Annotated in this window: 55 protein-coding genes (1 of these 55 only partly in view); 29 read left to right on the top strand and 26 right to left on the bottom strand. The window is 64.8% G+C overall.

The features are described from left to right. The 3 genes from BMF89_RS19950 to BMF89_RS19940 form a co-directional block, all read right to left on the bottom strand. A protein-coding gene (locus BMF89_RS19950) for a Pls/PosA family non-ribosomal peptide synthetase (protein ID WP_253190917.1) crosses the window boundary here: on the bottom strand, positions 1-317 show its start. Its footprint begins 3,838 nt before the window's first position; 317 of the gene's 4,155 nt are visible here — the first part of the coding sequence; it begins with the start codon at positions 315-317; its stop codon lies off the left edge, out of view. A 46-nt stretch (positions 318-363) separates the two neighbouring features. Next, a complete protein-coding gene (locus BMF89_RS19945; RefSeq protein ID WP_078108772.1) occupies positions 364-1,764 on the bottom strand; it encodes a diaminobutyrate--2-oxoglutarate transaminase family protein in 1,401 nt (466 codons plus the stop codon). 109 nt (positions 1,765-1,873) lie between these two features. Continuing rightward, a complete protein-coding gene (locus BMF89_RS19940) occupies positions 1,874-3,172 on the bottom strand; it encodes an aspartate kinase (RefSeq protein ID WP_306873959.1) in 1,299 nt (432 codons plus the stop codon). Positions 3,173-3,471: 299 nt separating this feature from the next. Between BMF89_RS19940 and kynA the strand changes: the two genes are divergently transcribed. The 8 genes from kynA to BMF89_RS19900 all read left to right on the top strand — a co-directional run bounded on the left by kynA (position 3,472) and on the right by BMF89_RS19900 (position 10,813). Continuing rightward, a complete protein-coding gene (gene kynA, locus BMF89_RS19935) occupies positions 3,472-4,356 on the top strand; it encodes a tryptophan 2,3-dioxygenase (RefSeq protein ID WP_078108771.1) in 885 nt (294 codons plus the stop codon). A gap of 48 nt (positions 4,357-4,404) precedes the next feature. Continuing rightward, a complete protein-coding gene (locus tag BMF89_RS19930) occupies positions 4,405-5,643 on the top strand; it encodes an aminotransferase class V-fold PLP-dependent enzyme (RefSeq protein WP_078108770.1) in 1,239 nt (412 codons plus the stop codon). Next, positions 5,640-6,494: a PaaX family transcriptional regulator C-terminal domain-containing protein gene (locus tag BMF89_RS19925; protein ID WP_078108769.1), complete on the top strand. Its 855-nt coding sequence runs from the start codon at positions 5,640-5,642 to the stop codon at positions 6,492-6,494. Before BMF89_RS19930 ends, BMF89_RS19925 begins: the two co-directional genes overlap by 4 nt. 66 nt (positions 6,495-6,560) lie before the next feature. Then, the gene (locus tag BMF89_RS19920; RefSeq protein WP_253190916.1) at positions 6,561-7,655 is read left to right on the top strand and encodes a DUF2092 domain-containing protein; all 1,095 of its coding nucleotides are present in this window, start codon (positions 6,561-6,563) and stop codon (positions 7,653-7,655) included. Then, positions 7,652-8,638, top strand: a complete 987-nt coding sequence (locus BMF89_RS19915) for an ABC transporter ATP-binding protein (protein ID WP_078108768.1) — start codon at positions 7,652-7,654, stop codon at positions 8,636-8,638. The genes BMF89_RS19920 and BMF89_RS19915 overlap by 4 nt, the downstream gene beginning before the upstream one ends. A 58-nt stretch (positions 8,639-8,696) precedes the next feature. Continuing rightward, the gene (locus BMF89_RS19910; RefSeq protein ID WP_078108824.1) at positions 8,697-9,497 is read left to right on the top strand and encodes an ABC transporter permease; all 801 of its coding nucleotides are present in this window, start codon (positions 8,697-8,699) and stop codon (positions 9,495-9,497) included. Between the two features lie 27 nt (positions 9,498-9,524). Beyond that, the gene (locus BMF89_RS19905; RefSeq protein WP_078108767.1) at positions 9,525-10,145 is read left to right on the top strand and encodes an L-threonylcarbamoyladenylate synthase; all 621 of its coding nucleotides are present in this window, start codon (positions 9,525-9,527) and stop codon (positions 10,143-10,145) included. 2 nt (positions 10,146-10,147) lie between these two features. After that, positions 10,148-10,813, top strand: coding sequence for an alpha/beta family hydrolase (locus BMF89_RS19900; RefSeq protein ID WP_078108766.1), 666 nt, complete (start codon positions 10,148-10,150; stop codon positions 10,811-10,813). Between the two features lie 3 nt (positions 10,814-10,816). Here BMF89_RS19900 and BMF89_RS19895 read toward each other — a convergent pair whose 3' ends face one another. From BMF89_RS19895 to hrpB, 3 genes are all read right to left on the bottom strand, one after another. Then, complete coding sequence (locus BMF89_RS19895; RefSeq protein WP_078108765.1) at positions 10,817-12,994, bottom strand: elongation factor G-like protein EF-G2; 2,178 nt, start codon at positions 12,992-12,994, stop codon at positions 10,817-10,819. Positions 12,995-13,106: 112 nt separating this feature from the next. After that, positions 13,107-13,859 carry a M50 family metallopeptidase gene (locus BMF89_RS19890; protein ID WP_253190920.1) on the bottom strand — a complete coding sequence of 251 codons (753 nt, stop codon included), beginning with the start codon at positions 13,857-13,859 and terminating at the stop codon, positions 13,107-13,109. A 69-nt stretch (positions 13,860-13,928) separates the two neighbouring features. Then, positions 13,929-16,682 carry an ATP-dependent helicase HrpB gene (gene hrpB, locus BMF89_RS19885; RefSeq protein WP_078108764.1) on the bottom strand — a complete coding sequence of 918 codons (2,754 nt, stop codon included), beginning with the start codon at positions 16,680-16,682 and terminating at the stop codon, positions 13,929-13,931. Between the two features lie 83 nt (positions 16,683-16,765). Here hrpB and BMF89_RS19880 point away from each other — a divergent pair, with 83 nt between their 5' ends. The 4 genes from BMF89_RS19880 to BMF89_RS19865 all read left to right on the top strand — a co-directional run bounded on the left by BMF89_RS19880 (position 16,766) and on the right by BMF89_RS19865 (position 19,249). Beyond that, positions 16,766-16,951 (top strand): hypothetical protein, encoded by a 186-nt coding sequence (locus BMF89_RS19880; protein ID WP_078108763.1) that lies wholly within the window; start codon positions 16,766-16,768, stop codon positions 16,949-16,951. A gap of 204 nt (positions 16,952-17,155) precedes the next feature. Further along, complete coding sequence (locus tag BMF89_RS19875) at positions 17,156-17,983, top strand: slipin family protein (protein WP_078108762.1); 828 nt, start codon at positions 17,156-17,158, stop codon at positions 17,981-17,983. A 96-nt stretch (positions 17,984-18,079) separates the two neighbouring features. After that, entirely contained in the window at positions 18,080-18,508 is a 429-nt protein-coding gene (locus BMF89_RS19870; protein ID WP_078108761.1) for a hypothetical protein, read from the top strand. A gap of 135 nt (positions 18,509-18,643) precedes the next feature. Further along, on the top strand, positions 18,644-19,249 hold the full coding sequence (locus BMF89_RS19865; RefSeq protein WP_078108760.1) for a DUF305 domain-containing protein: 606 nt from the start codon (positions 18,644-18,646) through the stop codon (positions 19,247-19,249). A 102-nt stretch (positions 19,250-19,351) separates the two neighbouring features. On the opposite strand, the gene BMF89_RS19860 is transcribed toward BMF89_RS19865, so the two are convergent. Then, entirely contained in the window at positions 19,352-19,594 is a 243-nt protein-coding gene (locus BMF89_RS19860) for a hypothetical protein (protein ID WP_139359754.1), read from the bottom strand. Positions 19,595-19,828: 234 nt separating this feature from the next. Here BMF89_RS19860 and BMF89_RS19855 point away from each other — a divergent pair, with 234 nt between their 5' ends. The 4 genes from BMF89_RS19855 to BMF89_RS19840 all read left to right on the top strand — a co-directional run bounded on the left by BMF89_RS19855 (position 19,829) and on the right by BMF89_RS19840 (position 24,305). Then, positions 19,829-21,391, top strand: coding sequence for a CehA/McbA family metallohydrolase (locus BMF89_RS19855; protein WP_216353858.1), 1,563 nt, complete (start codon positions 19,829-19,831; stop codon positions 21,389-21,391). Between the two features lie 126 nt (positions 21,392-21,517). Then, positions 21,518-22,561: an NAD(P)-dependent alcohol dehydrogenase gene (locus tag BMF89_RS19850; protein ID WP_078108758.1), complete on the top strand. Its 1,044-nt coding sequence runs from the start codon at positions 21,518-21,520 to the stop codon at positions 22,559-22,561. Between the two features lie 11 nt (positions 22,562-22,572). Then, complete coding sequence (locus BMF89_RS19845) at positions 22,573-23,556, top strand: aldo/keto reductase (RefSeq protein WP_078108757.1); 984 nt, start codon at positions 22,573-22,575, stop codon at positions 23,554-23,556. 152 nt (positions 23,557-23,708) lie between these two features. After that, entirely contained in the window at positions 23,709-24,305 is a 597-nt protein-coding gene (locus BMF89_RS19840; protein ID WP_078108756.1) for a TMEM175 family protein, read from the top strand. Positions 24,306-24,333: 28 nt separating this feature from the next. On the opposite strand, the gene BMF89_RS19835 is transcribed toward BMF89_RS19840, so the two are convergent. Next, entirely contained in the window at positions 24,334-24,852 is a 519-nt protein-coding gene (locus BMF89_RS19835) for a GNAT family N-acetyltransferase (protein ID WP_253190915.1), read from the bottom strand. Positions 24,853-24,918: 66 nt separating this feature from the next. Between BMF89_RS19835 and trxB the strand changes: the two genes are divergently transcribed. The 3 genes from trxB to BMF89_RS19820 all read left to right on the top strand — a co-directional run bounded on the left by trxB (position 24,919) and on the right by BMF89_RS19820 (position 28,569). Beyond that, on the top strand, positions 24,919-25,896 hold the full coding sequence (gene trxB, locus BMF89_RS19830; RefSeq protein ID WP_078108755.1) for a thioredoxin-disulfide reductase: 978 nt from the start codon (positions 24,919-24,921) through the stop codon (positions 25,894-25,896). A gap of 170 nt (positions 25,897-26,066) precedes the next feature. Further along, a complete protein-coding gene (locus tag BMF89_RS19825) occupies positions 26,067-27,317 on the top strand; it encodes an Nramp family divalent metal transporter (RefSeq protein ID WP_078108754.1) in 1,251 nt (416 codons plus the stop codon). A gap of 4 nt (positions 27,318-27,321) precedes the next feature. Beyond that, on the top strand, positions 27,322-28,569 hold the full coding sequence (locus BMF89_RS19820; protein WP_078108753.1) for an APC family permease: 1,248 nt from the start codon (positions 27,322-27,324) through the stop codon (positions 28,567-28,569). Here BMF89_RS19820 and BMF89_RS19815 read toward each other — a convergent pair. Beyond that, positions 28,559-29,776 carry an MFS transporter gene (locus BMF89_RS19815; RefSeq protein WP_253190914.1) on the bottom strand — a complete coding sequence of 406 codons (1,218 nt, stop codon included), beginning with the start codon at positions 29,774-29,776 and terminating at the stop codon, positions 28,559-28,561. The genes BMF89_RS19820 and BMF89_RS19815 overlap by 11 nt on opposite strands. A gap of 184 nt (positions 29,777-29,960) precedes the next feature. On the opposite strand from BMF89_RS19815, the gene BMF89_RS19810 reads away from it, so the two are divergent. Beyond that, positions 29,961-30,350, top strand: a complete 390-nt coding sequence (locus BMF89_RS19810) for a hypothetical protein (RefSeq protein ID WP_078108751.1) — start codon at positions 29,961-29,963, stop codon at positions 30,348-30,350. Between the two features lie 413 nt (positions 30,351-30,763). Here the strand turns inward: BMF89_RS19810 and BMF89_RS19805 are convergent, their stop codons facing one another. Genes BMF89_RS19805 through BMF89_RS19795 form a run of 3 tightly spaced genes read right to left on the bottom strand, consistent with a single transcriptional unit; the run spans position 30,764 to position 34,815 of the window. Beyond that, positions 30,764-31,708, bottom strand: a complete 945-nt coding sequence (locus BMF89_RS19805; protein WP_078108750.1) for a hypothetical protein — start codon at positions 31,706-31,708, stop codon at positions 30,764-30,766. After that, positions 31,695-34,364 (bottom strand): cation-transporting P-type ATPase, encoded by a 2,670-nt coding sequence (locus tag BMF89_RS19800; protein ID WP_139359753.1) that lies wholly within the window; start codon positions 34,362-34,364, stop codon positions 31,695-31,697. The genes BMF89_RS19805 and BMF89_RS19800 overlap by 14 nt, the downstream gene beginning before the upstream one ends. 7 nt (positions 34,365-34,371) lie before the next feature. Beyond that, positions 34,372-34,815, bottom strand: a complete 444-nt coding sequence (locus tag BMF89_RS19795; RefSeq protein WP_078108819.1) for a universal stress protein — start codon at positions 34,813-34,815, stop codon at positions 34,372-34,374. A gap of 208 nt (positions 34,816-35,023) precedes the next feature. On the opposite strand from BMF89_RS19795, the gene BMF89_RS19790 reads away from it, so the two are divergent. Next, the gene (locus tag BMF89_RS19790; protein ID WP_059389319.1) at positions 35,024-35,281 is read left to right on the top strand and encodes a mycoredoxin; all 258 of its coding nucleotides are present in this window, start codon (positions 35,024-35,026) and stop codon (positions 35,279-35,281) included. Between the two features lie 34 nt (positions 35,282-35,315). Here BMF89_RS19790 and BMF89_RS19785 read toward each other — a convergent pair whose 3' ends face one another. The 5 genes from BMF89_RS19785 to BMF89_RS19765 all read right to left on the bottom strand — a co-directional run bounded on the left by BMF89_RS19785 (position 35,316) and on the right by BMF89_RS19765 (position 40,011). Continuing rightward, entirely contained in the window at positions 35,316-37,616 is a 2,301-nt protein-coding gene (locus BMF89_RS19785) for an FdhF/YdeP family oxidoreductase (RefSeq protein WP_078108749.1), read from the bottom strand. A gap of 29 nt (positions 37,617-37,645) precedes the next feature. Further along, positions 37,646-38,422 carry a lipoate--protein ligase gene (locus BMF89_RS19780; protein ID WP_078108748.1) on the bottom strand — a complete coding sequence of 259 codons (777 nt, stop codon included), beginning with the start codon at positions 38,420-38,422 and terminating at the stop codon, positions 37,646-37,648. After that, positions 38,422-39,225 carry a thioesterase family protein gene (locus BMF89_RS19775; RefSeq protein ID WP_078108747.1) on the bottom strand — a complete coding sequence of 268 codons (804 nt, stop codon included), beginning with the start codon at positions 39,223-39,225 and terminating at the stop codon, positions 38,422-38,424. Before BMF89_RS19775 ends, BMF89_RS19780 begins: the two co-directional genes overlap by 1 nt. A gap of 32 nt (positions 39,226-39,257) precedes the next feature. After that, complete coding sequence (locus BMF89_RS19770; RefSeq protein WP_078108746.1) at positions 39,258-39,746, bottom strand: VTT domain-containing protein; 489 nt, start codon at positions 39,744-39,746, stop codon at positions 39,258-39,260. A gap of 70 nt (positions 39,747-39,816) precedes the next feature. Next, entirely contained in the window at positions 39,817-40,011 is a 195-nt protein-coding gene (locus BMF89_RS19765) for a DUF1918 domain-containing protein (RefSeq protein ID WP_078108818.1), read from the bottom strand. 220 nt (positions 40,012-40,231) lie between these two features. On the opposite strand from BMF89_RS19765, the gene BMF89_RS22815 reads away from it, so the two are divergent. After that, the gene (locus BMF89_RS22815) at positions 40,232-41,704 is read left to right on the top strand and encodes a polysaccharide deacetylase family protein (RefSeq protein ID WP_366215031.1); all 1,473 of its coding nucleotides are present in this window, start codon (positions 40,232-40,234) and stop codon (positions 41,702-41,704) included. Here the strand turns inward: BMF89_RS22815 and BMF89_RS19755 are convergent. Beyond that, positions 41,701-42,372, bottom strand: a complete 672-nt coding sequence (locus tag BMF89_RS19755; RefSeq protein ID WP_078108745.1) for a DNA alkylation repair protein — start codon at positions 42,370-42,372, stop codon at positions 41,701-41,703. The two genes, BMF89_RS22815 and BMF89_RS19755, sit on opposite strands and share 4 nt — an antisense overlap. Positions 42,373-42,403: 31 nt before the next feature. Continuing rightward, complete coding sequence (locus BMF89_RS19750) at positions 42,404-43,378, bottom strand: dienelactone hydrolase family protein (RefSeq protein WP_078108744.1); 975 nt, start codon at positions 43,376-43,378, stop codon at positions 42,404-42,406. A gap of 103 nt (positions 43,379-43,481) precedes the next feature. Between BMF89_RS19750 and BMF89_RS19745 the strand changes: the two genes are divergently transcribed. The 5 genes from BMF89_RS19745 to BMF89_RS19725 all read left to right on the top strand — a co-directional run bounded on the left by BMF89_RS19745 (position 43,482) and on the right by BMF89_RS19725 (position 49,087). Further along, positions 43,482-44,372 carry a ribonuclease Z gene (locus BMF89_RS19745; RefSeq protein ID WP_078108816.1) on the top strand — a complete coding sequence of 297 codons (891 nt, stop codon included), beginning with the start codon at positions 43,482-43,484 and terminating at the stop codon, positions 44,370-44,372. A 317-nt stretch (positions 44,373-44,689) separates the two neighbouring features. Then, positions 44,690-45,352, top strand: a complete 663-nt coding sequence (locus tag BMF89_RS19740; protein WP_078108743.1) for a DUF3841 domain-containing protein — start codon at positions 44,690-44,692, stop codon at positions 45,350-45,352. 116 nt (positions 45,353-45,468) lie between these two features. After that, positions 45,469-46,581 (top strand): PDDEXK nuclease domain-containing protein, encoded by a 1,113-nt coding sequence (locus BMF89_RS19735; protein WP_078108742.1) that lies wholly within the window; start codon positions 45,469-45,471, stop codon positions 46,579-46,581. 30 nt (positions 46,582-46,611) lie between these two features. Then, complete coding sequence (locus tag BMF89_RS19730) at positions 46,612-48,294, top strand: HNH endonuclease signature motif containing protein (RefSeq protein WP_078108741.1); 1,683 nt, start codon at positions 46,612-46,614, stop codon at positions 48,292-48,294. 121 nt (positions 48,295-48,415) lie between these two features. Then, entirely contained in the window at positions 48,416-49,087 is a 672-nt protein-coding gene (locus BMF89_RS19725; RefSeq protein ID WP_078108815.1) for a DNA alkylation repair protein, read from the top strand. A gap of 122 nt (positions 49,088-49,209) precedes the next feature. Here the strand turns inward: BMF89_RS19725 and BMF89_RS19720 are convergent, their stop codons facing one another. The 7 genes from BMF89_RS19720 to nrdH all read right to left on the bottom strand — a co-directional run bounded on the left by BMF89_RS19720 (position 49,210) and on the right by nrdH (position 54,806). Then, positions 49,210-49,764, bottom strand: a complete 555-nt coding sequence (locus BMF89_RS19720; RefSeq protein WP_139359752.1) for a hypothetical protein — start codon at positions 49,762-49,764, stop codon at positions 49,210-49,212. Positions 49,765-49,797: 33 nt separating this feature from the next. After that, positions 49,798-50,157 carry a hypothetical protein gene (locus BMF89_RS22520; protein ID WP_253190913.1) on the bottom strand — a complete coding sequence of 120 codons (360 nt, stop codon included), beginning with the start codon at positions 50,155-50,157 and terminating at the stop codon, positions 49,798-49,800. A 21-nt stretch (positions 50,158-50,178) separates the two neighbouring features. Next, complete coding sequence (locus tag BMF89_RS22515; protein WP_253190912.1) at positions 50,179-50,481, bottom strand: hypothetical protein; 303 nt, start codon at positions 50,479-50,481, stop codon at positions 50,179-50,181. A gap of 303 nt (positions 50,482-50,784) precedes the next feature. Continuing rightward, a complete protein-coding gene (nrdF, locus tag BMF89_RS19710) occupies positions 50,785-51,759 on the bottom strand; it encodes a class 1b ribonucleoside-diphosphate reductase subunit beta (protein WP_059389329.1) in 975 nt (324 codons plus the stop codon). A 118-nt stretch (positions 51,760-51,877) separates the two neighbouring features. Further along, entirely contained in the window at positions 51,878-54,025 is a 2,148-nt protein-coding gene (gene nrdE, locus BMF89_RS19705; RefSeq protein WP_078108739.1) for a class 1b ribonucleoside-diphosphate reductase subunit alpha, read from the bottom strand. A gap of 11 nt (positions 54,026-54,036) precedes the next feature. Then, positions 54,037-54,507, bottom strand: coding sequence for a class Ib ribonucleoside-diphosphate reductase assembly flavoprotein NrdI (gene nrdI, locus BMF89_RS19700; RefSeq protein WP_078108738.1), 471 nt, complete (start codon positions 54,505-54,507; stop codon positions 54,037-54,039). A gap of 56 nt (positions 54,508-54,563) precedes the next feature. Beyond that, on the bottom strand, positions 54,564-54,806 hold the full coding sequence (gene nrdH / locus BMF89_RS19695; RefSeq protein ID WP_028267421.1) for a glutaredoxin-like protein NrdH: 243 nt from the start codon (positions 54,804-54,806) through the stop codon (positions 54,564-54,566). A 523-nt stretch (positions 54,807-55,329) separates the two neighbouring features. Here nrdH and BMF89_RS19690 point away from each other — a divergent pair. Further along, a complete protein-coding gene (locus BMF89_RS19690; protein ID WP_078108737.1) occupies positions 55,330-56,307 on the top strand; it encodes a LysR family transcriptional regulator in 978 nt (325 codons plus the stop codon). Positions 56,308-56,358: 51 nt separating this feature from the next. Beyond that, positions 56,359-56,865, top strand: coding sequence for a DUF2004 domain-containing protein (locus BMF89_RS19685; RefSeq protein WP_078108736.1), 507 nt, complete (start codon positions 56,359-56,361; stop codon positions 56,863-56,865). Positions 56,866-57,009: the final 144 nt, after the last annotated feature.

Here is a 57,009-nt window from a genome sequence, read left to right as displayed (position 1 = left end):
CGGGCCTGGAGGTAGCGGGCGAGGCGGTTGGCCCGGGCGTCCAGTTCTTCGTAGCTGAGTGATCCATCGGCCGTTTCCACTGCCGGATGATGGCTGCGGCCTTCGGCCCGTTGGCGGTCACACCGGTCCTCGAAGAGCTCCTCGAGCCGCTCGCCGGGGCTCCACCGGATGGTGGTGCCGTTTGTGATTTTGCCCGACGCCGTGGCGTCCGGTGCGCTGCCGAGGAGAACCGCAGCGCCGTCCCTGAGCTGGATCATGGGTCCGGCGCTTGTGGCCGTTTCGCCGGGGGTCCGGCCGTGGTCCGTATGCCTTCCCATCTTCCCCTCCTGGTCCCGCCAATGGGTCATGCCAATTCGTCGAGCCTTATCGGACTGCATCCGTCGTGGTCCTGTGTTCGGCCATGGCGCTTTGTTCGGCAATGGCGGCCAGCAGCAGTTCGCAAGCGGCATCGACGATTTCTACCGTGATGTTCAGCGGCGGCAGGAGCCGGACCACACAGTCGTCGCGCCCTCCGCATTCGAGTATCAGGCCCCGCTCCAGGGCATTTCGCTGCACTGCCCGGGCCAGTCCTCCGGCAGGACGGCCCGTCTCCGGATCAGCGAGCTCGATTCCCCACATCAGCCCGCGGCCCCGCACTTCACGCACCCAGGGGTTGCTGGCCAAGGGCGCGAGAAGCCGGGCAATCTGCGCACCGCGGCTGCGGACGTTGCCAAGAACGTCGTCGCGCCGGATGATCTCGACGGCGGCAGCCCCGGCGGCGAAGGCCAGCTGGTTTCCACGGAATGTCCCGGTGTGGGCACCGGGGAGCCAGCGGTCAAGGTCCTTGTTGTAGATGATGAGGGCAACCGGGAGGCCTATCCCGCTCAGGGCCTTGGATGCCACGATGACGTCGGGCTCGATCCCGAACTGCTCGAACGCGAACCAGGTTCCGGTACGCCCGCAGCCCGTCTGGATCTCATCGATAATCAACGGGATATCCAGCTCACGGGTCACCCTGCGCACGGTTTGCGCGAATTCAATGGTGGCCGGTACAACTCCCCCCTCGCCTTGGACCATTTCCATGATGACCGCTGCGGGAAGCGGGATGCCCCCGAGCGGGTCCTTGAGGGAGTGTTCGAGGAACTGGACACAGTTGGTCGCGCAGGTCTCCGGGTTCAGGCCCACGGGACACTGGGCACAGTAGGAATAGGGGAAGAAGTGCACCCCGGGTATCCCGTTCGCTACCGGCCGCTTCTGCTCGACCAGCCCGGTCAACGCCATCCCGACCGCGCTGCTGCCGTGGAATGCTCCCTGGAAGCAAATGACGTCCCCCCGCCCAGTGGCCGTCTTGCACAATTTGATGGCGGCATCCACGGCATTTGCACCGGTCGGTCCGCAGAAGTGGACCTTCATCCGTTCGGCGAGTCCGGGCGGAAGCATGGACAGCTGTGCCCGCACGAAGGCGTCCTTGGCCGGCGTCGGGAAATCAAGCCCATGACTCAGGTTCCGCACTTGTCCGGCCACCACCTCAACCAGTTCAGGGTTGCTGTGCCCCAAGGTCAAAACCCCGGCACCGGCCAGGAAATCAAGGAAGACATTGTCATCGACGTCCCGCACGAAGGCACCGGAACCTTCGGCAATCGCAATGGGAAGATGCCGTGGATAGGTGCGGGCGTTGGATTCTGTTCGTTCCTGGCGCGCCAATAATTCAGCAGATCTGGGTCCTGGCAGGGGTCCGGTGACATGTGCCGAGGTCAAGGTAGCCTGCTGCTGGTGTGCGTACATGGCGATCGGGTCCTTATCCGGGGGATCCGCGGTGGCGGATCGATGACTGGGCGCTTCCCGCGGCCTTGCCTGCGGCGCGGGGAGATGGGGGGCCGGTACTGCGGGCCCGCTATGGCGCGCTGACGGCCTCCTCTCCTGCCTGGTCATTTCCCGCGGGGTCCAGCCCGAAGGCCAACTGCACGGCGCGCTGTGCGTCCTCGAGCACCGCCACGCGGACGACGACGTCGATGCGGATGTCCGACGCAGAGATCAACTCGATCTCGGCTCCCGCGTCCGAAAGGGCCTTGAAGAGCCGTGAAAATACTTGGGCGTCAGTGCGCATGCCGAGCCCGATCAGCGAGAGCCTGCCGATCAGGCCGTCGTATTGGAGGTCCAGGAAGCCGATGGCCCCCTGGGCAGCGGACAAGGCCGCCCGGACGCGGAATCCGTCCCGGCTGGGAACCGCCAACGAAATATCGCTTCCGCCGGCGCGCACGGACGAGGTGTTTTGAACCGCCATGTCGACCTCGGCGCGCTCATCAGCCAGAAGCCCGAAGATTTCCGCGGACTTTCCCACGCCATCCGCGACGCCTATGACCTTCAGCTTCGCCACGGACGCGTCACAGAGAACCGCGGACACCACTGGCTGCTCCACGGCCGGAGCCCGTTCCCAGATGGGCTTGTGGTCCCAGTCCGACTCCTGGTCCTGGCCCGGGAGGATCAGCGTTCCCATGGCACGGCTGAAGGACGAACGCACGTGGATGGGGACGCCGAAACGGCGGGCATACTCGAGGCATCTGGTATGCACCACTTTGGAACCGGACGCAGCCAGCTCCAGCATTTCCTCGTTTGAAATGACGTCGATTTTCCGCGCGCGGGGAACCACCCGCGGGTCGGCAGTGTACACGCCGTCGACGTCGGTATAGATTTCGCACATGCCGGCGCCCAACGCTGCGGCCAAGGCGACGGCGGTGATGTCCGAACCGCCCCGGCCCAGGGTGGTGACTTCCCTCTTCTTGGGGCCCTTCCCCTGGAAACCAGCCACGATGGCAACCTCTTCGCGCTTCAAGCAAGCGCGGATACGGTGCGGGTCAACGTTGACGATGTGCGCCTTTCCGTGGACGCCGTCGGTAATCAGTCCGGCCTTTTTGCCGCTGAAGGTCCGGGAAGGCACGCCGAGCTCGGCCAAGGCAATCGCCAAGAGGGTCACGGAGATCCGTTCACCCGTGGTCAGCAACGCGTCGAGTTCGCCCGCCGGAGGACTAGTGCTGAGGGACACGGCCAGGTCAAGCAGCTCATCGGTGGTGTCTCCCATGGCCGAAACCACCACCACCAGCGGATGCCCGGCCTCGCGGTTCTCGGCGATCCGCCGGGCCACCCGTTTGATGGCTGCCGCGTCGGCTACCGAGGAGCCACCGTACTTTTGCACTATGAGGTCCCGGGCCCGAAGTTTTGTACGCGTACGAAGCGCCATCTGTTCGAGACCGGGGAACTGTTCTGATCCGTCTGCCTCCGGATGCCGACGGTCTGCTGGTAAATCCCGAATGCTGACTGTCTGCTGGTACATCGGAGCCTCCTGGAGCCCGCATACCCCCCTGCCGATCTTACAACGTATGGACCGTGCGAGCGGTTCACGTAGGCAATAAAAAGCAGCCTTTGGAAAACGGCTCAGGTTGAACCTGAAATTCATAATCTTGACGTGCGTCACGCAAGTGATACGCTCAATGCATGGAAAACCGCACCGGCCACTTCGAAGAGACCATCAAGGCCACAAACATCCGGCCCATCGAGGATTCGGTCCGCACCGACTTCAGCCAGGCCATGTCCTATGGCGGGTATCTGGACCTTGACCGCCTCCTCACTGCCCAGCACCCGTTGAGCACCCCGGAGCACCATGACGAATTGCTGTTCATCATCCAGCACCAGACCAGCGAACTGTGGCTCAAGCTGATCCTGCATGAGCTTCTTGAAGCCCGACGGCTCCTCGATGTGGACAACCTTGCCAAGGCCCTCAAATGCATCGCCCGCGTCAAGGCGATCCAGCGGACCATGACCGAGCAGTGGTCCGTCCTGGGCACGCTCACTCCGCGCGAGTACTCCGAATTCCGGCGCTTCCTGGGCAGCTCTTCAGGGTTCCAGTCCCACCAGTACCGCGGCGTCGAGTTCCTGCTGGGCAACAAGAACCGCGCCATGCTGCGGGTCTTCGAGAGCGATCCCGCGGCGCACAGCCAGCTCACGACGCTGTTGGAGGAGCCGACCCTCTACGACGCCTTCCTCGCGGTGCTGGCGCGGGCCGGTTATGCCGTTCCGGCCGACATCCTGGACCGTGACACCAGCGAACCGTGGACGTTCCGGAAGGACCTGGTCCCGGTCTTCCAGGAGATTTACGAATCGGAAGCCACGCCATGGGGATTCTACGAAGCGTGCGAAGACCTCGTGGACATCGAGGACAACTTCCACGCCTGGCGCTTCCGCCACTTGCGGACCGTGCAACGGACCATCGGATTCAAGGTGGGCACGGGAGGCTCCTCCGGCGTCGACTTCCTCAAACGGGCCCTGGACCTGACTTTCTTCCCGGAGCTCTACGCCGTCCGCACCGAGATCGGCAACTGAGCCGCAATTCCAACCCCAGCAAACCCCCACATTTCCCTCAGGAGAGACATGAACAGCGCGCAGCAAACGCAACGGCCGACGTCGGCAGAACTCGACGCCGCCGATCCCCTCGCCGGGCAGCGTGAGGCCTTTTACTCCCCGGCGGAAGGCCAGCTCACCGCCTACCTCGACGGGAACTCCCTCGGCCGTCCGCTCAAGGCGACATCGGCGAAGCTCGCGTCCTTCGTGGAGGACGCCTGGGGCAGCCGCCTCATCCGCGGTTGGGACGAACAGTGGATGGACGAGCCCACCACGGTCGGCGACCGGATCGGCGCCGTCACCTTGGGCGCGGCCGCCGGCCAGGTCACCGTGGGCGATTCCACGTCCGTGATGCTCTACAAGCTCATCCGGGCGGCGGTCGACGCCCAGCCTGGCCGCGATGAGATCGTTGTGGACCGGGACAACTTCCCCACGGACCGCTTCATCATCGAAGGCATCGCCGCGGAGAAGGGCGCCACCATCAAGTGGGTCGCTTCCAACCCGGCCAGCGGCGTCCGGACCACGGACCTCGAGGGACTGCTCAGCGAGCGGACCGCCGTCGTCGTGCTCAGCCATGTGGCTTACCGCTCCGGTTTCCTGGCGGATGCCGCTGCGATCACCGCGAGGGTCAAGGAATCCGGAGCGCTCATGCTCTGGGACGTGTGCCACTCGGTGGGCTCGGTGCCGCTCGAACTGGACGCCTGGGGCGTGGACCTCGCAGTGGGTTGCACGTACAAGTACCTCAATGGCGGCCCGGGCTCCCCCGCGTTCGCCTACGTCAGCGCATCGCAGCAGGACCGCCTGCAACAGCCGATCTGGGGCTGGATGGGAGCCGACAACCCCTTCGGCATGACGGAAAGCTACACACCGGCAACGGGAATCCGAAGCTTCATCACCGGCACTCCCCCGGTCCTGGCCATGCAGCCGCTCAAGGACATGGTCGAGCTGATCGCATTGGTGGGCATGGACGCCGTGCGGGAGAAGTCCATCAAACTGACCGAGTACGCGGCTGCCTTGGCTGAGGACATGCTGGTCCCCCTCGGCGCCGAGATTGTCAGCCCGCGCAACACCGCCGAGCGCGGCTCGCACATCACGGTTGACCATCCCCTGTTCGGTGACGTCACCCGGACGCTCTGGGAACGGGGCGTCATTCCGGACTTCCGTCCGCCGTACGGACTGCGGATCGGGCTCTCGCCGCTCAGCACGAGCTACGCGGAGGTTGAGCTGGGAGTGACCGCCATCCGGGACGCCCTCGCCGAACTCCTGTGAGCGCTGTCCTTGACGACATGGACTCCCGGCCCGGGAGCACCACGTCGCTGCTGCGCACGGTCATCGGCTTGTACCTCCGCGATGCCGGTGGATGGATGTCCACGAGGCACCTCATCGCCCTCATGGAGGCACTCGGGTTGAGCGCTGCCGCGTCCCGGACGGCGCTGTCACGGTTGAAGAAGAAGGAAATCGTCCTGCCGCAATTGCGTCACGGGGTTCCCGGCTTCGCCGTCACCGAGGGCGCCGCAGCGATGCTCGCCCGCGGCGACCGGCGGATCTTCAAACCCCGCCTGATGTCGTCAGCCGACCGCTGGTGCCTCGTGTCCTTCTCCATCCCGGAAACCGAGCGGGAAAAGCGGCACCAGTTGCGGCGGCGGCTGCACTGGATCGGCTGCGGCACCGTAGCGGCAGGGCTGTGGATCTGCCCCGACTCACTCCGGGAGGAAGTGGAGGAGATCCTGGAGGACCTGGAGCTGCGCGGCATGGCCACGGTGTTCGTGACGGACACTCCCTTGGTCGGAGGCAGCCTCCGCGAGGCCGCCTCCGCGTGGTGGGACCTCGACACAGTGGCGGAACTGCACCGCGACTTCATCCTGCATCACGGTTCCGTGGCCGACGACGACGGCCCGGGCAACGGTCCCGACGGCGGCCCGGGCACTGCCGCGACCTTCGCCCGCTACGTCCGAAGCATCGACCGCTGGCGGATCATTCCGTATCTGGATCCGGGACTGCCCGCCGAATTCCTTCCCGAGGATTGGCCCGGCATGGCGGGGATCGCCCTGTTCGAGCGCCTCGGCTCTGCCTATGCAAAGCCCAGCGCCGAATTCGTGCGGAGGACGTTGGAGGGATAGCCCGTGAACACGTGATCAGTCCGGGCACCAGGAGTAGGCTGGAACCATGAACTTCCCCGATGGTGGATGGTTCGCGAGGTCGTCATGACCCGCGTCTGGTTGCGTTGGCTGCCGGCCGTGCTGGCTCCGGTGGCCCTTGCTGCGGCGGCCTTGGCTGGTTCCTACCAAGCCGGAGCTGCGACGAGCCTGCCGCACAAAACGGCCGCGGAACTCATCGCCATGATCGGCCGGGCCGACGTCCATGCATTGTCCGGAACCCTTCAACAAAGTTCCGATCTGGGGCTGCCCCAGCTCCCCTCCGTCGGGCCAACGGCGAGCCAAGGGCCCGCTTCCGTGATGGAGCTTTTGAGCGGTTCACACACAGCCCGGGTCTACATGGACGGTCCCGCCAAAGCCAGGTTCCAGGTGATGGACATGCTCGCTGAGCGCGACGTCGTCCGCGATGGCAACGATCTCTGGCTCTACAACTCGGCAGACAACAGCGCGGCGCACATGACGATGCCCGCCGAACCAGCGCGTTCAGCGGCCCCGCACGCGACGCCGACTCCCGGAGTCACCACGCCTGACGTCGTCGCGCAGCACTTCCTCGCCACCGTCGGGCCCACCACGGACGTGACCGTGGGCGACGGAACCACGGTGGCCGGCCGCACGGCCTACCAACTGGTGATCAAGCCGCGCAGTACCGGCACGCTCGTCGATTCCGTGACAATCGCCGTCGACTCCGCTTCGGGCCTCCCGCTCGGCGTCGATGTCCGGGCACGGGGCCAGGCGGCAGCGGCCTTCTCACTCGCATTCACTGACGTGAGCTTGTCGGCGCCCGACGCCGCCCTGTTCAGTTTCACTCCGCCCCGCGGTGCCGCCGTGGAACAGATGGCAACCCCGCAGTTGCGATCCCTCCCTGGAAAGACCGGGCAACCAAAGGCAACAGCGGCCCGGCCAACGATCACCGGCACCGGCTGGGACGCAGTGATGGGCTTGCCCGCCGGCACTGTGCCGAACGATGTCCGCTCGGCACCGATGTTGGCCCAGCTCACCCAGCCTGTCGCCGGCGGTCGAGCGCTGACCACCAGCCTGGCTACTGTTTTGATGCTCGACGACGGCCGCGTCTTCGCGGGAATGGTGCCACTTGAGCGGTTGCAGGCCGCAGCCGCCGCGAAATGACGGAGGCATCCCCGCCGGCTGAACTGGCGATAGAGACGCAAGGCCTCAGCAAGCGCTTCGGCCACCGGGCCGCCGTCGACGGCGTCGACCTGGCGGTGCCCCGCGGTTCGGTCTTTGGATTCCTCGGTCCTAACGGCTCCGGCAAGACCACCACCATCCGGCTGCTTCTTGGCCTGGCGTCCGCCACGAACGGCCGCATCCGGGTCCTTGGCGGCGAGATGCCGCGGCAACTGGCAACTGTCCTGCCCAACGTGGGCTCGCTCGTGGAAGGCCCGGCCTTCTACCCTTTCCTGTCCGGGGCAGCGAACCTGCGGCGCTTGGACAGCGCCGATCTTCACGCCGCCCCACGGACCCGCGCCGCACGCGTGGATGACGCGCTCGAGAGGGTGGGCTTGTCCCACGCGGCGGGCAAAAGGGTGCGCGCCTATTCCCTCGGGATGAAACAGCGGCTGGGGATTGCGCATGCTTTGCTGCGGCCGCGGGAACTGCTGGTCCTGGACGAGCCCACCAACGGCCTGGATCCGCAAGGGACCCGGGAGGTCCGCAGCCTGGTCCGCTCCTTGGCGGCCGGGGGCACCACCGTGTTCGTCTCCAGCCATCTCCTCGCCGAGGTGGAGCAGATGTGCACCCATGTGGGCGTCATGAGCGTAGGCAAGCTCGTCGCGCAAGGAACCCTGCACGAACTGCGCGCGGCGGGCAAGGCCATCATCCGGCTCCACACGCCCGATATCGAGGCCGCTGTCCGTGTCCTCTCCAGGCTAGGCCTGGAGTCGGAACTGGTTGCCCCGCCGCCCGGCTCGTACGGTCCCGATGGCCGGAGCCTCGTCAGTACCGGTCCGGCGGGGCTCGATGTGGCACCCGAGGCGATCGTGGCTGCCTTGGTGTCCGGCGGCGTCCGGGTCCGGGGCTTCGGCGTGGAGAACGCGAGCCTCGAGGAGCGCTTCGTCTCCCTCACCGGAGAGGGCTTCGACATTGCCGGCTGAACGCGGAACCGAAGCGACGATTGCCGTGCTGGAGGGCACGCAAAGCTCGTGGTCGCTCATGGCCTCCGAGCTCTCGGTGCTGTTCCGGCGGCTGCGGACATGGGCCATGCTCCTGGCGCTCGCGGCGATCCCCATCCTCATCGCCGCCGCGGTCAAGCTGAGCTCGCATCCCGTGGCCCCGGGTCGCGGCCCGCCATTCCTTGACCGCATCACCCAGAACGGGCTTTTCGTCGGCGTCACGGCAATGATCGTCTCCGTACCGTTGTTCCTCCCCCTCACCATCGGAGTGGTGGCAGGCGACACGATTGCCGGCGAAGCAAACCTTGGCACCCTGAGATACTTGCTCGTCGCCCCGGCGGGACGTGTCCGCCTCCTGTTGATCAAGTACGCGTCCGCCTCAGTGTTCTGCCTGGCAGCGACCCTGACGGTTGCAGCCGCGGGCGCGCTGGCCGGCGTCGCGCTCTTCCCGGTGGGCCCTGTCACCCTGCTGTCGGGCGACACGATCGGCGTCGGCGAATCCGTGGTGCGTTCCTTGCTGATTGCCGCGTACATCGCGGTGTCATTGTTGGGGCTGTCCGCTATCGGACTGGCAATTTCCACCTTCACGGACGTGCCGGTCGGAGCCATGGCTGCAACCATCGTGTTGTCCGTGGTGTCGCAAGTGGCTGACAACCTGCCGCAATTGGAGTGGCTGCACCCGTGGCTTTTCAGCCACTACTGGCTGGGTTTCGCCGATCTTCTGCGCCAACCGATCTCGTGGACGAGCTTCGGCGACAACGCCCTGCTGCAGGCGGGCTACATCCTGGTGGCCGGCGCGTTGGCTTACGGCAAGTTCACGAGCAAGGATGTCCTGTCCTGAAGTTCGGCCTGCCCGTAAGCTCATGGCATGGCAAGATTCTTCGATGTTCACCCGCAGGACCCCCAACCACGCGCGATTTCCCAGGTGGTGAAGATCCTCCAGTCCGGCGGCCTCATCGCCTACCCCACCGATTCCTGCTACGCGCTCGGCGCGCAAATCGGCAACAGGGAAGCCCTCGACCGGATCCGCTCGATCCGCCAGCTCGACGACAAACACCATTTCACCTTGGTCTGCAAGGATTTCGCGCAGCTCGGCCAGTTCGTGATGATCGACAACGACGTGTTCCGCAGCATCAAGGCCGTCACGCCGGGGAGCTACACGTTCATTTTGCCTGCAACGAAGGAAGTTCCCCGCCGCCTCCTGCACCCCAAAAAGAAGACGGTAGGCGTGCGGATTCCGGACCATAATTTCGTCCAGGCCCTGCTGGCCGAACTGGGTGAACCGCTCCTGTCGAGCACCTTGCTGCTCCCCGACGAGGAGGAGCCCCTGACCCAAGGCTGGGAGATCAAGGAACGCCTGGACAATCTGGTCGAAGCCGTCATCGATTCCGGCGACACCGGCGCAGAGCCCACAACCGTGGTGGACTTCTCAAGCGGCACGGCCGAAGTTGTCAGGCGCGGCACCGGCGATCCCTCCCGGTTCGAGTGAGCATGGGCACTGCCGAGTCGCGCGTCACGATCGACGTCGACGGCACCGCGATTTCCGGGATCTACGCCCGGCCGGACAAAGCCGCGGCGACGCTTGTCCTCGCACACGGAGCCGGAGCCGGCATGGAACATCCGTTCCTGGCCGGCCTGGCCCACGCGTTGAACGACGACGGCGTGGCGACCTTGCGCTTCAACTTCCCCTACCGGGAAGCCGGCAGGAAGTTCCCCGACCGGCCACCCGCTGCGATCGCGGCGTGGCGGGCCGTCATGGCGGAAGCGGCGTCCCGGTCGGAGGGCGAACCCGTGTGGGCGGCCGGCAAGTCCTTCGGCGGCCGCATGGCGTCGATGGCGGTGGCCGAAGGAATGTCCGCGGCCGGACTCGTCTATCTCGGCTACCCGCTGCACCCGCCGGGAAAACCGGAGAAGCTCCGCGACGAGCACCTGTACGGGCTCGCTCTGCCGATGCTCTTCCTGCAGGGCACCCGGGACACCTTCGCGACGCCCGGGCTGCTCGAAGACGTCGTGGCCCGGATCGGACCCGCCGCCACCATCGAGTGGTGGGACGGCGGCGACCATTCCTTCGTGCGCGCGGGAGTCAAGAAGGGTGCCGCGGACATCGGGGCATCACTAGCGGCCCCCGTGTCGGCGTTCCTTCGCAGGAACGGCTGAGCCTCAGGCTTTCGCCGCGGCGACGGCTATGCCGGGCGGCAGTGGCTCGTGCCGCAAGTACTCCCTGCGGAAGCGGCCGCTGCCGGCCGTCAGTCCCCGCAGCACGATCGCGTACCGCAGCAGTTCCTGTTCCGGGACTTCGGCGCTGATCTCAGTACGCTCTCCGCCCACGGAGGTCGTCCCGGTGACGCGCCCGCGGCGCGAGGACAGATCGCTCATGACCGCACCCACATGCTCGTCGGCCACAAGGACCGTCACGGCCGAAATCGGTTCAAGGAGTTGAATACTGCCCGCGGCAGCGGCCTCCCGCAAGGCCAACGCGCCGGCCGCCTGGAATGCCGCGTCCGATGAATCGACGCTGTGGGTCTTGCCGCCTACCAGGATCACCCTGATATCGACCACCGGGAAACCTGCCCGCACTCCCTTGCCCATCTGGGCACGGACGCCCTTCTCGACCGAGACGACATACGTGCCGGGGATGACCCCGCCCACAATCCTGTCGACGAATTCAAAACCCGCCCCGCGTTCGAGGGGCTCCACTTCGATGTCGCAAATCGCGTACTGCCCGTGGCCGCCGGATTGCTTGACATAGCGCCCGTGGCCGGCGGCCTGGGCTGCGAAGGTTTCCCGGAGCGGCGTGATGACGTCCACTGTCTGCAGCTTCACCCCCTGCTCGCGCAGCCGGTCGAGGACTGCCTCCGAGTGGGCCTCGCCCATGCACCACAGGACCAGCTGATGCGTCTCGGAGTTGCGCTCCACCCTCAGGGTCGGATCTCCCGCGGCTACCTTGGCCAGGCTCTTGGACAGCGCGTCCTCATCGCCGTGCGACGCCGCTTCGATCGCCACAGGCATCAGCGGCTCGGGCATGTCCCAGGTTTCCACGAGCAAGGGAGCTTCGCGGGCGGAAACCGTATCTCCCGTCTCGGCGCTCGCCACCTTCGCCAGCGCGCAGATGTCCCCGGCCACGGCGAACTGTACCGGACGGAGGCTGGACCCCAACGGAGAGTAAAGGTGGGTGATCCGCTCGTCGCTGTCGTGGTCGGGGTGGCCCCGTTCGGCCAGCCCGTGCCCACCGACGTGCACGGCAGAGTCCTCGCGAAGCGTCCCCGAGAAGAGCCTGACAAGGCACACCCGCCCCAGGAACGGGTCAACGGTGGTACGCACCACTTCGCCAAGGAGCGGACCATCCGGATCGCACGCCAGGGGTGCGACGGGCGTCCCGCCCAAGTCGGTGACGGTCGGGAGGTTTCGCTCAGTCGGTGACGGGAACGCCCGGGTCAGCACTTCCAGCAGTTCGGCCGTGCCGACTCCGGTCATGGAAGAGCTCGCCAGCACCGGAAAGAAGGTGCCCCGGACGATCGCGGTCTCCAAATCGTCCACGAGGGTATCGATGGGGACCTCCTCGCCTCCGAGGTACCGGTCCATCAAGCTCTCGTCCTCGCTCTCCGAAATGATGCCCTCGATGAGTTCCCCGCGGACACCCTCCGCGCCGGCCAGTTCCTCCGCGGTCGCGGGACGTACCGCGGGACGCGGCTCCCCTGGGGTGTACTCCGACACCGTGCCCGAAAGCAGCCCGAGCACTCCCGAAACAGCATCGGCGTCACGGACGGGCACGTAGAGGGGGAGGACGGAATCGCCGAAGGCGGCCCGGCATTCGGCCAGGACGGCATCGTAGTTCGCCCGTGGATGGTCAAGCCGGCTGATCACGACCGCCCGGGGCATGCCGACGCGCTCGCATTCGCCCCAGAGAGTGGTGGTTCCGACGTCGACGCCGTCCACCGCCGACACCACGAACAACGCCGCGTCCGCGGCCCGCAGCCCCGCGCGCAACTCTCCCATGAAATCCGCGTAGCCAGGGGTGTCGAGAAGGTTCACTTTAACGTCGTCGAACACGAGGGGCGCCGCGGAGAGCCCTATGGACCGTTGTTGATGGATGGCCGTCGCTTCCGAATCACTCACCGTGGTGCCGTCGACAATCGAACCCATGCGGGTCACGACGCCGGCAGCGTAGAGAAGTGACTCGAGCAGCATCGTCTTTCCAGCGCCCGAGCGGCCAATCAGCACGACGTTGCGGATGTTCTCCGGCCGATCGGCCGGCGCCGAGGAGGGGTCCGCGCGTCGAAGATCGGGGTTGGTCCGGTTCGACCCCTTCGTCGCACTGCCTGGGCCTTTCGCCGACATGAGCACCTCCTGGAGTAGAAGCCGGATCCCCCGCGTCCTTTGCTTACCGATTCCACACCCTGGACCGGCGCACGGCAAGAGCAATCCACGGAGTCCGTGCCGAAACTGCAGGCTAGGAGAGCATTCCCCACACCACGCGAACGGAAATGGCCGCGCTCGCGGCAATGACAACCGCGAAAGCCGCCAGCCACAACAAGGACGGCACCCCCGTGGAACGGGCCAGGATGTAGGCATCCGAGGACGCGAGCCGATCCCGGCGGCCGGTATGTACGGCAGCCACCTTGAACCAGTCCCGCACGGCCCCCACCTCGAGCGCTATGCCGAGGCCCAGCACCACATGGCTGACCGTCGAAGCAGAAGCAAACATGACAAGCAGCTGGGCAGTCGCCGCGCTCACGAGCGCGACGAAGATGCCAGTGAAGTTCCGTAGAAAGATCAGCGCGAGCAGCAATACCAGCGCACCGACGGACATGGCCGCCCCGGACCACCCTGCAGACACGGACCAGATGAGCGCCACGCCCACCACCGCGGGACTCGGATATCCCCAGAAACCGGACCAGGCTGCGCCGAACTTGCCGCGCCCGCTGCTCAGGAGCTGTCCGGAGTGGTCCAGCCCGATCCGGAGCCCGTGGACAACCCGCCCCGTCATGAGGGCGGCGAACGCGTGGCCCAGTTCATGCACGAAGGTCACGTAGAGGCCGAACCAACGCCAGGTGGCCCGCGGGATGCTCAATACGACGGCCGCAGCGAGGATACCCAGGACAACCGGGGCCGCCAGGTTCGGGACCTCTTGGGTGGTGAATCCCCGCAGGACGGCCTGCCACCAGTCGTTGGCCAGGTCAGCGGGTCGCAATTCCATGTTCATCACCGTGGCATCCTAAAGAAAAAGCCTGTGAATGCCTCCCAGGGGGCTGGAACCGTCGCCAGACCGGGATCACATCTTCCGCTTGGTCCTGGCCGTGGCGGGCGCGGTCCATGGGTCCTCGGGCCAGGGATGCTTCGGATAGCGGCCCCGCATTTCCGCACGGACGTGGGCGTAGGGGCCCGACCAAAAGGAAGCCAGGTCATCTGTCACGGCGAGCGGTCGCCTGGCCGGGGAGAGCAAATGGAACAGCACCGGCACGCGTCCGCCTGCCACACGCGGCGTCTCTGCCCAACCGAAGCACTCCTGCAGCTTCACGGCCACTACCGGCCGGCCGTCGTCGTCGGCCGCGTCCGGATACTCGATCCGCACCCGCGAACCGCTCGGCACCTCAAGCCATTCCGGTGCCAGCTCGCCGAGTCGGGCCGCCTCAGCCCACGGCACAAGCCGCCGCAACGGCTCACCCAGGTCAATCCCCCTCGTGGCAGCGCCTCCTGCGAGCGCTTCGAGTTCAGGCGCGAGCCACTTCTCCAGCCGGGCCAGCAACGCCGGCTCGGAGACGTCCGGCCATGGATCACCCAGTTCCCTGTGCAGCAAAGCCAATCGCCGGCGCAAGGCATCGGCGGCCGGCGACCATCCAATCGTCCCCAAGCCCTGTTTCGCCAGGGCGCGGGCGACGGCAACGCGCCCGTCGTCGATGGTCGGGCGCACCGGCGTGGACGAAAGCAGGATCGCTCCCAGCCGCCGTTCCCTCTTGGCGGTGACACGGCCCTGTGTGAAATCGGCTTCCACCGTGTCGCTCGTCAGGTGGCTGGCGGCAGCTTCCGCCGCATCCGCTGCCAAGGGGGCTGCGGATCGGATGACGGCGCCGGTGCCCGCCGCATCCCGGCCCTCCGCACGGGACACTTCGGCCACGGCGAGCCAATCGTGGCCGGCGAGCGTACTGCCTGCCGGCAGTCCGGCACGTGTCCCGGACGTCAGCAGGTAGCGTTCGGGGCCGGTGCCTGGGACGCGACGCGCCACGCGATCCGGGAACGCGAGCGCGACGACGAAGCCGAGCGCTTCTGCCGGACTCGCCGGTGAAGGCGGGCTCGGCGGTGAAGGCCGGCTCGGCGGTGTGGTCAGGGAAGGCCCGACGCCGGACCTTTCCTTGCGTGCGATCGCCTCCATGCGGCGGACATCCTCCGCCCAACGCCTGGCGGCCGGGTCCTTGCCCGTCCGGAGTGTGGCCAGGAGGCGCGTCAGGTCAGCCCCGGGAGCCCGCTGATCCCCCGCCACGAGGGCGACGGCCTCGGCAGCCGCCCGGTGCCCGACCGCGGCGGCGCCATCCAGCAGGGCGCGGGCCAGTCGTGGATCGGCAGGGATCCTGGCCAGGGTCTTTCCCGCCTCCGTGGCCAGTCCGTCAGGGCCAATCGCACCGAGCTCCCGCAGTACCTCGATGGCATCATCCATGGCACCTTGGGGCGGAGCGTCTGGAAGTGCCAGCCCCCGGCCGCCCGGCGATCCCCAACAGGCCAGGACGAGAGCGGCGCCCGTCAGGTCGGCTGCCGCGATTTCCGGGGTCGGGTGGGCAGGTGCGGCACCATACGCCTTTTGCTCGTAACAGCGGACCACCCGTCCGGGCCCCTGGCGTGCCGCGCGTCCGGCGCGCTGCTCGGCGGAGGCCCGCGAGCAGGAGACAGTGACGAGGCCCGACATCCCGCGGTTGGCGTCACGCCGCAGCTCACGGGACAGTCCAGAATCGATGACCAGCCGGACTCCCGGAACTGTCAGCGAGGACTCGGCCAGGGCAGTCGAGACGACGATCCGCGGAGGTCCGCCGGGCTCCCGACCGGAAACCGCCTGGTCTTGTTCTGCCGGGCTCGCCTGTCCATTCAGCTCCAATACCTCCACTCCCGGTAGCCTCGCAGCCATTCTGGCGCGCAGCCGGGATGCGACGAAGGAGACCTCCCACGCACCAGGAAGGAACACCAGGGCGTCGATATCCGGATCAGCTGCGAGCGTCTCCGTGTACGACGCCGCGGCGGTATCCGCCACATGGTCCAGGAAGGCGCGGGCCACGCCGCGTCCGTCCAACCGTGGACCCGCCGCGGGCGCCCAGTCCACCCTCAAGGGATGCAGCGCGGAGGGACAGTCGACGACGGGTGCCGGCCCGCCGCCGTCGTGCTTTCCTCCTGTGCCTTCTCCGGCGCCGGCGCCTCCGATCAGCGCGGCAAACCGTGGCGCGTCGAGGGTTGCCGACATCGCGACAAGCGTCAGGTCGTCCCGCAGCTCACGGACCTCTATCAGCATTCCGAGCAAAAGGTCCGTCTCCAGGCCGCGCTCGTGGACTTCGTCCAGGATCACGGTGCCGACGTTCTCAAGGCCGGGATCCGCCAACAGTCGGCGCAGGAGGATTCCGGGGGTGACGAACTCAATGATGGTGCCCGGACCTGTTTCGCTTTCTCCGCGGACCGAGTACCCGACCCGATCGCCGAGCCCGCTGCCGTCGAGGGCGGCGAGGCGCCGTGCCGCTGATCGCGCTGCCACCCGTCGTGGTTGGGTCACCACCACCCGGGGGAGCTTTTTGCCTGTGACGGCGCCGGCCTCGTTCCTGGCGAGTGCGATGTTGGCAAGCAAGGGCGGCACAAGGGTCGTCTTGCCAGTCCCCGGGGGCGCTTGCACGACGGCGGTTCCTGCCGTTCCTCCCGCATCGAGGGCTTTGGCGAGTTCCCCCAGCGATTGTCCGAACACCAGTCCCGCGCCGATCCTGTCCAGGTCGAAATGGCGATAGGCGAGCGCGGCGTTCCGCGGAACGAGTGGGGATTTCACTCCTCCATTGTGCATAGATGCGGATCGGACCCTCAAAGGTGGACTCCTTGCCGAATCGGGAGGACGATTAAAAGGCAGTTGTTAGAAGGAGGTCTGTGATGTGCTACGGCTACAACAAGGATTTCCGGCGGGACACCAGGAAAGATGCCTCACAGGAACCCGAGGAACGCCCTGAGCCCAAGGTGGACGCGAAGGACTTCATGTTCTGGGCCTTCCCACGCCGCCACCGTGAGTTCACGAACGATCCGGAGCCGGTTATCGACCGGACCCGCGAGAGGGTCTAAGCCACGGCATCGAAAGGAATGTCCCCACGGGGCATTCCTTTCGTGTGGCCCTACAACTCCGCGAATCCAAGGTATTTACTGGAGATACAACGTGAGCGGTTCGCCCGCCCCGCTGCGGAAAGTGGGCTCCCTCTTCCCTCCACTGCCACCGAAGGATCTCCGCCATGAATGCATCAGAGCTAAGCGACGAAGCGGTGTGCGGCCATGACAGCGGACGCCATCACCTGGCTGATTGTCTTGATTGTCCTGCTGGTCATCTGGTTTGCGATGGCCGTCCACATTGTCACGCAGTATGAGCGTGGTGTCCTGTTGAGGCTGGGGAGGGTCCAGGGACTCCGGACCCCTGGGCTTGTGGTCATCATCCCGTTCGTCGACCGGCTGAGGAAAGTCTCCCTGCGGATCGTCACCATGCCTATCCAGTCCCAGGGCATCATCACGCGGGACAACGTCAGCCTGGACATTTCCGCCGTCGCCTATTTCCGGGTGGTGGACGCCATCAAGTCCGTCCTTGCGATCGAAAACGTCTACGCCGCAATCGACCAGATCGCACAAACCACGCTGCGCAAAGTAGTAGGCCAGCACACGCTCGACGAAACGCTCGCGGAAACAGACGTCATCAATGCCAACATCCGCCAGATCCTGGATGGACTGACCTTGGAATGGGGCGTCGAAGTGACCCTCGTGGAACTCAAGGACATCCAGCTGCCGGACAGCATGAAGCGCGCCATGGCCCGCCAGGCCGAGGCCGAGCGCGAGAAGCGCGCCAAGATCATCGCCGCCGAAGGCGAGTCCCTGGCCGCCGCCGCACTGGGCACGGCCTCCGACACCATGATGGCCCACCCATTGGCCCTGCAGTTGCGCAACCTGCAGTCCATGGTGGAGATCGGCGTGGACAAGAACACCACCGTCGTCTTCCCCGCGCCTTTGATGAGCACCATTGGCGAGCTCGGAGCATTCCTCGCCCGCGAAGCCGCCGCTGCGAAAGCCGCACAGCCCCCGAGGACCATGACGGGACGGACCATGGCCGGGTGAGACTGGCAGCAGGATGAAACTGAACGCGGCCTATACTCGTTGAACCCGTCGTAAAGCCCCGGAACAGAGCGTATAAGCTGGAGAAGGAGGAAGACCATGACCGACCCCCTACGGGGCCGTGCCACCGCATTCCTCCTCCGCATCGGCCTGTTGGCAGGACTGCTTGCGATCATCGCCGGAATCGTTGGGATGCATGTCATGGCGGGCGGCCACAGCATGCACGCCACCCCCGCTATGAGCCAGTCCGCCGTCGCGGGCCCCGCCGCTGTCGTTAGCCACCCCGCAGTCCACCACGCGGATTCTCCATCCGCGCCGTCGTGCACATGCCCAGGCATCTGCACCGGGATGTCGGCCCTGCACGCCGCCTGCGTCCCTGCGCCGGGCCACAACACGCTGACAGCACCCTTGCCCGGCGTCCCGCCCTATGCCACTGCGGGGGCAACCGGAGCAGGTGTCCTGGTCTCCGACTATTCGCACCGTCCGGGTAGTCCTTCCCCGGGCGATCTCTGCATCAGTCGCACGTAGAATCCACACCCGCAGCGGGCTTGCCCGTCCGCTGCACAAGACTCCTCCCTGACGCGCCGCCCACACGGTGGGTTTGCCGTGCGCGTCCCGCGCAGCCGCACCTCTGCAGGCTGATGATTGAAGGACCCCAAAAGCATGAGAAAAAACCTTGCCATGACCACCATTACCGTTGCCACGGCGGTCGCCCTTGCCGGCTGCTCGGCTGGAACCAGCGACAGCAGCATGCCGGGAATGAACCACGGGAGCGCCTCCGCATCCCCTGCCGGTTCAGCTGCGGCCGTGACGGCAGACCACAACGCCGCGGACGCAGAGTTTGCCCGGATGATGATCCCCCACCATGCCCAGGCCGTCCAAATGAGCGACGTTGTGCTCGCCAAGAACGGCATCCCTGCCCAGGTGACTGCGCTCGCCGGCAGGATCAAGGCAGCCCAAGGACCGGAGATCGAGAAGATGACGGGCTGGCTCAAGGACTGGAACGAGCCAGCGGAGATGTCGGGCGGCCACACCATGAACGGAATGGTGGACAACGGGGACATGACGAAACTCGAGGCGGCCCAGGGCCGTGAAGCTGCCAGGCTGTTCCTGACCCACATGATCGCCCACCACCAAGGGGCCGTGGCCATGGCGCAGAAGGAAGGCGCCGACGGCAAGAACGCGGACGCCCTCAAACTCGGCAAGGACATCGTGGTGGCCCAGGAAGCCGAGATCAAGGAAATGCAGGAGTTATTGGGCACGCTGTAGATGCGCATCTAGCGAAAGGCACATCCAGCCCAAAGCGCCGGCCCACCCGGTTTTCCAGGGCGGGCCGGCGCTCGGCGGCCCCGGGTTATGGCTGACCCGGCCTTAGGCCGTCACGTCTACGGAGGTTCCTTCCGCTGCAAGCACGGCCTCCGCTACATCTTCCCTGAGGTGGTAGTCCCTGGCGTCCACCGGATACAAGGAACCGCTGACCACGTAATAGCCGCGGCCTTCGCCCGGTCCGCCGGCCGCGGCATCTATCGCGGCGACCATCCCCGGTTCCAAGGGCTTTTCTTTGCCTGCTTCACGCAATCGCGCGAGGTCTTCGGATTGAAGGCGACTGATCAAACCCGGAATATCGCACATCTGAAAACACCGTCCTGTTCGGTCCATGGGAAAGGTTTGCGCCGTCGCCCCAGCCCTTGGTGCATGCCAAGAACAGTAAGCCCGGGCATGGCTCGTGGCAAGGGTCCGTTGAGGACATGTCCACTGGATGGACCCGGCTTGCTGGCCCTTCCGGTTTCATGTTGCGTTCTTGGTTCCGTTGCCTACTGTTCAGTAACGCTCGGCAACATCGAGGGAGTGACTTCACCATGCAAAGCCCATTCGGGCGACAATGTCTCCTTTTCCGCCACCCGCCGCGGCTTCCTCGCCGCCGCCCTGACCGGCGCGGCGTTGACCCTGGCCCCGGTTTCGTTCGCGGCAGCCGCCACCGGAACCAGCAAGAGCAAGACGATCACCGGGCATCTGGAACCGGGCGCCGCAGATTTCGTCTATTTGCCGATCGACGTCCCCGCCGGCGTCAACAAGATCAGCGTTTCGTATACCTACAGCAAGCCCCAGGTGGCCTCCGGACTCCTCGGGAACGCCTGCGACATCGGAATCTTCGATGAGAAGGGCACCGATCTCGCAGGGAAGGGTTTCCGCGGCTGGTCCGGCGGTTTCCGCACCGAATTCAGCATCAGCGCCGGCGACACGACGCCGGGCTACCTGCCCGGACCGATCGGAAAGGGCACCTGGAACGTCGTCCTCGGCCCGTACCAGGTAGCCGAACAAGGCCTCGACTACACCGTCAACATCACCCTTGACTATGGACCCGACGTCGCTCCGTTCAAGCCCCAGTACCCGCCGCAGCAGATTGCCGGCCGTGGTGCGGCCTGGTACCGCGGCGATGCACACCTGCACACCGTCTACTCCGACGGAAAGCGCACCCCCGAAGAGGTCGCAGCCGGCGCCCGCGCCGCGCGCCTCGACTTCATGATCTCCACGGACCACAACACGCCGGCATCGCACGGCGTCTGGGGGCCGCTCGCCGGCAACGACCTGCTCATCCTCACGGGCGAGGAAGTCACCACGCGGAACGGCCACTACCTCGCGCTCGGCCTGGAGCCCGGCGAATGGATCGACTGGCGCTACCGGGCCCGCGACAAGGGGTTCGAGCAGGAAGCCCAGCGGATCCACGCCTCCGGAGGAATCGTTGTTCCCGCACACCCCTATTGCCCCTACGTCGCCTGCCGCTGGAAGTTCGGTTACGACGACGCCGACGCCGTAGAGGTATGGACGGGCCCGTGGACCATCGACGACGAGTCCTCCGTCAACACGTGGGACTCGATGCTGGCCCACTCCGTGCGCACAGGTGGCCGGTGGCTCCCGGCCATGGGCAACAGCGACGCCCACAGTGTTCCGCAGGTCATCGGGCTCCCGCACAACGTGGTCAACGCCGCGGCTCTGTCGCGCGATGCCCTCCTGGACGGCATCCGTAACGGACGGAACTGGATCGCAGAGTCCGCCGACGTCTCAGTGGATTTCCAGGTCACGTCCGGCGGCAAGAGCGCGACCGTGGGTGAGCGGCTCAACGTCGCCGCAGATGCCCGCGTCACGGTGACGGCGAAAATCGCCGGGGTGCCGAACGGCGTCGTGCGCTTCATCACGGATGAGGGACAGACCCAGCAGATCACCCTTCCGGCGTCGGGCCAGGGAACGAGCACGTGGGTCACCACCCCGCAGCTCGCGGCCTACCTTCGCGTGGAGGTCCGCCATCCGAAGCTCGACGGAACCTCCGGCAGCGGCACGGAGATGGGAACTGCCATCCCGCTCGGACCCATGGCGGCGTTGACGAACCCGATCTTCCTGGGTGCCAGCTAGTCCGCGACGGATCCGATTCAGTGTGAGGGAGGCCCTGCCAGTACCCCTACTAGCAGGGACTCCCTCAGCTTGGAATTCTCCTGTTTGATGGAAAGTGCCAATCCTCCGTCCATCAACAGGAGAATAATGCTGACCGTCAACGCTTACGCCGCCCCCTCCGCGAGCGAAGCCCTCGTCCCCACCACCATCGAGCGCCGCGACGTCGGCGCCCACGACGTGCTGATCGAGATCAAGTACGCAGGCATCTGCCATTCAGACATCCACACTGTCCGCGGCGACTGGGGACCGCAGTCCTACCCTCTGGCTCCGGGCCACGAAATCGCCGGAATCGTCACCGAAGTCGGCCCAGCGGTCACCCGCCACAAAGTCGGGGACCGCGTCGGTGTCGGCTGCATGGTGAACTCCTGCCGCGAATGCGAGAACTGCCGCAAGGGCGAGGAGCAGTACTGCCTGAAAGGCATGACCGGTACCTACGGCGCCGTCGACCGTGACGGGACCATCACCCAGGGCGGCTACTCCACCCACGTCGTCGTGACCGAGGACTTCGTGGTGCGTATCCCCGAAGGAATAGAGCTCGACGCCGCCGCTCCCCTGCTGTGCGCAGGCATCACCACCTATTCGCCGCTTCGGCACTGGGGTGCCGGCCCGGGCAAGAAGGTCGGCGTCGTCGGACTCGGCGGGCTGGGCCACATGGCCGTCAAGCTCGCTCACGCCATGGGCGCCGAGGTCACCGTGTTGTCCCAGTCGTTGAAGAAGATGGAAGACGGCCTGCGCTTGGGCGCGGACAGTTACTTCGCCACGAGCGATCCGGCCACCTTCGAGGAGCTTGCTCGGTCCTTCGACCTCATCATCAACACGGTCAGCGCCCCGATCGACATCAGCTCCTACCTTCAGTTGCTGACGCTCGACGGCGCGCTGGTGAACGTGGGTGCACCGGCGGAGCCGCTCCCGGTCAATGTGTTCTCGCTCATCACAGGACGGCGCTCCTTCGCCGGATCGGCAATCGGCGGCATCCGTGAGACCCAGGAGATGCTCGATTTCTGCGCCGAGCATGGACTTGGTGCCGAGATCGAGGTCATCCCGGCCGACAAGATCAACGACGCCTACGAGCGCGTCCTCGCGTCCGATGTGCGGTACCGCTTCGTGATCGACAGCTCGACACTGGGCTAGGGGGCAAAAGAGTGCAGTACACCACCGTAGGCAGAACGGGAGTGCAGGTTTCGCCGTTGTGCTTCGGGACAATGTCGTTCGGTTCCGAAGCCGACGAACAGGCCTCAGCGGAGATGTTCCACCGGGCCCGCGAGCTGGGCATCAACTTCTTCGATACTGCCGATGTTTACGGCGGCGGCCGCTCGGAGGAGATCCTGGGCAAGCTCGTCTCGGACAGCCGGGACGAAGTCGTCATTGCCTCCAAAGTGTTCTACCCGACCGGCGCGGACATCAATGCCCAGGGCTTGTCCCGCCGGCACATCGTGCGCGCCGTCGAGGCAAGCTTGAAGCGCCTGGACACAGAATGGATCGATTTCTACTTTGTCCACGCCTTCGATGAGCACACTCCCATCGAAGAGTCGTTGCGCGCGCTCGACGATCTGCAGCGGCAGGGGAAGATCCTCCACCCTGCCGTGAGCAACTGGGCGGCCTGGCAAATCGCGACCGCTCAGGGCATCTCCGCGAAGGAGGGTCTCGCGCGGTTCGAGCTGATCGAACCCATGTACAACCTGGTCAAACGGCAGGCGGAAGTGGAGATTCTTCCGCTGGCCCAGGCCGAGAACATGGGCGTCATCACGTACAGCCCACTCGGAGCGGGGCTGCTGACCGGCAAATATGGTGCCGGCAAGCGTCCCGAAAGCGGCAGGCTGGTCGACAATGCCCGCTATGCAGACCGGTACGGCGTCGAGAGCGACCTGACAACCGCCGATCGATTTACCGCATTCGCCCAGGAGTCCGGCATCAAGCCTGCGACACTGGCCGTGGCGTGGGCAATGTCGCATCCGGCAGTCACTGCGCCGATCACCGGAGCACGGAACCTCGAACAGCTCGAAGACTCCCTGGCCGCGCTGGACGTCGGGATGACGGCGGAACTCCGGGACGAGATCTCGGCCCTCTCGCCAACCCCGGCCCCGGCGACAGACCGGACCGAGGTCCTCAAGCCGAACTGGACCTGATCCGGCGGCCCTCGGCTCGAATGCCCCTGCGGGCGCAAGCACCATGGCCCTTGGCCGCGTGCTCGCGTTTCGTGGGGGCTTTCTGCTGTCAGGGAGTGTCACTTGGCCACGGGAGTCCGCAGCAACGATGATTTCCCCATGAAGGCAATCCGATGAACAAGAACAGGCTTGAGGCATTCAGTGACGGCGTCCTCGCCATTGTCATCACCATCATGGTGCTTGAACTGCGGGTGCCACCGGAACCGAGCTGGCATGCCTTGCTCAGCGTCTTTCCCACGTTCCTCAGCTACCTGCTCAGCTTCGTCTACGTGGGGATCTACTGGAACAACCACCACCACATGATCCACTTGGCGGACCGGGTCAACGGCAGAATACTGTGGGCGAACCTGCACCTGTTGTTCTGGCTATCCCTCTTCCCGTTCAGCACACGTTGGATGGATGAGACGGGCTTCGCCGAGGTCCCGGTGCTGGCTTACGGGTTCAACCTGCTCTGCGCCGCGATTGCCTACTTCATCCTGCAGCAGTCCTTGATCCGGCAGCAGGGACGGCAGGGTCCACTCGCGCAGGCGGTTGGCCGGGACTGGAAGGGGAAAACGTCCCCCCTCATCTATCTTGCAGGTCTTGGCCTCTGCTTCGTGCATCCTTTGCTCGCCGTCGCCGCCTACACTGTCGTGGCGCTGATCTGGCTCGTTCCCGACCGGCGGGTGGAGCACTTTGTCACCCGCGCACACCAGGACCGGGCGGAGTAGCGCGAGCCAGGAACCAGCAGGAAGCACGTCAGACCTTCCTTGAGCGCCGCTCGAGCAGGAGCGTGTCCCGCCATTGGCCGGCAAAAGGTCCCGAGATCATGCGTGCGATGCGTTCACGGCGGCCGACGATCGTGAAGCCATTCGCCTGGTGAAGGCGGATGCTGGCCTGGTTCTCGGGGAAAATGCTCGACTGGATGGTCCAGATGCCACGCTCTTCGGTGGACGCAGCCAGCGCTTTCAACAACAGGCCTCCGACACCCCGTCCGCGGGCAGAACCGGCGACGTAGACGGAATGTTCGACGACACCGGCATAAGCCGGTCGCGAGGACACAGCGGAAACGGCCGTCCATCCCAGTACGAGCCCGGATGCTTCAGCGACGAAACGGTGGTCCGGAAGGCGGCTTGCGTCGAATTGCTCCCATTCGGGAGCGGCCGCTTCGAAGGTTGCTTGCCCGGTCTCGATGCCTTCCGTGAAAATCGCTCGGACTTCGGGCCAATCCCCGGGACGCATGGGCCGGATCAGGACGGCTCCGGCTTCGCTGAACATCCACCCATTATGCCCGTGGATGGGCGAGCCCTTGATTGAATCCCCCGACCTTGTTGCACTTGTCCCATGAGCAAAGAACAGTTGATCATCATCGGATCCGGCCCTGCCGGTTACACCGCGGCAATCTATGCAGCCAGGGCGGGCCTGAGCCCCCTCGTCATTGCAGGCTCCGTCACCGCCGGCGGCGCGTTGATGAACACCACGGAAGTGGAAAACTTCCCCGGCTTCCCCGCCGGCATCCAGGGTCCCGAACTCATGGATGGCCTGCAGGAGCAAGCCGAACGCTTCGGCGCCAAAATAGTCTTCGACGACGCCACTGAAGTCCAGCTGATGGGGCACCTCAAGCGCGTGGTCACCGGATCGGGCGACACCCACGAGGCGCCCGCCGTGATCCTTGCGACCGGATCGGCCTATAAGGAACTCGGTTTGCCCGAAGAGAAGAGGCTGAGCGGACACGGCGTTTCCTGGTGCGCCACCTGCGATGGCTTCTTCTTCCGCGAGCAGGAAATCATCGTGGTGGGTGGCGGCGATTCCGCGATGGAAGAAGCGATGTTCCTGACCCGGTTCGCGAAGACCGTGACCGTCGTCGTCCGCAGGGAGGAGCTCCGGGCCTCCAGGATCATGGCCCAGCGGGCAAAGGACAATCCGAAAATCCGCTTCGCGTGGAACTCGGCCATCACCGCCATCCACGGCGACGCCAAGGTCACCGGGGTGACCCTGGCAGACACGCGTTCCGGCGAATCGCGCGAGCATGCAGCAACCGGCATCTTCGTTGCCATTGGACATGTCCCCCGGACGGACCTGGTCGAGGGTCAGGTGGAACTCGACGCCGAGGGTTACATCAAGGTGGACTCCCCCACGACCGTTACCAACCTCTCCGGGGTTTTCGCTTGCGGCGACGCAGTGGACCACCGCTACCGCCAGGCCATTACGGCCGCCGGAACGGGTTGCGCCGCGGCTTTGGATGCCGAACGGTACCTCGCCGCGCTCGACGACGCGGACAGCATCGCCACGGCGCTCGTGGAAGAACCCACCCATGCCTAAACCCACCCAACTGACTCGCATTAGCTGTCGTTTTGAGGACTCAGAACGACACCTAGTGCGAGTCAGTTGGGAAAAGTGCACGCGTATCAAGCCATACCTAAAAACCACTTTTCGGCGTGCCTAACTTAACGGTATCCTCAAGTGTCCGTATCCGCGATGTTGAGGAACCCATGGCTGCCACGATTGCCGAGCGACCGGCGGGCAAGGCCCGGTGGCGGTCCCGGCTGCTCTTCTTGGGTCCGGCTTTCGTCGCTGCTATCGCCTACGTGGATCCGGGAAACGTCGCGGCAAACCTCACTGCGGGGGCGAATTACGGCTACCTTCTCGTGTGGGTCCTGGTAGCGGCGAACGGCATGGCGGTCCTGGTGCAGTACCAGTCGGCGAAACTCGGCTTGGCCACCGGCCAGAGCCTTCCGGAACTGCTGGGCAAACGCTTGGGAACCCGCCGCCGCAGGCTGTTCTGGGTCCAGGCTGAGGTGGTTGCCGGGGCTACGGACATGGCCGAAGTCATCGGCGGCGCGGTCGCCCTCAACCTTCTTTTCGGACTGCCGCTGCTCCCTGGCGGAATCATCATCGGCCTGGCATCCATGGTTCTCTTGGGGCTCCAGTCCTCCCGGGGCCAGAAGTCCTTTGAATACGCGATCATGATTCTCCTTGCTGTCATCGCGGTCGGGTTCGTTTCGGGGCTCTTCGTCAATCCACCCGAGACCGGTGGAGTGCTCGCTGGTTTGGTACCGCGCTTCGAGGGCACGGACACTGTCCTCCTCGCCGCGAGTATGCTCGGTGCCACCGTCATGCCGCATGCCATCTACCTGCATTCGGCCCTGGCCCGCGACCGGCACGGTTTCTCGGAGGATCCCGCCGTGCGGACGCAGCTCATCAAGTCCACCCGCGTGGACGTCGCGGGTGCCCTGATGCTGGCCGGCGTCGTGAACATCGCCATGCTCCTTTTGGCCGCGTCCAGCCTGCGGGGAGTCGACGGAACCGACACCATCGCCGGAGCCCACGCCGCCGTTACCTCGGCCCTGGGACCAATCATCGGCGTCGCTTTCGGGGTCGGTTTGCTTGCCTCGGGGCTGGCATCGACGTCCGTCGGTTGCTACGCCGGCGCAACGGTCATGGGCGGCCTCCTCAAGATCCGGGTGCCCTTGCTGGTCCGCAGGGTAGTCACGCTGGTTCCGGCGCTGGCCATTCTCGGCGCGGGCATAGAACCCACCCTGGCGCTCGTGCTGAGCCAGGTCCTGCTGAGCTTCGGGATTCCTTTCGCCTTGATTCCGCTGATCCGGCTTACCGGCAAGCGTGAGGTCATGGGCATCCATACGGACTCCACCGCATTGAAGATTGCCGGGTGGACCAGCGCCGCACTCATCGTCGGACTCAATTGCGTCCTCATCGTCTTGACAGTCGCGGGGAAGTCCTAGGCCCATGAGCAATCCCCAGGCCCTGGCCCGCCGGCTGGGCACCTTTGACGCGGTCGTGATCGGATTGGGCTCCATGATCGGCGCCGGCGTGTTCGCGGCGTTCACCCCTGCAGCGGCCGCCGCAGGGTCAGGACTGCTGATCGGACTCGTCATCGCGGCAGCGGTGGCATTCTGCAACGCCACGTCCTCCGCTCAACTCGCCGCCTCATACCCCACGTCTGGCGGAACATACATTTACGGGCGCGAACAGCTGGGGCCGTGGTCCGGCTACCTGGCCGGGTGGGGATTCGTCATCGGCAAGACCGCCAGCGCGGCGGCCATGGCCATGACGTTCGCCGCCTATGCCGCCCCTCCGGGCTGGGAACGTCCCGTGGCGATCGCCGCCGTCGTCGTCCTCGCCGCCGTGAACTATCACGGGGTGACCCGCACCGCCGGCCTGACACGCATTCTGGTTCTCGCAGTGCTGGCGGCCCTCGCCATCGGGGTGGCAGCCAGTTGGACCGGTTCCGCGCCGTCCCCGGCCAACATCCCCGGGGATGGCCTCCTTGCACACGGCTGGTACGGGATCCTCCAATCCGCCGGTTTGCTGTTCTTCGCCTTTGCCGGCTATGCGAGGATCGCGACCATGGGAGAGGAAGTCCGGGACCCCCGCCGCGCGATTCCGCGTGCCATCGGGATAGCGTTGGGCGTCGCCGTCGTCCTCTACGCGATCATCGCAGTGACGCTTCTCGCCGCCGTCGGACCGGACGGCGTTGCAGGCACTCCGACGCCGCTCGCTGCCGCGGTCGGAGCCGGGAACTTCGCCTGGGCGGTCCCGGTGGTCCGCGTCGGAGCCGCCGTCGCGTCCCTCGGCGCTTTGCTCGCCCTCATCGCGGGCCTGGGCCGCACCACGCTGGCTATGGCCAGGCACCACGACCTGCCGCACTGGCTCGCCGCCGTCCACCCCCGGTACCGCGTCCCGCACCGCGCCGAAGCCGCCCTCGCCGTGGTGATCTGCGTGATCGTCGCCGTCGCCGACTTGCGCGGTGCGATCGGCTTCTCCTCGTTCGGCGTGCTCGTCTACTACCTGGTCGCCAATATTGCGGCGTTCACCCAGCCGGACGAAGACCGCCGATACCCCAAGGCCCTCCAGGTGTTCGGGGCCCTGGCCTGCGTCGTCCTCGTGACCACGCTTCCGCCGCTATCGGCGGCCCTGGGCGTGCTCATGTTCGTAGCTGGGATCATCCTTCGCGTCGTCAGGATCAATCGCTAGCGTCAAGTGCGGGCGCAGGGGCAGCAGGCCGTTCCTTTGCCGGAGTCGGCCGCGGCCGCCCGGCCAACACGATGACAAGCAGCGCCAGGACGGTGAGTGCCGCGCACGCCGCGAAGACGCCTTGGTAGCCGAGCGCCGTCGTCGATCCCAAAGCGATGATGGGGCCAGAAACGATAGCGCCGACGCGCCTCGTGTTGGTGTAGAGGCCGGAGGCCAGGCCGGGACGGGGAATCAGCCGCTGGAACAGGGTCAGCCCTACCCCTGCCACGATCCCGAAGAACCAGGCATTCAGGACCTGGAGCGCAATCAGGGTGGCGGGGTTGGAGACAAAAGCCATGCCCGCGTAGTAGGCGATCCCGGCGACACATCCGGAGGCGATGAGCGCCCGGCTGGAGTAGCGGCGTGCCAGCCGCCCGATCAGGAAGAGCGCAGGGATCTCGAGCGCGGCGGACACGCCGAGCGCGACGCCCGCCCAGATGACGTCCACGCCGAGCCCTTGCGTCACGAACAGGCTCATGATGGACACGGCGGCGCTGTTGGTGGCCTGCAAGGCGACAAAGGCGAAGACGACGGCGGCGACGCCTGATTTCGAGAACAGCTGCCCGTCTTCTTCGGCATGGGCCTTGGGACGATCCTCGACGGAGGCAGCGCGCCGTCGGGAAATCATGGCGGCAGTCGTGGCGACATTGAGCACAGCCACCACGCCGAGGGCGAGCAGGATGGCCCGGTTGCCCAGGGCGCCCATGATGAGCGTCGCGAGCGGCGGCCCGGCCACCCAGGCGAAGGAGACAATCGCGCGCGTGTTCATCACGTCCGACGCTCCGGCACCCGAGTGCCTGAGGTGGGCGAAGAGCAGCGAGCTGCCGACCCCCGCCGGACCGCCAAGGACAATCAAGCCCACGACGGCGATCGGCAGCGATGTGCTCACCGCCAGGAGGGCGGACAACGCCAGGGTCAGGACCCCGCAGGCCAGCATGGGCCGAAGGTAGTCGTTCGCACGATCTGCGTGGGCAGGCACCAGAAGGGAGGCAACGAACCCGCTGGCGTTGTAGACGGCAAGGACCCATCCCACCTCCGCAGGGGTGGCGTTGAACAGAGCCACCAGGAGGAGTGCCAGGGCAGGGTTGAGGAACGCGAACTGGAACCCCCACAGCAGCGCTGCAGACGGGACGAGTAATCGCTTCATGCCTTCATTCCGGTTATCCACGCCCTCAACCCTAGAAGCCTTCCTGGCCGTAAGGGAGGGCCTGCCGGTACCTGTATCGGCACCCCTTCCGGCTGGTCAGGGCGGATTCCGCGCGTGGACTCGATCAGATCCGGTCGGCCGCCAAGCTCTGACAAAAGCCGAATCAGGGGTGGACGGCGGAGGTCGCACAGAGCAGGATTGAGCCATGAGCATCCATGAGGCACTTCTGAAGCAGGCCAGCATTACCGCCACGGAAGCCACGCTCGTGGCGAAGTTCGAGATCGAGGGCAACATCCCGGGTTCCGGCGCCTTTGTCGTAGGCCTGGTCGCGGCGACACCGGACTATTCCTCTCAACGAAGACTGGGCATCGAGTTCATGAACGGGGAGGCGATTGCCTTCTTCTCGTTTAACCACGACCTCAGCGCCGAGGAGAACTACGATCTCAAGGGTGTTGAGCACTCGGGAAACACCATTACGGGCCATTTCCCCCTCTCGGCGATCAACGGCCTTGGCAAGGGGCATGTGATGACGGCCTTCAGTGAAGCCGACGGCCGCGAGTTCCAGTCAGGCGTCGCTGTCGAAGAGTCGCTGTAGGATCAGCAGCTTACGGTCCTGGGAACCACGAGGGCCATCGATCACTTCCGGATCCTCGTCACCCGGGATTTGTCCTTCCTGGGCACTTTGCCACGGCCAGGCATCCCAGAACAGCATCGATAACAACCCCGGCCATGCCCGGCCTGATGATCAGTGCCGTCAATGCCCCGACGACGGCCGAGGCTGGAAGCGTGAACAGCCAGGCGTAGCCATGGCATTGGCATTCTCGTGAAACCCATTGGCGAAATCGAAAAAGAGTGCCAGCGAAATGACCAGCACACGCATCGTTCCTCCTGCGGAGATACCCGGGCGTATTCAAATCCCGCAGTGCCAGTCTTCTTCACCGCGGCTGAAGGGCCTTTCGGCCCTGAAGTTGCCCGGCTAGGATTCACTGCCCCAGGCAGGCCGCTGCGTTAAATCGCGTCCCGCCTTTGGTTTGCATCCCACCAGCGCAGCACCCGCCGGCATCGCAAGGTGGTGATGCGGCTGGCGCCCGGCGCTTCGAGTGGGAACCAATACAGTCCGGGATACGGGCGATAACGCTTCCATGTGCCATCCGGCTGCTGTGCCAGGCGGAGCAGCTCTACCGCGTCAGCGAGGCGCCGGTCCGGGGCGCGACCGCAGGCCCTGAAGTATTCGACTCCGCGGAGAAGGTCGAAATGCCATTGGGGAGGAAACGGAAAGCGAAGGAATGCCTCACTTGCGATCGCGCCGGTCCGATGGGAGCGGAAGAGGCGATGACGGAGGAAGAACTCCTCTGCGCTGTCGGCCGCATCCTGCACATGGACCGCCCCGCCCGAGCGCCGATACGCAAGAAGCGCCTCGAGAACGGTGATTGTGGAGTGGAACGAGCCGTGGCGGGAACCCTTCCTTCTGGCTTGGCAGTTCCACCCGCCGTCGGGTAGCTGGTCGCGGAGCAGCCACCGCACGGCTCCGTCAATCCGTTCGTCCTGGTAGCCGAAATATGAGCCCAACAGGACCAGCATTCCGGTCACACAGGTTTCCGGCAATTTGTAGACCAGGTTAAGCCCTCCGTCTGTGTATCTCGCGCCGTCCCAGAGGCACTTGCAGCCAGCAAGGGCTTGGGCGTTTCCAGGTGCGAGCCCGAGCCGTTGGAGGAGCAAAAGGGTGTATGTCGTCGATGTCCATTTGGGCAGGTAGAGTCCCTGCGCCCACGTGCCGGCGTCATCCTGCTCGGAGAGCAACCTGGCACCCCAACCTTCAGAGGCGACGCGCTGCCGTGCAGCCGATACCTCGGCACAGGACCCATCCGTGAGGTCTTCCAGGACCTGCCACCTCACGGCCGGATCTCCGTCGAGCAGCCACGTGATCAGCTCGTGGTGCTCAGGTAAGTTCATGATCGTAGTGACCCTCGACGTAGCCAACCACCTCCCGGCGCCCGTGCCGGACGCGCTTATGCAAGTAGTCGGCGGCCAGCACGGACGGAACAGCGAGGATGGCCAGCAAGGCGCCAAAGGCCGATGGCGGAGCCTGGCCCAGGACATCAGCAACCGGGGGTATGAACAAGAAAGCAAGCATTGCGGCCACTTCGGAGAGGACGGCCCATTGCAGCATCCTGTTGCCCAGCCAGTCCAGCTGCCATGGTGATTTGCTCGTACTGCGGCATGCGTACGCGTTGGCGAGCTGGCCAAGGACTACCGCGGTGAAGGCAGCACCGGAGGCTTCCAAGAGCACAGCTTCCGGGTGGCTTGACCCGAGCGAAAACCACCCGCCGGCCGCGAGCACCAGAGTGAACACAGCCATCTCGACCAGCGCTTCGACCGGTCCTAGCACCGCAAAGACCCTGACCATCAAAGCGCGGTCCATGAGATGCCTCCGTTCCGGCGGTCGACGCATCACTCCAACCCCAGCTTCTTCGCCGCCTAGGGCGAGGGCGGGCAACAAATCCGTGCCGATGTCCAGGGCGAGGATCTGCAGGACTCCCAGAGCCAGCGGGAAAGCCCCTCCGGAAAGGGCCCAAATCACGAATGGGGTGAGTTCCGCGACGTTATCGGTCAAGTGGTATGTCAGGAATCGGCGGATGTTCGCGTATGTGGCACGCCCTTGCTCGATAGCGGCGACAATCGTGGCAAAATCGTCGTCGAGGAGAACCAGGTCGGCTGCTTCACGGGCGACATCGGTGCCGGCGATGCCCATGGCAACGCCGACGTCTGCTTCCCGCAGCGCCGGTCCGTCATTTACCCCATCCCCCGTCATCGCGAGTACGTGGCCGCGCCGTTGGAGTGCGCGGGCAACGAGGAGTTTCTGTTCCGGGGTCACACGGCTGACCACAACGCCGTCATGATCCAGCAACTCGCCCAGTTTGTGTTCGTCGGAGGGTAGGTTTTGTCCGTCAACCAAACGCTCGTCATTCAAGGAGAGCCCTATTTCGCGGGCGATAGAGGCAGCGGTAGAAGGGTGGTCACCAGTGACCATCGCTACCTTGACCCCGGCTCGCCGGGTCTTGCGCAATGCCTCGGCCACTGCTGGGCGGGGCGGGTCGTGCAGCCCGATGAGCCCGAACAGGACCAGGTCAGACTCAATCTGATCTGCACACTCTCCTGGGGTGACCGGGTGAGTAGACCGCCCTCCATCAAACGTCCGCCCGGCGACAGCGAGCAAACGCAGCCCTCCGGCGGCCATTCGCTCAACGGCAGCGTGCACCGCAGGGAGATCGACCATTACGGTTCTACCATCCGGCCCCATCATTGTGGCGCACAGCGGGAGCACCGTTTCCGGGGCGCCTTTCATGGACAAGCTCGACCCGACGAGAACTGATTCTCGCCGGCGGCTGGGCGTGAACGGCATCCGCGCCATGTCGGGCAGACTGCCCCCTGATCGGGTGGCCTGGAGCCTGGCGGCGAGGGCGTCAAGGGCGGCCTCCATCGGATCGCCCTCCGGACCCCACGCTCCGTTTAGGAGCACGGTGCGTCCCCTGGAGGCGAGTGCCGCGGCTCCGGCAGCCAGCCTGGCGGCCCCCACGGCCGCCGTCGAACCGTCGACCTCGGCGGTGGGCTGATAGCCCTCCCCCGCGATCCTGACAATGCCCGCCGGTGTCCAGACTTCGACGGCGCTCATCCGGTTTTGTGTCAGCGTTCCGGTCTTGTCGGTGCAGATGAAGGTGGTGGATCCGAGGGTCTCGACGGCCTGCAGGTGGCGGACCAGGGCCTTGCGCCGGGCCATGCGCTGCGCACCCATGGCGAGCGACAGCGTCACCGTGGGGAGCAGCCCTTCCGGGATCAGCGCCACCGAGACGCCAATCGCAAAGAGGAAGGCGTCACGCCAGGAGATCCCGACCATCGCCGAGACTGCGAAGAACGCCCCGCCGACGGTGAGCGCGACGACTGCGATGGTGCGAACGATGCGTTCCAGCTCGAGGTTCAAGGGGCTCGGAGGCCTCTTGACGTTGGCGGTCAACGCGGCGATCTGGGCCAGGCGTGTGGAGGTTCCGGTGGCGACGACGACCCCCTCCGCATCTCCGTTAACGAGGAATGTTCCACCGGTCCCCGCCGCTCCGACCTGTTTGGAGACTGGCTCGCTTTCGCCGGTCAGCATGGACTCATCCACCGAACACCCGGACGCCACGGTCAGGCGGGTATCTGCCGGAATACGGTCGCCCGCGGTGAGAAGGACAACATCCCCCGGGACCAGCTCCCGCGCAGGAACCCGGACGGGTTTGCCGTCGCGCCTGACCAGCACTTGCGCCGGCAGCAGCGCCCTGAGCTTAGCCGCAGCATGTTCCGCCCGCTCTTCCTGGACGTAAGCGAAGACGCCGTTGATGACCACCACCGCAACGATCGCTACTCCCAACTGGGGCATCGCCGCAACGAAGGCCAGGCCGGCGGCCACCCAAAGGAGCAGCGCGAAAAAGTGCACGAACTCTGCAAGCAGCCGTCGCCAGCGGGGAACGGTCCCGACGTCGGGCAACTGGTTGGGGCCGTGGACCCGGAGGAGTTCACGAGCCTCGCCGGACGTCAGTCCGACGGTACCGGCATCGGGTGCGCCGGGCATCATCCCGGATTCAACCCTCCTCGGGGGCATGGACAACCAGGACGGGGCAGTGGGCGTGGGCCACGCAGGCAGAGCTGACCGAGCCGAGCAACAGCCCGGCAAATCCTCCATGGCCCCGCCGGCCAACAACAACCATGTCGGCATCCCTGCTGGCGTCGATGAGCAAGTCCCGGGGTGGACCGCAGAGGAGACGCGAGGTGACGTCTTCAGGGACAACCGGGCCAAACGCCCGTGACAGCGATTCCTCAAGTATTCCCTGGGCCTCCTTCTCGTAATCCTCGACGCCCATGGCCACATATCCTCCGTAGACCTGCGGGAACGACCAGCACGCCATGGCAACGACCTGCGCCCCCAACGGCACCGCTATGGTTCGGGCCTTCTTGAGTGCCTCAATTGAAGCGCGAGATCCGTCAACACCAACAACGATCTTGCGCGTGAATGCTTCCTGGTCCATGGCGTACTCCTGCCGGAAGGGTAACCTCTGGTTCTTGAAGCCTGAGGGCAAACCGAGCTGTCTTGCAGGGCCAAAAGTCACATTTCGCGGCAGAATGCTTATTCCTTCCGCTCCCTTGAGTGTCATGTGACACATGCGCACGAAGGAATACCACCTGCCGGGTTACCGTTGACGCGAGTAGTTCGTCACAACAACGACAGGAGAATCCGTGGACTTCACCCCCGAATCCGGCACCATCACTATGTTCTCGACCACTTGGTGCGGTTATTGCAACCGTCTCAAGAAGCAGCTGGACGCCAAGGGCATCGGCTACAACGAGATCAACATCGAAGAGGTTGAGGGCACGGCCGAACTCGTGGAGAAGCTGAACGGCGGCAACCAGACCGTCCCCACGGTCCTTTTCCCGGACGGCACCGCGGCCACCAACCCGTCCGCAGCCGAGGTCGAAGCGCGCCTCGCCGCCTGAACCCCGCCTTGCCGCCTTAATCCCGCTTAGGGAGTCATCCGGGTGGCGCAGCCGGTTCCAGGCGCACCACGACGGACTTGGACGCGGGAGTGTTGCTGCCTTCGGCGGTCGAATCCAGCGGTACCAGGACGTTCGCTTCCGGGTAGTAGGCAGTCACGCAACCGCGCGCCGTCGGGTACGCGATGAGTCGCAACTGGCGCAGGACCCTGTCCACGCCGTCGTCGGCTTCGCTGTGCACGTCCACATAGCCACCATCGGCAAGGCCCAGATCAGCCAGGTCGTCACGATGGGCGAAAAGCACCATGCGGCCCCTCTTCACGCCCCGGTAACGGTCGTTCATGCTGTAGGTGGTCGTGTTGAACTGATCGTGGGAGCGCACTGTCTGGAGCAGCAAACGCCCCTCGGGGATGTGGATGGTCTCAAGGTCGTTGACCGTGAACATTGCTTTCCCGGCGGCGGTGGGAAACTTCCTCTCGTCCCGCGGGCCGTGGGGCAGGACGAAACCGTCACGGCTCCGGGCCTTCTGGTTGAAGTTCCCAAAGCCCGGCACCACATGGGAAATGTGTTCGCGCACGGTGTCGTAGTCCGCCTCGAAGCCGCGCCAATCAACCGGGACCTTATCGCCGAGTACCGTGCCGGCCATGCGGCACACGATCGCCACCTCGGACAAGACTTTGTCCGAAATCGGCTCCAGCCTTCCCGCCGAGCGGTGGACCGCGCAGACCGTGTCTTCGACGGTGACGAACTGCTCGCCGCTGGCCTGGCGGTCTATTTCCGTGCGGCCCATGGTCGGCAGGATCATCGCTTGTTCCCCCACCACGGCGTGGGAACGGTTGAGCTTCGTGGAAATCTGGACGGACAACCGGGTCTTGCGGACTGCTGACTCGGCCGCTGTGGTGTCGGACATGGCATGCACGAGGTTTCCACCGAGCGCGACGAGCACCTTGATCCGGCCGTCCCGCATGCCGCGGATGCTGTCCACGGAATCCAGGCCAGGGTGCCGGGGCGGGTCAAAGCCGAATTCCTGCTGCAGGGCGTTGAGGAACGGTTCCGGCATCTTCTCCCAAATGCCCATGGTGCGGTCCCCCTGGACGTTGCTGTGTCCACGGATCGGCGACGGACCTGCGCCGGGCTTGCCGATGTTCCCGCGGAGAAGGAGCAGGTTGACGATCTCCTTGATGGTCATCACGGCCTTCTTGTGCTGGGTCAGGCCCATGGCCCACGTGATGATGACTTTCTCGGCACGCAAGTAGCGGGAGGCAAGCTCGTCGATTTCCTCCGTCCTCAGGCCCGTCGCGGCGAGGACCTCCTGCTCGTCCAGATTGTCGATATGGGTTCGGAACTCTTCGAGTCCTTGGCAGTGCTTCTCGATGAACGCGTGATCCAGGACGGCCCCCGGCGCCGCCTTCTCCGCGTCCAGCACCCGCTTGGACACTGCTTGGAGCAACGCCATGTCTCCTGCGAGGCGTATCTGCAGGAACTGGTCTGCCAAGTCCGTTCCTTTGCCTACCAGTCCGCGGGGACGTTGCGGGTTCTTGAAGTTGATGAGTCCGGCTTCCGGCAGCGGGTTCACCGCCACGATGCTGGCGCCGGCAAGCTTTGCCTCTTCCAATGCGGTGAGCATCCGGGGATGGCAGGTCCCCGGGTTCTGGCCCATGATGATGATCAGATCCGCCTTGGCAAAGTCCGTGTACGTGACGGCAGACTTGCCCACGCCGAGCGTCTCCCCGAGGGCCAGCCCGGTGGACTCGTGGCACATATTCGAGCAATCGGGGAGGTTGTTGGTCCCGAACGCCCGGACGAAGAGCTGGTAGACGAACGCGGCTTCGTTGCTCGTCCGTCCGCTCGTATAGAAGGTTGCCTCGTCGGGCGATTCCAGGGCGTTTAGTTCGCGGGCAATAATCCGGAACGCATTGTCCCAACTGATGGGCCGGTAGTGGCTCGCCCCTGCGGGTTTGTAGACGGGTTCCACGAGCCTGCCCTGCTGTCCCAGCCAGTACTCTGAGCGTTCGGCGAGGGAGTCGACGTCGTTCTCGTCCCAGAAAGTGGACGGAACTTTGAGCGGATCGGCCTCCCACCCGACGGCCTTCGCGCCGTTCTCACAGAACTCGGCCACCTTCCGCTCCGGAGGATCCGGCCACGCGCAGCTCATGCAGTCGAAGCCATCCTTCTGGTTCATGGCCAGCAAGGACTTCCAGGCACGGGACGGCCCCATGTCGCTCAACGCACGGGGCAAGGAGTCCACCAGGCTGGGCAATCCCGCGGCGGACCGCTTCGGCGGACCGACGGTGAGATCCGCATCGGAATCATGGACGACGGACGGCTTCTTGTCCATTGTTCAAGCGTAGTCCCGGCCTTAGTGGCCTACAACGGCGTGCTGGTGCTCGTCACAGGAAGCAGGCCCTGGAAATCGCCGTCGACGAGCCGGGCGTATTCCGAGTAAGCCGCGACGACGGCGTCTTCCACCGTGGGTACGTCCAGCTGGGGCAGGAGGTCGTTGGCGGCGCCGGCTGTGGCGGGGTCCCACTCGAGGCCAAGGGCTTCATAGCTGGCCGTGAGGACTTCGCGGATGGGCGCCGAATTCTCGACGACGATCACCGAGCTGAACAGCCATCCCCCGGAGACCACCCTCTGGGCGGTGCCGACCAGCTTGATCTGGTGGGTTGGAAAATCCGGGTCCAGGCCGTGGACGCTGAACTCACCCGGGCAGTATTCGCCGGGGATCTCCCCGACGGCGGCCTGCACGCCGACGCGGCGGAGCGCACCCGCGAGGAGCTCGCCAAAGAAGGAGAAACGGGCTTTCGCCCCGGCAATCGCGTCAGCGTGCGGCTCCACATGGTCGATCACCAAGGTGCCCCGGTGGTAGGCCGCTGCCCGGCCACCCGCCTTGCGGATCAAGGGTTCGAAGCCCAGGTCCCGGCAAGCCTCGGACGCGGCCTGGAATCCCGGCAGCTTGGCGTCGCGTTGCCCGAACGCCACGGTAGGGCGGGGCCGGTACAACCTCAGTGTTGGTCCCAGCAGCCCCCTGCGGGCACGGTTGAGGAGCTCGATTCCGAAGTCAAGGTCATCAGCGACGCCGAGTGATTCTTCCTGGCGCACCACCGTCAGCGTGCGCAATGGCCGGGCGGCGTCCTCCACCATCAGCTCTTCCTCAGCGTCAGGATCTGCTCGGCACGGCCGAAGGGGCCGCTGATGTCGTGAAGCACCGTGGACGTCAGGCCGATGCCGTCATTGCCAAAGGAGACCATGTTGTCCAGTCCCAGCCATTCCCCTGCGGGTTCACGGTACATGTGGATCTGCAGGTCAAGGTTGGGGAAGATATAGCTGTTCTTACCGGGCGGAACGCGGGCGGCGATGCCGTTGGCTGTGTCCACGAGTCCAACGAGCCTCGCGAGATCGCGGCTGTCCGCAGCATCGGTGAGCGGATGCTCTGTGCGGATCCAGACTTTGCCCGAACCGGCCCGGTGCCCTTCCGCTATCCGCATCTCCAGGGACCGGATGTAGCCACCCGGCCACACGCTCGCCCCGTCCCACGGCTTGCATTCGTCCGGGGCCGGCATGGCGACGTCCTCTATCGCGGCCACCGCACTCGTGTCGCTGGTGGCCATGCGCCAGGCGGTGGCCCGGATAGCCACGCGTCCAGCCGCCGAGAGTTCCGCCTGGATCAGTTCAATTGTCCTGCCGGGGCGGAGCGTCGTCGTGGTGATGTCGAATTCGCCGCCCGGGATCAACCCCAGGATTTCGTAGCTGAGGCGGGCCATCCGGACGTCGTCGCGTGGCTCGTGGCGGAGCAGGGCATCGGCCATGATGCCCGATGCGGGCGCCATGTGCTGCTCATGCGGATTCCACGCGCCTTGGGCGTGGATGGTCGAGCGGAACCGCCCGTTCCCGAGCGATTCGTAGTAGAAACCGCCTTCCGCAAGGTCCGGAAGCTCAATACTCAACGCCTGCCCTTTCGCCGGTCCGGTAATGGAACTCAGACCACTGTATCTTCTGGCGCCACGGCCGTCCGACGTCGGCGCCACATGACCAGGCCGGCTGCAAGTCCGGCGAGGGAGAGAACCAGGAGAACAGCTGCCAGCGGGGAGGCCGCCAGGACAGCGAGCCAAGCATCGATCGCCGCGAGTCCAATAGTCGCGTAGACGAAGGCCCAGATGCCGGAGCCCACTATCGCCGCAGGGAGATACCGGCTGAGTGGCATTCTCGCAGCCCCCGCAGCAAAGTTGACGGCCGTTTGGAGTCCGATCGTCAGGAAGGTCAGCACGACGGCGTAGGGGCCGAAGCGCTGTATCAGGGCCTGCGCTTTGCTTGCTTTGGGTCGATGCAAAGCGCGGGCGAAACGCGTGCGTTCCATTCCCGCCGCTGCGCCACGGCCGATCCAGTATGTCGCGTTGACCCGGACCATCACCACGGCGAAGAGTGCCACAAGCGCCACCTCAAAGGGCAGGTCAAGGATCTGGTCCACGCGCGTTCCCCGGTCTCTTCAGCAGCTAAGTCTTACCTTAGCTCAACGCGGCGGACGGCCGTTTCTCCGGCTAGGAACCGCCGCCTGTGCGATCGATCGTGAAATCACCACCTGGATAAAGGATGGTCTCGTGGCCGTCGTCGAAACGCACGAAGTACGGCGGCGCACCATTTGCTCCGCGGACTTCGATGATCTCGCCATGCCGGTCCGATGCCCCGACCGTCCTGCCATGAATGATGATCCGATCTCCCTGGGCTGCTTCCACAGGAACCACCTCCCAGCATTCAGAGTACGAGTGTTGGGCCGTCGTGGGAACAGGCTTGAGACGGCCGGCCGACGCGGCCGTGCCTGCCCGGCCCCACTCCCCGGAACCTTGGAGCAAGCTGTGAATTCGGATTTTGATTGTTTTCGTGTTCAACCTGCGCGAGCGAAGGCGTACCCTACATTCATACGCCGCCTGGGGGCCCTCGTCTCGTGGAGGAGCCATGCGCAGCTTGGATCAGCGTTTCAGGAAGCACGGCCCGCGAGCGGCCGGAATTCGCCGGATAGGCAACCCCAAAAAGTACAAGCGGATCGTGGCCGTCCTGGGCGCCCTCCTGCTCACGGCGGGAGCCCTCACCGGAGTCGCCGCTCCCGCCCGGGCGGCAGCCCAGACCATCGTGAGTTTGACCTTCGACGACGGCAACGGCAACCAGCTTGCCGCCGAGCAGGTGTTGAAAGCCCACGGTCTGGTGGGAACCTTCTTCATCACCACCAGCTGGATCGGCACCCCGGGGTACCTCACGCAGACCGACCTGCACACCATCGCGGGCGACGGTAACGAGATCGGGGGCCACACGGTTACCCACCCGGATCTCACCACGCTCACCTCGGCAGCCGCCAGCGCCGAGATCTGCAACGGCAAGTCGACGCTCGAAAGCTGGGGATTCCAGGTGAACAACTTCGCCTATCCTTTTGCTGCCGAGAACGCGTCCGTTCAATCTGATGTGAAGAACTGTGGATTTGCCAGCGGCCGCGGGCTCGGCGACATCCGTTCACCCGCGAGCTGCCCAAGCTGCCCGTTCGCTGAGACCCTTCCTCCGGCAAACCCCCTGGTCACCAAGGCCCCGGACGAAGTCGACAGCACCTGGACCCTGCAGAATCTGGAGGACCTGGTCACTAACGCCGAAAGCACCGGAGGGTGGCTGGAGTTGACGTTCCACCACATCGCAGTGGGCACTGATCCCACCCTGACCATCAGCCCAACACTCTTTGACACGTTCGTCACCTGGCTGGCCGCACGGACTGCCAACGGGACCACATCGGTACGGACCGTCGCCCAGGCCTTGGGGCAGCCCACCACCCCGCCACCACCACCGCCGCCACCGGCGTCGAGCCCCTTCACGGATGTCCCCAGCAACTACACGTACATCACCGAAATCACGTGGCTCGCAACCCAAGGCATTTCGACCGGCTGGGTCGAAGCAAACGGGACCAGGACGTACCACCCGCTGGAACCCGTGAACCGCGACGCGATGGCGGCCTTCATGTACCGGCTCGCGGGCAGCCCGGCCTTCTCGCCCCCGGCCGTTTCTCCGTTCGCCGACATGACGACGCAAACCCCGTTCTACAAGGAAATCACGTGGCTCTCGACGCAGGGCATCTCTACCGGCTGGGACGAAGGAAACGGCATCAGGACGTACCGCCCGCTGCAGCCCGTGAACCGGGATGCCATGGCGGCCTTCATGTACCGGCTCGCGGGCAGCCCGGCCTACGCGGCCCCGGCAGCCTCACCGTTCACTGACGTGACACCGCAGACTCCGTTCTACAAGGAAATCAACTGGCTCTCGACCACGGGAATCTCCACCGGGTGGACTGAGTCGAACGGCACCAGGACGTATCGGCCGGTCACCGCCGTCGCACGGGATGCCATGGCAGCCTTCATGTACCGCTACAACACCAGTTTCCCGAGGAGCTAAGCGGAATTCCCCCAGGAGCTCACCGCGGAAAACCGCAGATCGGGCCGGCGCTTGGCAATCCCGTCCAGAACGGTGGAGACCGCGTCCCGGACCACCGCAGCGTCACCGCCCGTATCGCGAACGGCGTCGAGCGCTACGGCGGCGTGCCGCAGGAACGCGTCCCAATCGCCTCCGCCGGCACGGAGTGCCCTCCATGGCGACATCAGGGCGGCGCGGCGAAGCCATTCGTCTGGTTCCTGCGCCCACCGGTCCAGCACGCCGTCAGCGCGCGACCTTAGCTGCCCTTCCAGCCCGGCGATCAACGGCCCGATCACGTCGACCGCCAGCGGATCGACCAATTCGCGGAGCCTTCCTTCGCGGACAAAACCCTCAAGCCTGGTCAGATCGGTATTGATCAGCAGCTGGACGTTTGACTGCAACAGGACGATTGCCGCGAGCCTTCGTTCGAAGACGGGAACCTCCCACAATTCCGAGCTCAGGGCAGTGACTTCGTCGTGCTCGAGTCCCGGGTACTTGCGGAGGGCGTCGCGGACTGTTCCGCGGACGGCACCCACGGAGGAGCCGTAATAACGGTGGCCTCCTCCGAGCCGGCTCTGCATGTCTTCTGCGCGGATCCAGGAGCTTTCACGGCGTAAAGCCTCATCGATGAACTCGCCGGCGTCACTCATGCGAAACATTCTTCCGCAATAGCGCGTGCGTTCAGACGTACTCGCCAAACCAGGCCAGCATGTCCCGCCACGCAGCGGTCGCTTGCGCTTCGTTGTACCGTTCGGTGGTGTCGTTGTGGAATGCATGGTCGACGCCGGGATAGACAGTGAGCTTGTGGCGCACATCGGTGGCAGCCAGGGCATCCCGAAGGGCAGGCATCGCGCCGGTAATGCGCTGGTCGAGTTCGGCGTAGACGCCAAAGACGGCAGGTTTGATGGATGGGACTTTTTCGAGATCGGGGGCGGGTCCATAGAAGGCGGCAGTGGCTTTCAGCCTCGGTATTTCCGTCGCGCATTGCCAGGTGATGCCGCCGCCAAAACAATAGCCGTTCATCGCGATCCGCTCTCCGTCAACGTCATCCAGGGACCGGATATAGTCGAAACCCGCCGAGAAGTCGGAGACGTGGCGTTCAGCTCCGGCCCCGGTCAGGGCTCCGGGTACGGCGTCGGGATCCAGGCTCGATGTGCCTCCTTCCCTGCTGAGGAGATCCGGGGCCAAGGCAACGTATCCGGCTTGCGCGAAACGCCGCACGACGTCCTGGATATGCGGTGTCAGTCCGCGGTTCTCGTGGCAAACCAGCACCGCCGGCCCAGCGCCGGCCGTGTCGGGCCGCGCAAGGTAGGCGCTGATTTCGGTTCCGCCGGCGGGGAACCGGACCGTGGCCGCCTCCAATCCGGGCGCGCCCTCGGGAACGGAAAGAGGGCTCTTCGCTCCAGGTACGGCCCCGGCCATCGCCGTCGTAACCGGCCGGACGGACGACGCGTCCGGTCCTGGCATGGGATCACCGCTTCGCGGGACCTCCTCCGGAGTGCATCCGAGCTGCAGCATCGTCGAGGACGCGGCAGCCATGCTCCCGGTGATGAATGCGAGCCGACGGACGAATGCCCGCTGAGACATGTCTCCCGAGCGGTAATCGTCGAAGAATTCCTCGACCAAGTACTTTTCAAATTTCCCGAGCTGGATCATGGAAGGCCTCCTGGGTCTGCCGCATATCTTCCTCCCAAGGCCGGCGACCGGCAAGGGCAGCAAACGATGGGGAAAGCAGCCCGGCAGTGAGAGACTCGGTTCCATGCGCGAATTCGTGGTCCTCGGCACCGCTTCCCAGGTCCCCACCCGGACCCGCAACCACAACGGATATGTGCTCCACTGGGACGGGGAGGGCCTGCTCTTCGACCCTGGAGAAGGCACCCAGCGCCAAATGATCCAGGCGGGTGTCTCGGCCAGCCAGATCACCCGCATCTGCATCACCCATGTCCACGGCGACCACTGCCTGGGGCTTCCAGGGGTGCTTTCCCGCATGGCCCTGGACCGGGTACCTCATCCGGTCCACTTGCACTACCCCGCATCCGGCGAGGACATGATCCGTGCGCTCGTTGCCGTGGCCTCACCCGGCGTCGACCTTCGCCTGCATCCGCATGGCGGCGCAGGAGCCGTCGCCCCGGGACTGGAGGTGCGCCCGCTCTTGCACCGGATCGAGACCTACGGCTACAGGGTTGCAGAACGCGACGGTCGCAGCCTTCTTCCGGAGCGGCTGGCGGCGGCCGGGATTGCCGGGCCGGACATCAGCCTCCTCCAGCAGGACGGGAAACTGGGCGGGGTGCGCTTGGAGGATGTGAGCGTGCTGAGGCCCGGGCAGAGCTTTGCTTTCGTCATGGACACGGCGCCATGCGCCGGTGCGGAGGAACTCGCCGAGGGCGTCGATCTTCTCGTCGCGGAGTCCACTTTCAGCGACGACGACGGCGAGCTCGCCGCCCAATACCGTCACCTGACGGCGGGCCAATCGGGCGCATTGGCTGCCACCGCCCACGCTGGCATGCTCATCCTCACCCACTTCTCGTCGCGCTATGCCGACGTCGGCCTGCTCGCGGAGCAAGCCCGCGCGCGGTCGGGAGGGATTCCGGTGCTCGCGGCGAACGACTTGGACCGGATTCCCTTTCCAAAACGGCAACGGTGGTCATAGCTGGTGAGGGTGGCATTGCCGAGGTCCCGGACCTAAAACGAGTACACGCCACTCGTTTCAGATCGTAGGAAAAGACGGTTGAATATATGTAGGAACAGATTCGGCACTTCGACAGCTACCGGCCCTGACGGGTCCGGAAAAGACGGGGCCGACGGCGGGAGGGCCCCTGGAGCCCGGGGCTCGGGGCTCTCTACCCCAGACGCCGCCGGCCCCCCGGTCTGTGCTGTTCTGGCTTGGTTGGGTGCGTCGGCTCTTACTTGGTGGCTGCCGCCAGGTAGCCGGCCGGAAATGTCGGTGCCCGCACTGAAGATGTCTGCGTGTTGATCTTTCCTATCAGAAAAGCCCAGCCCGCCGCTGCCGTCCCGCGCGGCCGGATCGGCTACGACATCTCTGCTGAGCGGCTGCTGCTCCACACAATTCAGCCGAAGGAAGTGCTCGAGGCCCTCCTCTCGACTGGCGTCCATGTTCCGGACAACTCATTGGTCGATCCGTTTCATGAGGACGCCTATGACTGGATGCGCCGGCAGATGGCAGCCCGGCTGACCACCCAGGGTGGCGGGGCCGTCTGGTTCTGGGCCCAAACTCCGCGTCAGGACCTGGTGGACTCGTGCCGGCGAGCCAAGGGCAAGGTTCTGCTGACCTGCAGGGTGCCGCGGGATCGGGTACTGCTTTCGCACTACCACGACTGGCATTCGGCCCTGAACCGGTTCCCGCATGTCCCGGATCTCCCAGGCGAGGGCGACGACGACTACTTCGCCCGGAGGGACCTTGTGTTCGACGATTTCGAGGACCGGCTTAGGACAGCCGGAGCGTGGGGCGCGGAAATTGGGGCATGGCCGGAGGAGCTGCGGACTGAAGTGGAGCGGGGTTGGGAGAACATTCTGGAGCCGTCCAACTACGGCCGCTCCGAGTTGTGGCAGGCCACGACGCATGTGCTGCATGCCGAGGACGTCGTGGAGGCTGTGTGGATCGAACATTGAGGAGCTCTTGGTCCATCCCCCGGGCTCATGCCCTGGGCCAATGTCCTGGAGATAGTGTCAGTGCCCGCCGATAGGTTCACCTTGAAATGATTGCCGAGAAAAGGATCCTCCCCGGTATGTCCGCACCAGCTTCGTTTGAATCAACGCCGGCGAAATCCGTCATGCCTGCTTGGTACCCGGAGCTGCTGGCTTCGGTGTCACGTCAGATCCATTCCGGCAGGACCAGGGCAGTCTCAGCCGCCAACCGGGAGATGCTCCTTTCCTACTGGGCCATTGGTAAGCAACTGGCCGAGCGGGAGTCCGCGGAAGGGTGGGGCAGCAAAGTGGTCACGCGGCTCTCGGCAGACATCCGGTCGGCCTTCCCTGAGGCGAAGGGCTTCTCACCACGAAACCTCCGGTACATGAAGTCTTTTGCAGAGGCTTGGCCGGACTTCCCAATGTTGCAACAGTCTGTTGCAACATTGCCGTGGGGCCACAACGTCATCCTGCTCGACAAACTGGCGGACCAAGCTGACAGGGTCTGGTACGCCGACCAGGCCCTGGCGGAAGGCTGGTCGCGAAGCGTCTTGGCAGTCCAGATCGAAACCCGGCTTCACGAACGCTCCGGCAAGGCGATCACCAACTTCAAGGCGACCATGCCGCCGTCGGACTCTGATCTTGCCCAACAGTCGTTCAAAGACCCCTATGTCTTCGATTTCGTCGCCATGAGTGGCAAGCGGGACGAGCGCGACCTTGAAAACCAGTTGATCCGGCACGTTGAGAAGTTCCTCTTGGAACTTGGCCAAGGCTTCGCGTTCGTGGGCCGGCAGGTAAGGCTCACCATCAGCAGCGACGAGTTCTTCACGGATCTGCTGTTCTACAACTTCAAACTGCGATGCTTCGTGGTCATTGAACTGAAGGCCACCGCCTTCAAACCCGAATACCTAGGCCAAATCAACATGTACATGTCCGCCGTCGACGATCTGCTCGCGCACGCCGACGATCAGCCAACCATTGGGCTCCTGCTATGCAAGACCAAAAACAACGTAGTGGCCGAATATGCGCTGCGCGGGTTCAACAAGCCCGTTGGTATCGCAGAATGGGAAGCTGAGATCGCAGGGTCGCTCCCCGAAATCGCATCAACGCTGCCGAGCATCAGCGAGCTGGAGGCTGAGCTTTCGCAGGGCATCAGCAGCAAGCCGGTCGAGCAGCGGGAACCGGTGTGGGGGTCTCCCAGCGACGGCGCTTAATTGTCGAGTGCCTCCTGAGATGCTGGGGGCATGGATGGAAGGACAGCCTGGAGCGCGGAGAGTAGGGCGGCCGTGGAGGCCGTTGCCGCGTCCGTTGCCGTGCTTGCCGCCTTCGCTCAGGACGCTGGTCCCTCCGAAGGCGCCGATCCGCTCCGAGATCTGGCGGATGGTTGCCTGGACGGCCTGGCCGAAGTGGCCATGCTGGAAGCCCGGATCGCCGCGCTGAAGGCGAAGCTCGCCGCGGATTATGTCCAGGCGGCCATCGACCTGGCGCCGCCGGCGTCCTCGCCACAGGAATCCACCGCCCAGGAACTTGCCCTGATCGCCGAGGTCGCCTGCGTCCTGACCGTCAGTGAACGAACCGCCGGGGCCCTCCTGGTCGAATCCCGGTCCCTGACCACGACGCTGCCGCTGACCCTGAAGGCCCTGCAGTCCGGAACGATCTCCTGGCAGCACGCCCGGATCATCGTCGACGAAACAAGCGGCCTTGGCCCAGCCGGGGCAGCCGCCCTGGAAGCGCACTTCCTGGACCCCGATGCTCCCAACCCTGCCCGGGGCTGCCCGGCCGGGGACCTCGTCCCGTCCCGGTTCCGGGCCAAAGCACGCACCTGGCGCGAACGCCACCACCCCGTCAGCATCGAATCGCGCCACGCCAAGAGCGCCGAAGACCGGCGGGTCGAATACCTCCCGGACCGCGACGGAATGGCCTGGCTCTCCGCCTGCCTCCCGGCGGCCACCGCCGCGGGGATATGGGAACGGACCACCGCCGCCGCCCGCGCCCTCCAAGGCCCCGACGAGACCCGGCCCCTCGCCCAGCTCCGCGCTGACATCACGGCCACCTGGCTCCTCACCAACACCACCGGCGGTGTGCCCGACGGCGGCCTGCCGGGCGTTGTGCCCGACTGCGGCCTGGCGGGCGGCGGACGCGTGGAACCGGGCCTGACGGGGCGCATTCCGTCCCCGCGGGCGCAGGTGCTGGTCACCGTCCCGATCCTGTCCCTGCTGGGCGTCACGGAGGAATCGGCCATGCTGGACGGGTATGGGCCGATCCCGCCGTCCATGGCCAGGAGCCTGATCGCCGACGGCGCTGACTCTTTTCACCGCGTCTTGATCGACCCCCGCGACGGCGCTCCGCTGGAAATCGGGCGGACGAGCTACCGCCTCACCAAGGCCCAGCGCCGGTGGCTGCGGCTCCGCGACGGCAAATGCCCTTTCCCCGGCTGCAACAACCACTCCCTGGACAACGACGCGGACCATCTCTTGGGCTGGGCCGACGGCGGCACCACCGGCATCACCAACCTCGGCCAACCCTGCCCCAAGCACCACCGTCTCCGACATCGGACCGGATGGACTCCCTCCCCGGCCAGCAAAGACCACCCGCCGGGCTGGACCTCACCATCCAAACGGCACTACTCCAGCGAACAGCAGGACTGGGAACCACCCCGCTGGCCACACCACTTCACGATCATCGACACGGACCTGGACACCGGTGCGCCACCGGGCCATGAGCTGCCGGCACATCCGGAATTTCTGCTGGATCCGGAACTGCCGCGGGATCCCTTCCCGGACTGGTGCTCCTTCACGTCCGCACATCCATGGCCCGACCCCGACGACATGGACGTTGACCACGGTCCAGTCGATCCTGGGGATCCGGATTGGCCCGTGCGGCTGAACGACCCCTACCCGGAATGTCCCGAGTTCCAAACCGCCTGATCCACTGGAAGTCCGTGCAGGAGGGACGCAGGCCACAGCATCCGGAGCGTCCTGTCCGGGAGCTGCCTGAACTCGTGTACCTAGTATGCTCAACCCCACGAGTGACCAACAGGAGGCTGAAGTGGTCGAAGTGACTGTGCACGAGGTAGTGGCCGAGCTGGCCGCGCTCGAGGACCCGAAGGCTCGCGCGGTGAACGAAAAACACGGTGACGATCACGGTGTGAACCTCGGCAAACTTCGTGCCCTCGCGAAGCGGTTGAAGACGCAGCAGGAACTCGCGCACCAGCTCTGGGCGACGGATGAAACGGCCGCCAGGCTTTTGGCCATCCTGATCTGCCGTCCGAAGGGGTTCCACCGTGATGAGTTGGACGTCATGTTGCGCCAGGCGCGGACTCCGAAGGTGCACGACTGGCTCGTCAATTACGTGGCGAAGAAGAACCCGCACTGCGAAGAATTGCGTCTTGCCTGGTTCACCGATCCGGATCCGGTGGTCGCGAGTGCCGGTTGGGCGTTGACGAGCGAACGGGTGGCGAAGATTCCGGAGGGCCTGGATCTCGCAGGATTGCTCGACGTCATCGAGGCGGAGATGGAAGACGCGCCGGATCGCCTGCAATGGGCCATGAACCAGTGCTTGGCCCAGATCGGGATCGAACACGCCGAGCATCGCGCCCGCGCCATTGACATCGGTGAGCGCTTGGGGGTGCTCAGGGATTATCCGACTCCCCCGAACTGCACGTCTCCGTTCGCACCCATCTGGATCAGCGAGATGGTGCGCCGAATGCAGGATAAGTAGGAATTGAACGGGCCATCCGACCCTCTACCCCCTACAGTGTCGGCTGGCACTTTCGCTGGCCGAGGAGGGTAAATCTGGCGGATCCCGCGCCAATCCGACCCGGTACCGGTGCAGCTCCGGTTTCAGCCCTTGACGATGGACATCGGCAAAAGGCCCCCTGGCGTGGAAGGGGCGATGCTGTCCAGCTGCCATCCATCCACGGATGCCAGGAACACAGCGGTCTGCGACACCGAGTAGCCCGACGGGACGTTGCTTGGCCCGTTCGCCGCCGAGGCCTGGTGTTCTTCCGTGAGTTCCTTGAAATGGACGCTTGCCGTCGACCCGCTCACCTCCACGGATTCCACCATGATCTTCGTCGAAAAGTCCGTGTACCAAAAGCCCTTTGACTTGAACCCGGCCTTTGACCGGGCCACCACCGGAAGGTCCCGCGCGCGCTTGGCCCGGTACGCCGCCGTCGTCTCCCCTTCGGCCAGGCGCGGAGCCGGGGGATTGTCGAGGACGGTGGCGTTTCGGTCCTCGACAGCAGTCTGGATGATCGCCAAGAGCTCCGACGACGACGGGCTGGGCACCGCTGTTGTGGAGGAGTCGACCGGGAGCGGCCCGGCCGTCGTCTGGCACCCCGCGAGGGCCAACCCGAACAGCACGGCGACGGCGGCCACAGTGCGCGGATGCTTCATCCTTGGCCCCCTCGCTGTGGATGTCCCCACAGCCTACGCGCGTTTCGCGAATTCAATGCGTATGTATTCGAGCTCTTCGCGTGGGAGGACAGCAGTCACAACCCCACCCTGTTCAAGTGACGCGCCAACCCCGTACACGAGGGGATCCGCGTCGATCTCCACACCCTGCACTTCGACGCCGTCAATCCATACGGTTACGACGCGGCTGCCCGGACGATTACTGAGGTCCCCGGCGTTACGGTCCCACGCGATGCCTCCGGGCCATTCACTCCGGTAGCGATTCACGAGGATGTGGTTCATGTGTTCTGTCAGCACCTGGGCCGGGGATGAGCGTTCGGAAGGGGCCCGATGCCACGTGGTCCGCACGGCCTCCCAGAGCTGCGGGTATCGCATCCGTTGAACCCCTTCAATCAGTCATGCCGGTCGCGGCCATGGCGGAACGTCTTCGATCGACCTTCGCGTTTGCTCGTCGAGCTCGGCCAGATTCATCGGGTCGGATCGGTCAGCGGGATTGCGCCACAGCGTATAGGTGATGCTCGCCGACATCTCGTTATATCCGCGGGAGTCCCGCCCGTACTGTATGCCGACCACATCCGGATCTTCCAGCGATGGCTGGGGCACCAGTCCCACGATGGGGATCGGCATCAATTCCAGACGCCTGCCCTGCTCCAGACGCGGGTCTGGCGCGTCTTCGGGGAGCACTCCATCGAATCTCACCTGCCGATTGTGCGTCGGCCCCGAGTGGTTGGCAATACCGCCGATGCAAGGAATCTGCCTTTCGGGCGCCACGGATGCGCCGTACCTCCCAAGAATGTTCCCCGCCGCGGGTGAGAATTGGCACCATGCCTACGCGTATCGCCCACTTGAACGCCGTAATGCCCGAGCCGTGCAAGGGGACCGTTCCGGTGGTCCAGTCCCCGTCCTCGTGAAAAACAACGCGGGGTCACTTAGCGCCCATTCCGATGCCTTGGATGGGCGATAAGTGACCCCGCGTTGCCGGCCGCCAGGAAGGGGGAGGGATTAAAACTCCCAGTCCTCATCCTCGGTATTGACAGCCTTGCCGATCACATAGGAAGACCCCGACCCAGAGAAGAAGTCGTGGTTCTCGTCAGCGTTGGGTGACAGGGCCGACAGGATGGCCGGGTTCACGTCGGTGACGGAGGCCGGGAACATGGCCTCGTAGCCGAGGTTCATGAGGGCCTTGTTGGCGTTGTAGTGCAGGAACTTCTTCACGTCCTCCGCGAGGCCGACGCCGTCGTAGAGGTCGTGGGTGTACTGGACTTCGTTTTCGTACAGCTCGAAGAGCAGCTCAAACGTGTAGTCCTTGATTTCCTGGCGCTTCTCCTCGGAGACCTTCTCAAGCCCCTTCTGGAACTTGTACCCGATGTAGTAGCCGTGCACGGCTTCGTCGCGGATGATCAGGCGGATGAGGTCTGCCGTGTTCGTGAGCTTGGCACGCGAAGACCAGTACATCGGAAGGTAGAACCCGGAGTAGAACAGGAACGATTCCAGCAGCGTCGAAGCGACCTTGCGCTTCAGGGGATCGTCGCCTTGGTAGTAGTCCATGACGATCTGCGCCTTCTTCTGCAGGTTCTCGTTCTCGAGGGACCAGCGGAAGGCGTCGTCGATCTCCTTGGTGGAGCACAGGGTGGAGAAAATCGAGGAATACGACTTCGCGTGCACCGACTCCATGAAGGCGATGTTCGTGTACACGGCCTCTTCGTGCGGGGTGATGGCGTCCGGGATCAAGGACACAGCGCCCACGGTTCCCTGGATGGTGTCCAGCAGGGTCAGGCCCGTGAAGACGCGCATGGTGAGCTGCTGCTCGTCCGGCGTCAGGGTGTGCCAGGACTGGACGTCGTTGGACAGCGGCACCTTCTCCGGCAGCCAGAAGTTGTTGACCAGGCGGTTCCAGACCTCCACGTCCTTGTCATCCTGGATGCGGTTCCAGTTGATCGCTTCGACGTGGCTAAGCAGCTTGACCTTCTCGGTCATTTCGTCCCCTTAACGTATGTGTTCTTTAAGGTAAGCGTACGACGCCGGGCGCTCGCCCGGCGTCGTACTCTTCAGTTTTGAGGCGCGGCGGCTGCCGCAAATAAACAACCGAAAACAGTTACAGCATGCAGGAAACGCAGCCCTCAACCTCGGTGCCTTCCAGCGCGAGCTGGCGGAGGCGGATGTAGTAGAGCGTCTTGATGCCCTTGCGCCATGCGTAGATCTGCGCCTTGTTGATGTCACGCGTGGTGGCAGTGTCCTTGAAGAACAGCGTCAGGGACAGGCCCTGGTCCACGTGCTGCGTGGCAGCGGCGTAGGTGTCGATGATCTTCTCGTAGCCGATCTCATACGCGTCCTGGTAGTACTCCAGGTTGTCGTTGTCAAGGTACGGAGCCGGGTAGTAGACGCGGCCGATCTTGCCTTCCTTGCGGATTTCGATCTTGGCGGCCACCGGGTGGATCGACGACGTCGAGTTGTTGATGTAGCTGATGGAACCGGTGGGCGGTACGGCCTGCAGGTTCTGGTTGTAGATGCCGTGCTCCATGACGGAAGCCTTCAGCTCGCGCCAGTCGTCCTGCGTCGGGATGTGAATACCGGCGAAGAGCTCGCTCACCCGCTCGGTCTCCGGAGCCCACACCTGCTCGGTGTACTTGTCGAAGAACGTGCCGCTGGCGTACGTGGAGTTCTCGAAGCCTCCGAAGGGCTGGCCGGTCTCGATGGCCAGCTTGTTCGAGGCACGGATTGCGTGGAACAGCACCGTGTAGAAGTAGATGTTGGTGAAGTCCAGGCCCTCTTCGGAACCGTAGTGGACGTGCTCGCGGGCAAGGTAGCCGTGCAGGTTCATCTGGCCGAGACCGATGGCGTGGCTCTGGGCGTTGCCCTGCGCGATGGACGGCACCGAGTTGATGTAGGACATGTCCGACACTGCGCTCAGGGCACGGATGGACGTCTCGATCGACAGGCCGAAGTCCGGGGAATCCATGGTCTTGGCGATGTTCATCGAGCCAAGGTTGCAGGAGATGTCCTTGCCGACTGTCTCGTAGCTGAGGTCCTCGGCGTAGATGGACGGCGTGGAAACCTGCAGGATCTCCGAGCACAGGTTGCTCATGGTGATCTTGCCCGCGATCGGGTTGGCCCGGTTCACGGTGTCCTCGAACATGATGTACGGGTAGCCGGACTCGAACTGGATCTCCGCGAGGGTCTGGAAGAACTCGCGGGCGCTGATCTTGGTCTTCTTGATCCGGGAGTCGTCCACCATCTCGTAGTACTTCTCGGTGACCGAGATGTCCGAGAACGGGACGCCGTAGACGCGTTCGACGTCGTACGGGGAGAAAAGGTACATGTCCTCGTTCTTCTTGGCCAGCTCGAACGTGATGTCCGGGACCACCACGCCGAGGGACAGCGTCTTGATGCGGATCTTCTCGTCGGCGTTTTCACGCTTGGTGTCCAGGAAGCGATAGATGTCCGGGTGGTGCGCGTGCAGGTACACGGCACCCGCACCCTGGCGGGCACCGAGCTGGTTGGCGTAGGAGAAGCTGTCTTCAAGGAGCTTCATGACCGGGATGACGCCGGAGGACTGGTTCTCGATCTGCTTGATCGGGGCGCCGTGCTCGCGGATGTTGGTCAGCGAGAGCGCCACGCCGCCGCCGCGCTTGGACAGCTGCAGCGCCGAGTTGATGCCGCGGGCGATCGACTCCATGTTGTCTTCGATGCGCAACAGGAAGCAGGAGACCAGCTCGCCGCGCTGGGCCTTGCCGGCGTTGAGGAACGTGGGAGTGGCGGGCTGGAAGCGGCCGTCGATGATCTCGTCGACGAGGCGGCCGGCCAGCTCCTCGTTGCCGCGGGCAAGGTGCAAGGCAACCATGCAGACGCGGTCTTCGTAGCGCTCCAAGAAACGCTTGCCGTCGAAGGTCTTCAGCGTGTAGGAGGTGTAGAACTTGAAGGCGCCGAGGAAGGTCTCGAATCGGAACTTCTTCTTGTAGGCGCGGTTGAACAGGTCACGGATGAAGTTCATCGTGTACTGATCGAGGGTCTCGCGCTCGTAGTACTGGTTCTTGACCAGGTAGTCCAGCTTCTCTTCCAGGTCATGGAAGAAGACGGTGTTGTTGTTCACGTGCTGCAGGAAGTACTGGTGCGCGGCCTCGCGGTCGGCTTCGAACTGGATTTCCCCGTTCGGACCGTAGAGGTTCAACATGGCATTGAGCTCATGGTAGCCAAGGCCCTTGTAGGCCTCCGGCAATGGCTTCTTGGCCTTGGCGGTGTCCATAGCGCCCTTGGTTACTTCTGTATCTGCGACAGTCGTGTCCAAAACTTTTCCAATCCTTGATTGACCCGGTCAACATCTTCCGGAGTCCCCATGAGTTCGAATCGATAAAGAAGCGGAACCCGGCATTTGGTGGCGATGATGTCTCCCGCCATGCAGTAGTTTTCCGCGAAGTTCGTGTTTCCTGCTCCGATGACGCCGCGGATCAGTTCCCTGTTCTGCGGGTTGTTCAGAAACCTGATGACCTGCTTGGGCACCGATCCTTCGCCGTTCGTGCCACCATACGTGGGCAACACGAGGACGTAGGGTTCCAGTGCGAGCAGCGGCGCGTCCTTGGCATGGAGCGGGATGCGTGCCGCGTCCACGCCGAGCTTCTGGACGAAGCGCTTGGTGTTCTCAGATGTGGAGGAAAAGTAGATGAGGTGGCTCCGCGTGCTGACAGCTTCAGCCATTGTTTGAGCAGGTGCTGTTGCCAGCGCTGCCATGGGAGTCACCTCGACTACATTGGAATGCTTTGTTGTTGCGGCGGAGTCCCGAAAGACTAGGCCACCGAAGCGGCAGCCAGTGCCAGTTCTTCGATCTTGTCCGGACGGAATCCTGACCAGTGGTCCTGCTCGGTCACCACAACGGGGGCCTGCATGTATCCAAGGGCCTTCAGGCGCTCAAGGGCCTCGGCATCCTGTGAGATGTCAACGCTCTGGTAGGCGATGCCCTTTTTGTCGAGTGCACGGTAAGTCGCGTTGCACTGAACACAGGCCGGCTTCGTGTAAACCGTAACAGTCATGGTCCCTGTCCCCTTTGTTGAAGTCTTTGCTCTTCGTTCGGCAGGCCCCGACCGGAACTGATTCCGTCTCCGATACTGGCCCGCTGGCCGCCAAGGCGGCCCAACTATCTATTCACGTCTTGCATTCACGTCTTGCATTCATGTCTTGTGCTGGTTTCCCGCCCAATCCGTAAATCGATACTACATGTAGTGCAAGCGCCTCGGCGGAACCCCAAGATGATGTATTACAAGTATGTCATTTTACGCACCGGTAGTCCACAGGCGCAGGGGGTAAAAATGTCCGGAAATCCGCCAAATCCGGAGACGTCATCCACACCCTGTGGACTACTTAGCCACATTTAATCGCCAGCGTGTCGCCAGGATCCCGGCGTGTCGCGGCATCCTGCAAACGCCGTCCCGTGAGTCGCCCGCCACACTTCCCGACGCCGGACAGGCATCAAACCCGGCGGCTGCGGAGACCGAATTCACACCGATATGCTGGTTTCCACGGTCTTTCGGCCGGCACCGAGCCTAAGGATCACTGATGGTCAACCTCCTCCACCTGCGGACACTGCTTGAAGTCACGCGGCTCGGTTCCTTCGCGGCAGCCGCCGCGCGGCTCGGCTACACCGCCTCGGCCGTATCCCAACAGATGGCAGCATTGGAACGGGACACCGGCGTCGAACTCTTCCACCGCTCCGCACGCAGCGTGGTTCCCACGGAAGCGGCCCTGACCATGGTGCGCCATGCCTCCAAAGTGCTCACCGACGTCGAGACCTTGCTGGCGGCAGCCTCGAGGAGCACCGACTCCCCCGTCCAGGAACTGCGGCTCGGCATCTTCCCAAGCCTTGCAACCTACGTCCTGCCGGACATCCTCCGGAACCCGCGCTGGAAGAAGCTGGGAATAGAACTCCGCGTGTGGGTGGCCGAGCCGTCCCAGACCATCCAAGGCCTGCGCACCGGCGGCGAACTGGACCTCGCACTCGTGTACCAAGTGGGCCAGTCAGGGCTCGCGTGGCCACACACCCTGGAGCGGCAGTGGATCGGCGACGACGACTTCCGGGTGGTGCTCCCGGCATCGTGGGGCATCCGGGAGGACGCCGAAATGCAGGCCTCGCAACTCTCGGACATGCCCTGGATCATGCACCACCCGGGCACCAGCGACGCGGTGGTGATCGAACGCCTGTTTGCCAGCTGCAATCTGCACCCACGCGTCGCGGCCTACAGCGATGACTTCCACGCAAGCCTCGAGATGGCGGCAGCGGGGCTCGGCGCCGCCCTGGTTCCGGAACTGGCGCTGCGGCACCGGCCGCCCGGCGTCGTGGTTCTCGATGTTCCGGACATCCGGCTCGCCCGCAATGTGTTCGCCCTCCTCCTCAATGAGAAGCGAACGGCCCAGGTGCAGCTCTTCACGGAATTGCTGGCCGACACGCTGCACGGGAGCGCCGCAACCGTCCGGGCCGGCAGCGCCGCGACGATGCCCAAAACCACTCAAAAGTCAACGCCCAAACCCCGCACCTGAAATCTTCCCGGATGCTGGAACACGCCGCTTGTTTGGGACTATCTTGAAGACATGAGCAAGGTAGCGAGCAAACATTTTGGGGAGATCGAGCTCAACCACGGGCGGGAGCGCTGTTACGTGGCTTCCCACGAGCTCGCCGGAAATCCTCTCGAACTGGACCTGAACGTCACGGCGCATGACCACTTCGACGAGAAGGCACTCCACAAGGTGGACTACCGCCTGGGCTACCTCCCCGAATTGGTGGACCAGGTCCGGGACATGATCGCCGAGGAGCTGGAGCAGGACGGCACCAACTCCCAGCAGTTCCTGCACTTCCACTCCAACCAGCTCAAAGAAGAGCAACTGGAGGCGGTGTTCGGCGTCCGCGACAAGACGCAGCTCACCAAGGACGTTTTCCTCAAAGCCCTCAAACTGGGCCATGTGGCGATCTACCCCGGCCAGCCGGAACGCTATTTCGTCCTGGATTTCACTCTGGGCTCGCACTTCACCGACGAACTGCTGGTGGTTGCGGCCGATGAGGACGGCGTGGTGGACGACGAGATCCTCTGGGAGTCGTGACAAGTCGGTTTTCCCGAAGATTGAAAGAACGACGGCGGGGGGGGGGCGGGGGGGGGGGCGCCCCCGGGCGGGGTTTATAAACGTGGGTTTGATTTTGTGGTTTTTTATCAAGCGGGGGCGCGCCCGGCGTGGGGGGCGGAGCAG

It is taken from the genome of Arthrobacter sp. SRS-W-1-2016 (assembly GCF_002009585.1).
GTDB classification, from domain to species: Bacteria; Actinomycetota; Actinomycetes; order Actinomycetales; family Micrococcaceae; genus Arthrobacter; species Arthrobacter bambusae_A.
Note: the sequence above shows the minus strand (reverse complement) of the source record. Positions and strands in the feature narration are given on the sequence as shown.

Bases quoted from the DNA above. Each gene is read 5' to 3' on its own strand.
- BMF89_RS19945 (WP_078108772.1), bottom strand. From the start codon at position 1,764: ATGTACGCACACCAGCAGCAGGCTACCTTGACCTCGGCACATGTCACC.
- kynA (WP_078108771.1), top strand. From the start codon at position 3,472: ATGGAAAACCGCACCGGCCACTTCGAAGAGACCATCAAGGCCACAAAC.
- BMF89_RS19930 (WP_078108770.1), top strand. From the start codon at position 4,405: ATGAACAGCGCGCAGCAAACGCAACGGCCGACGTCGGCAGAACTCGAC.
- BMF89_RS19920 (WP_253190916.1), top strand. From the start codon at position 6,561: ATGGTTCGCGAGGTCGTCATGACCCGCGTCTGGTTGCGTTGGCTGCCG.
- BMF89_RS19915 (WP_078108768.1), top strand. From the start codon at position 7,652: ATGACGGAGGCATCCCCGCCGGCTGAACTGGCGATAGAGACGCAAGGC.
- BMF89_RS19910 (WP_078108824.1), top strand. From the start codon at position 8,697: ATGGCCTCCGAGCTCTCGGTGCTGTTCCGGCGGCTGCGGACATGGGCC.
- BMF89_RS19905 (WP_078108767.1), top strand. From the start codon at position 9,525: ATGGCAAGATTCTTCGATGTTCACCCGCAGGACCCCCAACCACGCGCG.
- BMF89_RS19900 (WP_078108766.1), top strand. From the start codon at position 10,148: ATGGGCACTGCCGAGTCGCGCGTCACGATCGACGTCGACGGCACCGCG.
- BMF89_RS19895 (WP_078108765.1), bottom strand. From the start codon at position 12,994: ATGTCGGCGAAAGGCCCAGGCAGTGCGACGAAGGGGTCGAACCGGACC.
- BMF89_RS19890 (WP_253190920.1), bottom strand. From the start codon at position 13,859: ATGAACATGGAATTGCGACCCGCTGACCTGGCCAACGACTGGTGGCAG.
- hrpB (WP_078108764.1), bottom strand. From the start codon at position 16,682: ATGCACAATGGAGGAGTGAAATCCCCACTCGTTCCGCGGAACGCCGCG.
- BMF89_RS19880 (WP_078108763.1), top strand. From the start codon at position 16,766: ATGTGCTACGGCTACAACAAGGATTTCCGGCGGGACACCAGGAAAGAT.
- BMF89_RS19875 (WP_078108762.1), top strand. From the start codon at position 17,156: ATGACAGCGGACGCCATCACCTGGCTGATTGTCTTGATTGTCCTGCTG.
- BMF89_RS19870 (WP_078108761.1), top strand. From the start codon at position 18,080: ATGACCGACCCCCTACGGGGCCGTGCCACCGCATTCCTCCTCCGCATC.
- BMF89_RS19865 (WP_078108760.1), top strand. From the start codon at position 18,644: ATGAGAAAAAACCTTGCCATGACCACCATTACCGTTGCCACGGCGGTC.
- BMF89_RS19850 (WP_078108758.1), top strand. From the start codon at position 21,518: ATGCTGACCGTCAACGCTTACGCCGCCCCCTCCGCGAGCGAAGCCCTC.
- BMF89_RS19840 (WP_078108756.1), top strand. From the start codon at position 23,709: ATGAACAAGAACAGGCTTGAGGCATTCAGTGACGGCGTCCTCGCCATT.
- BMF89_RS19835 (WP_253190915.1), bottom strand. From the start codon at position 24,852: ATGTTCAGCGAAGCCGGAGCCGTCCTGATCCGGCCCATGCGTCCCGGG.
- trxB (WP_078108755.1), top strand. From the start codon at position 24,919: ATGAGCAAAGAACAGTTGATCATCATCGGATCCGGCCCTGCCGGTTAC.
- BMF89_RS19825 (WP_078108754.1), top strand. From the start codon at position 26,067: ATGGCTGCCACGATTGCCGAGCGACCGGCGGGCAAGGCCCGGTGGCGG.
- BMF89_RS19820 (WP_078108753.1), top strand. From the start codon at position 27,322: ATGAGCAATCCCCAGGCCCTGGCCCGCCGGCTGGGCACCTTTGACGCG.
- BMF89_RS19810 (WP_078108751.1), top strand. From the start codon at position 29,961: ATGAGCATCCATGAGGCACTTCTGAAGCAGGCCAGCATTACCGCCACG.
- BMF89_RS19805 (WP_078108750.1), bottom strand. From the start codon at position 31,708: ATGAACTTACCTGAGCACCACGAGCTGATCACGTGGCTGCTCGACGGA.
- BMF89_RS19800 (WP_139359753.1), bottom strand. From the start codon at position 34,364: ATGATGCCCGGCGCACCCGATGCCGGTACCGTCGGACTGACGTCCGGC.
- BMF89_RS19795 (WP_078108819.1), bottom strand. From the start codon at position 34,815: ATGGACCAGGAAGCATTCACGCGCAAGATCGTTGTTGGTGTTGACGGA.
- BMF89_RS19785 (WP_078108749.1), bottom strand. From the start codon at position 37,616: ATGGACAAGAAGCCGTCCGTCGTCCATGATTCCGATGCGGATCTCACC.
- BMF89_RS19780 (WP_078108748.1), bottom strand. From the start codon at position 38,422: ATGGTGGAGGACGCCGCCCGGCCATTGCGCACGCTGACGGTGGTGCGC.
- BMF89_RS22815 (WP_366215031.1), top strand. From the start codon at position 40,232: ATGCGCAGCTTGGATCAGCGTTTCAGGAAGCACGGCCCGCGAGCGGCC.
- BMF89_RS19755 (WP_078108745.1), bottom strand. From the start codon at position 42,372: ATGAGTGACGCCGGCGAGTTCATCGATGAGGCTTTACGCCGTGAAAGC.
- BMF89_RS19750 (WP_078108744.1), bottom strand. From the start codon at position 43,378: ATGATCCAGCTCGGGAAATTTGAAAAGTACTTGGTCGAGGAATTCTTC.
- BMF89_RS19745 (WP_078108816.1), top strand. From the start codon at position 43,482: ATGCGCGAATTCGTGGTCCTCGGCACCGCTTCCCAGGTCCCCACCCGG.
- BMF89_RS19735 (WP_078108742.1), top strand. From the start codon at position 45,469: ATGTCCGCACCAGCTTCGTTTGAATCAACGCCGGCGAAATCCGTCATG.
- BMF89_RS19730 (WP_078108741.1), top strand. From the start codon at position 46,612: ATGGATGGAAGGACAGCCTGGAGCGCGGAGAGTAGGGCGGCCGTGGAG.
- BMF89_RS19720 (WP_139359752.1), bottom strand. From the start codon at position 49,764: ATGAAGCATCCGCGCACTGTGGCCGCCGTCGCCGTGCTGTTCGGGTTG.
- BMF89_RS22520 (WP_253190913.1), bottom strand. From the start codon at position 50,157: ATGCGATACCCGCAGCTCTGGGAGGCCGTGCGGACCACGTGGCATCGG.
- nrdF (WP_059389329.1), bottom strand. From the start codon at position 51,759: ATGACCGAGAAGGTCAAGCTGCTTAGCCACGTCGAAGCGATCAACTGG.
- nrdE (WP_078108739.1), bottom strand. From the start codon at position 54,025: ATGGACACCGCCAAGGCCAAGAAGCCATTGCCGGAGGCCTACAAGGGC.
- nrdI (WP_078108738.1), bottom strand. From the start codon at position 54,507: ATGGCAGCGCTGGCAACAGCACCTGCTCAAACAATGGCTGAAGCTGTC.
- nrdH (WP_028267421.1), bottom strand. From the start codon at position 54,806: ATGACTGTTACGGTTTACACGAAGCCGGCCTGTGTTCAGTGCAACGCG.
- BMF89_RS19690 (WP_078108737.1), top strand. From the start codon at position 55,330: ATGGTCAACCTCCTCCACCTGCGGACACTGCTTGAAGTCACGCGGCTC.
- BMF89_RS19685 (WP_078108736.1), top strand. From the start codon at position 56,359: ATGAGCAAGGTAGCGAGCAAACATTTTGGGGAGATCGAGCTCAACCAC.